Consider the following 57,671-nt stretch of genomic DNA (forward strand, 5'->3'; position numbering starts at 1 on the left):
GTACTGCATGGTCGCCATCCGAATGTCGATCGTATACATGGGGAAAATAAAATCCATCGACTTCTCTATACCCGCTAATTAATTCTTCAACAATACTGTATTTATTATCTGAAAACCCGGTATAGCGTTGCTTTATAACGAGATGGCTGTTTAAATCGATGTATTGGAATAACATATGTCCAGAGGGTAATACAATGCGTAGTTTATAGCAGGTAATGTTTTGCACTTTATCGATGCCTAGGTAAGTGATCCTTTCTTTGTTATGCTTATAGTCGTAATATGGCCAGAAGCAATCCAGTTGTTCTTTAAAATCGAGCAAAGCAGCACCGAATAGTGGACGCCAGCGGTTTGTATTCTCGATGGAATCTACGATCCAACCTTGCCCTGTATTAGCGTTATATATACGGGAAGTTTGTTTGTCTTGCACTTGCATATCTAAGCGGTATAGACCTGTATTTTTATAGAGCAGTTTCACGGATACTTCGCGGTTTGGGGTACTCATGGTACCAATTGCCACGAATGTTTCCACGCGTTCGAACATATCTTCTCCACCCCGTGCTGCCATGTTTAAAGCAATTATGCTATCTACAGATTGTGCTACGGTTATTTGTACGAACAGTAAACAAAAAATGATCATCCAGGTGCGCATATTCCAAGGATTGGTAGCTAGCAATATACGCTTCTAAGCTGTAGTTGTGTAGCAGCCTGGCTATAACGAGTACCTAGGGAACGAAATGATGAAATTTAGCGGTGAATTGAGCGGTTTCGCGCTTTTTGAAAGGAACATTCCATGTGCCGTCGTAGGTAATGAGCGCTGGTACGAGTAAATCGCCGGCATGGGTCATTTGTACGTCCATTTTCACATTAAAGTCAAACAACATAGTGCGATACGATAAAGAATATTCGCGGCCTACTATTTCAAAGGTTTCTTTATTAAAGTAAGTGACGAGCCTGTCGATCACCACCTCTCCTCTATCCATCCTGTTTAAGGTACTTTTGGCAATAGCGGAGAATACGTAACATTCGTTGCCGAGGTACTTTTGTTGCTTGATGCCGAAATCGTAATAATTCCTAACGGAAGGGTCGAAGATCGCTACTTTCTGTCCTACAATAGGCACACCTTGTATGGGCTTACCTGGATTGAAAATAAGTTGTTTCAGCTGCCCTTTGTGCTTTTCCATGCTGGATTTACCTTTTTGGGACAGGTTTTCATCGTCGCACACCGTACCTTTAGTAAAGAAGAGGTTGGCGTACAATTCGGCTGTATAGTAGTTGTAATTGCCTTTTTTCGTGTAGAAGTTGCCCGTAGTTTTCTCATTGATCACCTCCATTCGTCTACAGCCTTTCTCCACGATTTGCTTAGTAGTGCTTTTGAGGCTGGCTTTTTCTTCAACGGTGCTTTTGTTGGTGATCTTAATATCATTCTCGGCGAGGAAACCTACTTGTCGTAGATGTTTGAACGCTTGGTAGAAGGTGGTATCTTCTTCTACTCTTTTAATAAAACCGTTAATATCAAAGCCAAAACGCTTGGCCTTAACGGTAAATTCGTCTAGGTTAACGATCATGCCCTTATAGCGGGCTGTATCTTGTGCAACAGTTTGTAGGCTTAAAATGCTAAAAAAAGCAAGTAAAATTTTTCTCACTAGGTAAAATTAAATACACAATGGAACTTAGCAAACACTAAGCCAAGTATAGTTATAATTTTCGAAAAAATGTAGGATTAGCTCGCTTTTCCGGCGATATAGACTGGCATAGTCGGCTTTTCGCTGCCGCCTTTCTTTTCAAGTGTAACGGCAAATGCAACAACATCGTCGCCAAATGCTTTCATTTTTTGGAGGGATTTGGAGGCGTCGCCCATATCAAAAACACCTGCGTCGACAGGGTCTTTTTGTCCTTTTACGATGGCCCACAATTGGTATTGTTGCCCTGCTGGAGGTTCGGGCATGTTATCTACGGAGAGATAAACAGCTTTCTCTTTTGGATTGAAGAATACGGTAGCGAGGTATTCTGGGTGTTCTTTAATGGCGCTAGGCATTTTAACCTTTTGCATGGCTGGATTGCGCATAATGGCCATTGCTTCGTCCATTTCCGTCAACTTAGTTTGCATCACATCGTTATTCGCTTGGAGAGTGGATCCTTGTGCGAGTAAGGTTTGATACTTTTCGTTGATGTTTTGGTTATCGGTATATAACTTATAAATAGCTGCCGAGCACCCGATGATACCAACGATGGCGGCGGCAGCTATGTATTTCCAAATATTCCGAGGGCGTGGTGCGTCCTCTTCGTATTGATGTTCTTGAATAGAGTAAATGCGTGCTTGTGGTGAATCAGCAACTACCGTAACAGTGTCGGTCGCAACGTTGTTTTCATCTTTATTGATAACGGCGAAGATGCGGTCTTTCACCACGGAAGGTGGTTGAATGGCGTACATATTCACATAACGTTCCATATCCTGTTGACAAGCGTCAACAGCTTGTTTCACTTCAGGAAACTGCAACATATAGGCTTGGACCTCTTTCGATTCTTGCTCGGAAGTTAGGCCAGCTACATAGCTTTCTATGATGCCAGATGATATGTAACGATTGACGTCCACTTTGCTTACGAATTTTTTAAAATATTACGCAATTGAATGATAGCGTTTCTCATTCTAGTTTTAACCGTACCGAGAGGAATATCAAGTATCTTGGCAATTTCTTCTTGTGTACAGCCCTTATAATAGGCTAAATCAATTATGATGCGTTGTTCCTTGTTAAGTTTATCCAACACTTTGGACAAACCGAGATGATCTACGGAAGGCTGAACGGTTAATTGGCTTGTATGATAATATACGTCATTTCCAATCTCTTGGATTTTCTGATCAAGCTTGTGGGCCTTCGATCGCAAGTTATCAATCGCGGTATTACGCGCAATATTCAACATCCAAGTAAAGAGCCGCCCTTTATCTACATCATAACGATCGATACCGCGCCATATTTTGATGAATACTTCTTGCAAAATATCGCTCGCTACATTCTCATCGTTAATTACTTTTAAAATAACACCGTACAAGGCAGGCGAATAGTGGTCATATAAATAGCCAAAGACTTGCTCGTCTTTATTCTTAAGACCCAGCACTAATTCAGCTTCATTATATGTTGGAATTGATCCCAATTTGAGGTGTCGGATGTTTAGGTTGAAACTTTATGATACCCTAAAATAAGGAAATAAATTACAATATAAAATATTTACTTATTTATTTTTTTACTTCTTAAAAAGCATCTTATAATCAACTCTCACTTTTCCTTTAGAAATGTCGTCGAGTTTGCTTTTAATCATTCTTTTCTTCAAAGGTTTCAAGTGATCGATGAAAAGAACACCTTCCAGGTGGTCATATTCATGGAAAATAACACGGGCAGTAACACCGTGGAATGTTTTTTCGTGTTGTACGAAGTTCTCGTCTTGGTAACGGATGGTTACTTTTTCAGGACGGTAAACATCTTCACGGATTTTAGGGATGCTTAAGCAGCCTTCATTGTACGGCCAATCTTCACCTTCAGTATCTACGATGTGCGCGTTGATGAATACTTGTTTGATACCTTCATCGCCTGGGTAATCATTCTTCTCGTCTTCTTCCAAGTTCTCGATGATTTGCTTGGTATCTACTACAAAAACACGGATGCCTTTATTGACTTGCGGCGCTGCAATACCTACACCATTTGAACCGTACATGGTTTCCCACATGTTCGCGATAAAAGTATCCAGGTTCGGGTAATTAGCGTCGATATCTACGGCAACTTCTCTTAAAACTGGGTTGCCATAAGCTACTATTGGTAAAATCATATTCTATTATTTCACAGCCGGGGCTGCATTTTTATGCTTGGTATTAAACTGCAAATTTAGCCAAATTCAATTAAAAGCTGTTTTGCAGGTATTCTTGCAGGAGAATGGTGGCACTAATTTCATCAACCAAACCTTTATCCTGCCTATCTTTCTTTTTCAAACCGCTATCGATCATGCTTTGGAACGCCATTTTACTGGTAAAACGTTCGTCGAGCTTCTTAACAGGGATATTGGGAAAGTTTTTTTGGAGCTGCTTGATGCATTGCTGTACTAAGGGCGTAGCATCGGTGGCTTCGCCTTTTAGGTTCTTCGGTTCCCCTATCAAGATCAATTCTACTTCTTCTGTAGCAAAATAGTTCTTCAAATACTTTATTAATTCATGGCTCGGCACCGTTGTAAGGCCGCTGGCGATGATTTTTAACGGGTCTGTTACGGCTAAACCGGTACGTTTCCGCCCGTAATCTATTGCTATAATTCTTGCCATGAAAGTTTATTGGAATAATGAAGTAAGTGTTTCGGCAATCTCTGTTCTAAATATAAACATATCAGCGATAGCAAAAACAGCAAATACCACGCTGGCGATACCATTCGTGGTCATAAACGCGATATTTACTTTACTAAGGTCGTTGGGTTTTACCAAGCGGTGCTGCGCGATCAACATGGCGATGAATACGGCTGCACCCATCCAGAATAACCACGAGAAATGGCCTAAAAACCCAATGGAAATCACTACAATGCCTGCTACTATGTGCAAACCTTCCGAGAACCTCAAAGCGCCGGCTTTCCCGAGCCAAGTAGGCACAGAATGGAGCTGCTGGGATTTATCGAATTCCTCGTCTTGCAATGCATAAATAATATCAAAACCACTTACCCAGCACAATACCAATACGCTTACTAACACCGGTAACAAGGCAAACTCACCCGTTACTGCCAAATAAGCACCAATAGGGGCTAGTGACAAACCTACGCCCAACACCATGTGGCAAAGCGCGGTAAAGCGTTTTGTATAGCTATATCCCAATACCACGATAAGGGCAATGGGCGATAAGAAGAAACAAATAGGATTAATGAAATACGTTGTAGCCATAAAAAGCACGCAGTTCACAATAATGAAGAAAAGCGCGTTGCGAGGTGTTATAATACCGGCCGGGATTTCGCGTTTCGCCGTACGCGGGTTACGTTTGTCGAATTCCACATCTAACCAACGGTTAAATGCCATGGCTGCACTTCTTGCGAAAACCATACACAGCACTACCAGCACTAAAGTAAGCCAATGGAAACTATGCCCCGTTTTCAATACCGCCATAAAAAAACCAATCATAGCGAAAGGCATGGCAAATATGGTGTGACTAAATTTTACGAGCGACAAATAATTTTGTACCGTGTTCGAACTGGTTGGTGTCGACATAATCATAAGTGTCCTTAATTATATTATAGAATCTTTTTTCCATTTGCTAAACACGTCCCATACAACAATACCTGTTGTTACTGAAATGTTTAGGGAGTGCTTCATCCCAAGTTGCGGTATTTCTATGCAACCATCCACTACTTTCATCACTTCCCCATCTACGCCATCTACTTCATTTCCAAAAACCAAAGCCAAGGGCTTATCTTTTGGCGGTTCGAAGGTATTTAACATTTGGCTATTCACCGCTTGTTCGATGGCTAATACTTGGTAACCTTCTGCCTGTAGCTGTTGAACGGCTTCTACAGTAGTGTTAAAATATTGCCAATCAACGGATTCGGTAGCGCCGAGGGCCGTTTTATTAATATCGCGGTGCGGGGGAACGGGTGTAAAACCGCATAAAATGAGTCCTTGTATTAAAAAGGCATCGGCCGTTCTAAAAACGGATCCAACGTTGTGCATACTCCGAACATTATCGAGTACCAATACGAGCGGTGTTTTATCTGCTGCTTTGAATTCGGCCACCGATTTACGGCCTAATTCGTCCATACTTAATTTGCGCATACGGTGCAAAGATAATATATGAGGGAATATTCGAAGTCATTATCCTGTAAAGCCCATCCCCCGGCCTATTTTATCCACACCCCGCCGCCAAATTCTCTTTCGTATTATATTTGCCGAATGGCAAAAAGTAAATCCGAAGAAACACCGCTCATGAAGCAACACAATGCCATCAAGGCCAAGTACCCTGATGCTGTGTTGTTGTTCAGAGTGGGCGACTTTTACGAAACTTTCAATGAAGACGCCGTTATTGCGGCGCAAGTGCTGGGCATTGTGTTAACTAAAAGAGCCAATGGATCGGCCACCTATGTTGACCTCGCCGGTTTTCCACATCACTCACTCGACACTTACTTACATAAACTGGTAAAAGCGGGTTACCGTGTGGCAATATGCGACCAATTGGAAGACCCCAAAACAGTAAAAGGTATTGTTAAACGCGGTGTAACCGAGATGGTAACGCCCGGTGTAGCTGTAAACGATAAGCTTTTAGACAATGCCAATAACAACTTCCTAGCTGCCGTTCATTTGGATGAAAAGAATAACGGTGTGGCTTTCCTCGATATTTCGACGGGCGAATTTTTTGTAGCACAAGGCAGCGTGGAGTACATCGATAAATTACTACAAAGCTTCAAACCGGCAGAAGTGGTGTATGCTAAGCAGAAGCAGAAGCTATTCCGCGAGTATTTCGGTTCAAAGTTTTACACATATACGCTGGAGGAATGGATTTTCACCAACACCTATGGCAATGAAATCTTGTGCAAACACTTCGAAACACATTCTTTGAAAGGATTCGGGGTGGAAGGCTTAACAGAAGCCATTATTGCCGCAGGTGCCGCTATGCACTACTTGAAAGATACGGAACACCCGCATTTGCAGCATATTGCTACCATGCAACGTATTGATCAAGACGATTTCTTATGGATGGATCGTTTCACGATTCGCAACTTGGAATTATTGAACAGCGCCGTAGAAGGCGGTAATTCGTTGCTAAGCGTGTTAGATAATACCACTACTCCCATGGGTGCCCGCTTATTGAAGCGCTGGATTGTATTCCCCTTGCGCCAATTATCGCAGATTAACGAGCGTTTGGATACAGTGGAATTCTTTATTAAGCAAACCGACTTATCGCATGCCCTTCAAGCACATTTGAAGCAAGTGGGCGATTTAGAGCGCTTGGTATCGAAAATCCCGTTGAAAAAGATCAATCCCCGCGAGGTTATGCAATTGGCCAAAGCTTTACAACAAGTAGAAGCTGTGCAAGGATTGCTGAACGATACCCATAACGATTATTTACAGCGTATTAACGAGCAGCTTAACCCCTGCCCTACTATCCTGCAAAGAATATTAGCTGAAGTATCGGATAATCCGCCGGTATTAGCCAACAAAGGAGGTGTAATGCGTGAAGGGGTGAGCGAGGAACTGGATGCACTTCGTAAAATAGCTCATTCTGGAAAGGAGTATTTATTACAAATTCAGCAAAAAGAATCGGAAGCAACGGGTATTCCATCGTTAAAGATTGCGTTTAACAATGTGTTTGGGTATTACTTAGAAGTTACCAATACACATAAAAACAAAGTGCCCGATACTTGGATTCGTAAACAAACGTTGGCCAACGCCGAACGTTATATTACACCAGAGTTGAAGGAGTATGAAGAGAAAATTGTAGGAGCGGAAGATAAAATCCAAGCCCTCGAAATTCAGCTATTCGATGCTTTGTTGCTTGCCTTGCAAGATTATATTCAGCCGATCCAACAAAACGCACAAATGCTCGGTAGGCTCGATTGCTTATTATGCTTTGCGTATAATGCCGTACAGTTTAAATACCGCAAACCGGAAATAAACGATGGCCAAGTATTAGATATCAAAGAAGGCCGCCACCCAGTGATTGAACGCGGCTTACCAATGGGCGAACAATACGTGGCAAATGATTTGATTTTGAATAAAGATGATCAACAAATCATTATCCTCACCGGTCCGAACATGAGTGGTAAATCGGCCTTATTGCGCCAAACTGCCATTATTACGCTAATGGCGCACATGGGTAGCTTTGTACCGGCAACGAGCGCGGCTATTGGGTTAACGGATAAGATCTTTACCAGGGTGGGTGCATCGGATAACTTAAGCGGGGGTGAATCAACTTTCATGGTGGAGATGAATGAAACAGCGAGTATCATTAACAATTTAACCGAGCGTAGCTTGATTATTTTGGATGAAATTGGTCGTGGTACAAGCACATATGATGGTATTTCGATTGCTTGGAGTATTGTTGAATACTTACACGACATGACTTCCCATCGCCCGAAAACATTATTTGCCACACACTACCACGAGTTGAATGAACTAGAGAACAAGCATCACCGGGTTAAAAATTATCACATCACGAATAAAGAATCTGGCAACAAGATCATTTTCTTGCGCAAATTAGCACAAGGTGGTAGTCGCCATAGTTTTGGTATTCACGTGGCAAAAATTGCCGGTATGCCGCCGCAATTGATCAACCGAGCAAATGAGATCCTAAAACAATTGGAAAGCCAGCATATTGACGCGCCATTACAGGCAGCTGTAGAGCAAATATCTACACCGTTACCTAAAATGCAACTCAGTATTTTCGATACGCATACAGAAACATTCCAAAATATCCGCGAGAAGCTTGAAGCTACGGACATTAACAGGTTAACGCCTGTAGAAGCATTATTGAAGCTAAACGAGATTAAATCGCTTTTACAATAAGAATTCGCTAAACAACTTAAGAAACGGCCTTCTCAATGTATGAGAAGGCCGTTTTATTTGACATATCAATATCGTTTATCCTCACTAGTTACACAATATTTTATTACATCAAATATTGATAATACAACATCGTATATACAACCATGTTATACCGGTAAATCGATTTTTTTAGGGATTAAATCATTGATATAACAAATTCGTTTATACACTAGCGCATTATAATAACACAAGCTATATTTATTGGCATATCAATTTCGTATACACGTTGTAGTTGTTAAATAATTCTCTTCGTGTATGCGGATACGTTATAAGTATGTCATAAATCAAAAACCGCTGGAGCCATTGCTAGCGCCAGCGGTTTTGCTGCTTTTATTACGAAATAAGCCGAATTGGATTATTTAACGTCCCAGAAGATTTTACCGTACATAACATCTTTTGCTGCTACTTTTTCGAAGTTAACTGCATTGTAAAGACGTTCTTTCGGAGGATATAATAAACGAGTACCAGGTGTTGGAGCTGAAGGGCTATTAACACGAGTAAACGTTAATGTTGGGTATTTGGTTCTACGCATTTCAGCCCAACCGTGAACAGATCCCATCCAGTTGAAGTCGATCCATTTTTGGGTAGCGATTTTGCGGAGATTATCTTCTTTATTAGTACCATAAGCAACGTTTGCACTCGCTAAAGTAGCTGTGATTTCGTCGGCAGTAGCTGCTTTCTTGGGATTGCTAGCGTAGCTGCTTTTTTGGTTAATGCTGCTATAGAATTCGATAGATTGTTTCACACCGTTTTCGTAAGCCGTTTTAGCAGTACCACCACCCCAACGTTCGAAGGCTTCTGCTTTAATGAAGCTCACTTCAGCTGCTGTCATTAATACACCAGGGAAGTTATTATTCTGCGTAAAGGTAGTAGAGTCGATGATAGATACACGACCTTTCGCCAAAGAATCTTCTTGTTGAGCAGAGTTCCAATTCGGAGCAGAGCCTTTGAATTCACCTCTAACAGTGCGAGAGAAGAAGAAACGTAAACGAGGATCTGCAGCAGGTTTCATTACTGTGTCGATCATGTAAGAAGGACCAGCAACACCACCCATACCATCTCTCATACCGTCACGAATATCGTTGCCATTGATGTATGTCAACTGCGCGTTATCGGTATTGGCTTCCATCACTGGGTATTTCGTTGGGTTGCCCAAGATTTCCTCGATGGTTTGTTTAGCCAACGTTTCGTTTTGGTAGCTGATACGCATTGCAATACGCATACGAAGTGAGTTCGCATATTTTCTCCATTTAGCAAGATCGCCATTATACATAGGATCGTTTTTGCTGAGGATTTGTTTGTGCAAAACGAAAGAATCCGTTGTGTTAGCAACAGCCAAGAAATCGGCAGCAGCTTTCAAATCTGTTAACATGGTAGTATATACATCCTTTGCATCATCGTAAGCAGGACCGCTAGGGTTGCTTGTTTGTGCAACACGACCGGCTTCTTTGAAAGGAATATCACCCCACAAATCTACCATTTGTTGTGTTTGGTCATACAAAACAACCTTACCTACTTGCATAAAGATATTGTAACCGCGGATATCTGAAGGCGAAGTATACTTAGCGTAGTTCGCTTCCATTGCGCGGTAACGTGCTAAGGTATTGGTATAATAATCAGACCAGCGATCTTGACCGTATGCAGTATTCTGCGTGTAAACATTCAAGCTATTGGTATAACCGATGGTTTGGGTATACACAGCAGATTGTGGACGCAAGAACGTGAAGATATTCCAGTAAGCTGGCTTGATACGATCATTTGCAAACAAACCTTTGAAAAGACCTTCGGTAGACGCTACCTCTGTTTTTTCCGGATCGTTGAAATTACTTGAGAAATCAGATTTAGTACAAGCAGCAAGCGTACTCATGCCGAAAGCTGCTAATGATATGATAAAAAGATTCTTTTTCATCAATAATTGTTTTAAAAGATTAGAAGCTAGCACGTAAGCTCACACCAAAAGTTCTTGTTGATGCAGTAGTACCGGTTTCAACGTTACGTGATTGAATAGTTGTACCAACAGCAGCTTCCGGATCGATGTTCGGAATTGATTTGTAGATGTACAGCGGGTTACGTGCAAATACTGACAAATTCAAATTCTGGAACCTGATTTTTTGTAATGTAGCAGTTCTGAAAGTGTAGCCCAATGTAACTTCACGCAATTTGATATAGTTGTTATCATAGATTGCTTTTTCGTACAAGTTGCTACCAGAACCTGGATAACCACCCCAACCATATGAATTCAAATAGTATTCAGCAGCCTCAACAACTTTATCGTTTGGTGTTTTACCATCTTCTTTCACACCTTTCAACAACACACCATCATTGTAAATTTTAGCACCTGCTGGAGCACCACCATTGCTTACTAAAACTTTGTTACCGGCAGCGTCTTTGTAGTATGCAAGACCACCATGCTCAGCATCACGGAATTCCAACGAATTTGTGAACAAACCAGCACCAGTACCGTAGTAGTTAGTAGTAGAGATCAATTGACCACCATAACGGAAATCAACTAATGCATCTAAATTCCAGTTTTTGTAGTTGAATGAGTTCATCATACCACCTACATATTTAGATTGCGTGTTACCTAACTTTTGCATTTTAGAATAATCGAGAACATAGTAACCATCATTGTTAATGAGGTATTCACCGTTTTCGTTCGTCATGCGTTTGTAACCATAGATATCACCGTAAGAGCTACCAGCTTTCGCAACAACGTTCAAAGAACCGTTATCAACGTTATTAACAATTACTTGGTCGATACCATTCGCTAATTCTTTTACCTTGTTTTTGTTGTATGCAACGTTTACACGAGCATTCCATTGGAATGATTTCGTTTGGATAGGTGTACCATTTACTGATAATTCCACACCGGTATTTTGCATAGAACCAACGTTTCTCAACATTGTTACAGAACCAGCACTCAAAGCGTTATCCAATTTGAGGATTTGGTTATTAGTAACATTTTGATAGAAAGCAACATCGAAGCCAACACGGTTGTTCAAGAATTTAGTTTCCCAACCGATCTCAACCTCACGTTTTTTCTCGTTCTCTAAGTTAAGGTTACCCTGGTTTTGATCTGGGTAGTAGTAAGTGAAGTTACCATTCGTACCAGTAGTTGGGTTTACGATTGTATAACGACCTGCTACGTACATTACGTTTGCAGCATACATTACTGGAGGGTTACCTACGATACCCCAAGACGCACGCAATTTAGAATACGTAACGAATTCTGGTAATTTGAATGCTTTAGACAATTCGAATGCAGCGCTCAAAGATGGGTAGAAGAATGCATTATTATCTGGAGCTAATGTAGATGCACGTTCGTATCTACCAGTAGCTTCTAAGAACAAGTAGTTATTAATATCGAAACCAACAGTGGCGAAGTAAGCATCTTTCACGAAAGATTTACGTGTAGAAGTAGCTTTGCTTGGCTCGATAGCACCATTCGCCAAAGAGAACCAATTTTCTTGTACTAAACCGCCGTTTGTTGCAGCTGTTTCGTAACGGTACTCTTCTTTACGTGCTTGGTAACCAGCATTTACATTCAATCCTAAATTTTTAGTCAACGATTTGTTGTACATCAACATTACATCACCGTATAAAATACTGTGCTGCTCGTTAGCTGTAGTGAAACCACCTGTTGGATCGAAAGCTGTAGGTTGTGTAGAATATTCTTTGAATTCTGAACGATAACCTGTGTAATCGTTACCCATTCTACCTCTTAAACGTAAACCTTTACCAAAGTCGTAGTTTAATGTAGCAGCAGTCATGTAACGGTTTGACGTTTCATCGTAGCTATTTTGCAATTGCTTCCATAAGAAATCCATAAAGTCATAAGCACGGATATGGTATTTCAAACGATCGTTTGGATCGATTGGAGAATTGTACATATAGTATTTGTAACCTGCTTTGTTTTTGTACGTAGCGAAGTAATCGTTGATATCATCAGCAGAGCTGAACATACCACCATAGTTACCAGAGATACGGTTTTGCAACTCAGGACGGTTGTGTACTTTCTCATTAATATAGCTCGCGATCACATCAGCAGTTAAGCGTTTTGTGATTTTGATAGAAGTATTTAAGTTGAAAGTGTTTTTGCCTTGATCGCCACCGATTTGAACACCTCTGTAATCGTTACGAGTGTAAGACAAACGGTAAGTTACATTTTCATTGCTGTTAGAAACTGCGATGTTGTACACACCTTGGTTACCGGTTCTATAGAAGTTTTTCCAGTTGTCGGGGTGAGCATTATACTTACGGATAGAACCATCAGTCCAGTAAGAAATATCGCTACCATCGAATTTAGGACCAAACTGGGCGTAAGAGCGGTAGATAGGACGTTTGTCGGCAATACCATCGCCATTAATGTCGCCTAATTGGATCCAACCATCATCATCAGCACCGAAGCTAGCTTTGTTGGTTTCGCGATCGTAACCAGGACCATACACGTTTTGGATATCAGGCAAAATACCCACTTTCTCGATACCATAAGTAGCTGAGAAATCGATACCTAACCCTTTACCTTTCTTACCTGTTTTAGTAGTGATCACAATAACACCCGCAGCAGCATCAGAACCGTACAACGCAGAAGCAGCAGCGCCTTTGAGGATATTAAGTGATTCAATGTTTTCAGGGTTGATGTCTAACAAACCATTACCACGGATACGAGTATCAGCATAGTAATCGCCGGTATTCGCATCACCGTTACGGATAGGAACACCATCCACAACTACTAATGGTTGCGCATTGTTTGTTAAAGAGTTTACACCACGGATTTGGATAGCAACTGCAGATGTTGCACCACCTGGCGCGCCGCTGATGGTTACACCTGGTGCTTTACCGTAAAGAGCGGCACCAATACTAGTTGGAGCAGATTTTTTAAGATCATCGCCATTGAGTGCTGTAACAGCATAACCCAATTTGCGCGCTTCTTTTTTCACGCCCATCGCGGTAACAACTACCTCGTTGAGGTTCTTGTTGTCTTCTTGTAAAATAATAGAGAGAGTGGAACGATCACCAACTGCCACTTCTTGCTTGGCATACCCTACATATGTAAGGATTAAGGTTGCATTGGGGGCAACGCTCAAGCTAAAATGACCTTTGACATCGGTTACGGCCCCGTTAGTTGTGCCTTTCTCTTGCACACTAACACCGATCAGGACGTCTCCTTTTGCATCCTTCACGGTACCAGTTACCGCTTTTTTACCTTGCGCTAAAACGATTTGGCACATGGCAAAGAAAACCGCAAATACTAAAAGCGATCTTTTCATTTTTCACTGTTTTTTTGTTTGTACGATACTATGCTGTTAATAGTAGAAAAAACGTACTCGTTACCGAAGCCAAATTGGCCACGGTGTTGAAATAAATATTGTTGTTGAAAAAAAGAGAGAATACGAGCAATTGTACATGGTTGAGGATGTACGTAGCTTGCCCCGTTTAACTTGGCATATACTTATGGCTTCCCTAAAGTTAAATTCACTACTCTTATTTACATTGGATAATTAAAATGCGATTGTTCACTCCAGTTTACGTGGTGTATTGCATACTGTTCCTGTCATGAGTCCTTTTGTTTTTCTATAACTGTTCACTATCTAGTCAATACAGCTAAAACGTTTTAGCGATGATTTCTAAAAAAAAGATCTTGTATTTTACCACTCACACTTTTCTACATCTTTTGGTACAAGGTCTTTAAAACAACGTCTACTGTTGACTACAAACCAAACTTAGATAATCTTTTTAAAACCGCAAATAATTATTTCACTTTTTTTTAACACGGCGCGAAGATAAAACCATTTCAAATCAAAAAACTATCAGTCACAACAAAATCGATCCCCTCCATGGCAAAATACCAGTACTTAAACCATTTAGCACCTACTAATATTTTTTATATTAATGTATACTTTGCGTACTTTATACACAATGCTATGGCGGGTTTTAGATAGGATTCCAAACATAAAAAAGCCGGGCTTAAATAAACCCGGCATTAGCTAAGAGAATGTAGTATTAATTCTTATCCCACCACAGTGGAGTCCCCCCATTATCGGGCCCACCGAGTGCTTGAATTGCTTTTTGAACCGCCGAAGCGTTCGTATTGTACTCACTCGAAGGATATACAATCCTGCGGATGAACTTTTCCGTATTAATTGTACCATTGCTGTTGTTTACTACTACCGGGAACAATTTAGGATAGGTAGTTCTCCTAAATTCAGCCCATCCCTCGCAACCTTCTGGGAAGGTGGCCAGCCATTTCTGGGTAATGATACGTTCTAATTTTTCTGCATTTGTTGCTGCCGCATCCCACTTAATCGTTATTGTACTTAGGTGCTTATTGCCCGCCGGTACATTGTTAGCCGCATTATTAGGGTCAACATAAGGTTTGGCTTTACTAGTTCCATCGGCTAAATAAGTCGCTGCTTCCGTACCCAAACCATGCTGATCAAACGAGGCCTTCACCCCAGCTTCATAGTTCGCCTTCGGATCACCGGCATTTGCCCAACCATTTAAACCTGCTTCGGCTTTCAAAAACCAAGCTTCGGCGGCGGTCATTAATTGTACTTTAGAGGGTAACGTAGCTAATTTTGAAAAACCTACATATGTATCCTTCGTATCAATGGCAATACCATTGCGGATACCTTTGTAATCGCCATTACCGGTTTGTTGGAAGTATTTAGGTAAGCGAGGATCATGATAGCCTACTAAAAACGATTCCATAGGTGCACTCATCCTAATATCGCCCCAAGTATCACTATATACATTCAACGGGTGCGCAAGCGGGTCGATGTTTACTAAGAAGTTATCGGTAACCCCACTTGTTAATAACCCAAATGGATGTGCTAATGCCGCCTCTCCTTCTGCTTTTGCCTTATTAGGATCTGCTTTTGCAATACGGATGGCTAAACGCAAACGTAAGGTGTTGGCAAACTGTACCCATTTCTTATAACTACCACCATATACCATGTCGAATGTAGTTAAGGCTTTCACGGCTCCGCGGTTTTCAAAGGCCGTTAATGTATCAATACCTTCTTTTAAATCGGCAAAGAATGCATTGTAAGCTTCTTGCTGAGAATCGTAGGTGATACTACCATCGGAATTGATGGAACCATATTTAGTGTAAATAATAGGACCATAAATGTCTGTAATCCTATGCATGCCTTCTACCCTCAATATTTGCGCCCAAGCATAAAAATCGTAGTAGTTCTTATTCTCCTTCACCTTATCCATCACGTATTTACACGATGGCATGATGTTCGAATACGGCGTACTCCAAATGAATGTATTCCAACCATCAATAAAACTATAGTTCAAGTTATTCACGTTGCCCGCAAACGGGGTCGGGCTCATCATATAACCAGAATACACATCGGCATTCAAGTTCTGCTGAATTTGCGCTACCCACACCGGGTTTACACTATAGATATTATTCTGTACTTGGATTAACGGGTCGCCCAAATACCGGAAGTCAGGCGTTACACCACTATCGTCGTAGTCGTACGGGTTTTTATTCAGGCTTTCAAAGTTCTTGGTACAGGCAGTCAACAGCAAAGCTGCGCCCAATACAGCACCAATTTTTTTGAAAGTGTTTATATGCAATATTTTCATTGTCGTTGAGTTAATGGTCATTATTGTGTGTTAGAATCCTACTTTCAAGTTTACACCGATGCTTCTTGTAGCTGGTAAACCAAATACATCAATACCTTGCAATCCATTGCCAGTACCCATCGATACTTCTGGATCGTACGGCGCATCGCACTTGAAGAAGAACAAGTTTCTACCGATCACTCCTACTTTGATGTCACGCAAGCCTTTGATACGTATAGGCAATTTGTAAGAAACTGCCAATTCACGTAAGCGAATCGTAGTAGCATCGTACATGTACAATTCGCCAATACCGGCGCGACCACCCGTTGTGAAGTAGTAATCTTTTGCTCTTAACACGTTCACTGGGTTGCCAGTAACCACATCTACCGCGTTCACTTTCACACCTCCTGCATCGCGTGCATCGGCAGATACTTGCGATGTACCATAGGCATCCAATACCGCCTGTGTTACACTCATTACTTTACCACCAAATTTGCCGTCTACTAAGAAGCTCACGAAGAAGTCTTTAAACTCGAAGCTGTTATTCCAACCCAACGAGAAATCTGGATTGGGGTTACCCACTTTCTTAGGTTCTTGTGTTAAAGAGTTTGTTTGTGGAATGTAGTTGCCATCCTTGTCTTTTTCTACCAATAGCTGACCCTTATCATTATACTTCAATTCGCGGTTAGAATAAATATCACCCCAAGAACCGCCTTCTTTAATGAAAGAACCGAACATGTTTACATCGAATGCGGTTAACGTAAACCTATTGCTAGGCAATGCACCCGGCACGCTCGGGTCGCTCAATTTCACTACGGTGTTTTTGTTGGAAGCGAAGTTGAACGAGGTATTCCAAGAGAATGATTTTGTTTTCACCGGGGTTACCGTTAACATGGCTTCAAAACCACGGTTACGGATGTTACCCAAGTTCAAGTAATAGATCGTAGAACCAGAACCCACGGGCGCCGGCACCTCCATGTATTGATTGTGGTTGTTATTCACATAATATGTGAAGTCGAACGTTACACGGTCATCAGCCAACCTTGTTTCCAAACCAATTTCGAACGATTGGTTCTTCTCAGGTTTCATGTACGTACCTGGTAATGGGTTACGTGTATTAAGCGTGGCATTACCTTTACCGTTCTGAATTTGTTGAGAGAATGTGCCCGGGCGAGATGCATACGGCGCAATATCGTTACCCACTTGGGCATAAGAGGCGCGTATTTTCGCGAAATTAACAACTTCGGGTAGTTTAACCATATCGCTCACTACAGCCGTTAAACCAAGCGAATAATAGAAATAACCGCTACTCATGGTAGGTGTATAGGCAAAGGTGCTCGACCAGTCATTTCTACCTGTAACATCTACATACAAATACTCGTTCAAGCCCAATTGTACACTACCAAACAATGCCTGCAATTGTTTCTGCTGAATGCCTTGTTGTGCATCTAAGCCTTTTGCTTGGATGTTAGCGATGGAAAATTTGTTCGCATATTCCAAGCCCGGGCTAGCATTTTGGTTCACGCCTACAAATGCGCGGTCGTGCATTTTGAAGTCGGTTACCGAGGTACCTAATGTGGCACCCAATTTCAAATGCTTGTTTAATTGACGGTTCGCTGTTAAAATCAAATCCGCGTATAACTGGGTATTGCCTTCTTTTTCATTGATATAACGACCATTCGGTGGCGCAATTACGATTTGTGTACCTGCATTGGCTTTCAATTCATATAAATCGTACGATTTATCGAAGCTACCTCTTGCTTGTACATTCAACCAATCGGCAATTTGGTATTTCATCGATACCGATGCCATGCCCCTATCGCGGCTCGATTCCATTCTTGTTCTGTACAAGATCCAGTTCGGGTTTTGTTGATCATCTCTACCACCCCAGCCATCGGCTGTTTGGTTGTAGCCAATGTTCCACCATCTTTGCATTACGAGGTTCCTTTTCGGTACAAACTCTTCAAATTTATTAGCATAATCGTCGTAGTTAAGACCGCGTGGGAAGTTATACAAACCTGTTAAAGGGTTGTAGTAAATACCACTCGATAACCTATTAGCGCTTTCTTGGCGAACGAAGGTCATGTTCGCATCGATGGTTAATTTGTCATTGAGTAGTTTTAAACTCTCCCTGAAATTGAACGTATGACGTTTCAATTCACTTGTTGGCAATATGCCTTTATTGTCTAAGTTGGAGTAAGAAAAGTAAGTCTGGGCTTTATCTGTACCGCCACTAATGGATAAGGCGTTATTCCAAGTTACGCCTGTGTTCCAAAAGTCTTTCACATGGTCGGGCGCATTCACCACATCCCCCCAGCTTTCCGGAGAACCGGCTTTACCTGGGCTTGGTTTTTCGGTTTGACCATATTTGAATTGAAGTTTAGGTGTTTTATTCACCGATTCAAAAGTAACATCCGAAGAAAAGTCTACACGTACTCTTCCTGCTTTACCTTTTTTAGTAGTGATGATGATGACACCGTTTGCTGCTTGGCTTCCATATAAAGCTGCCGCAGAAGCACCTTTTAGGAAGTTCATGCTTTCAATATCATCGGGGTTAAGGTTCGAAATACCATCGCCACCGTCGCGGCCGCCTGTACTTTGAATGCCCGATGATTGTCCCCATACGTCGGTTGGTTGCGATGGTGTGAAGTTAGCCATTGGCACCCCATCGATAATATACAACGGTTGGTTCTCGCGGGTAGATTTGTTACCGCGCAATACTACGCGGGCCGAACCACCCACACCAGAAGCACTACGTGTAATGGTAACACCCGCTACCTTACCCGCGATGCTATTAATCACGTTCGCATCTTTTACTTTCGATAGTTCGTCGCCGCTAATCTGTTGCGTGGCATAGGTTAACTCTTTGGATTTCTTTTGAATACCGAGCGCCGTCACTACGAACTCGTTCAAAGATTTCACGTTTTCTTCAAGGGTTACATCGTATGTTTCACCGGAACCGATGATTACTTCTTGGGAAAGGTATCCTACTGATCTAAAAATCAATACGTCACCTACATTAGCATTGAGCACATAATTGCCGTTTCCAATTGTTTGTGTGCCTTTGTTGGTGCCTTTAATCATAACGGTTACACCGGGAATGGGATTGCCTTGTTTATCCTTTACTGTCCCGTGTATATCTTTGTACAATGACGCCCCGTTTACTAGCGTCACGCTTGCGTTTGGGCCGCTTGGGGAAGTTTGTTCGGCGCCTACTATAATCTTATTGTTTTTAATTGTAAATTTAAGCCCTGTCTGCTCTGTTACCTGTGCTAAAACTTCTTCCAAGGGAAGTTTCACACAAGAGAGGGTCACCTTCTTTTTTACGTTCAGATCAGATTTGTCGTAGTGAAAACTCAAACCTGTTTTAGCCGATAGGTCTGCGAAAACATCCTCCATATTTTTGTTCTTAACTTGGATGGTTACGCTGATGGGTTTCGTTTCCTGCGAACTGGCAGTTGCGCTGGCGGTTCCGTTTGCCGCCAGTTGCAGTGCCAACACAAGTCCCGACATGATACATACATACAGAAAGCGTAGGTATTTGTTCATACGTGCTTAGTTTTTGCTTTTAAGAATTATTGTGTCATTTGTGATCGTGTAGTCTATGTTTTTAGTTAAGCAAATGGTTTCAATTACATCTTGTAAATTCTCGTCTTTAAAGTAACCGGTGTAGTTCCAGTCCTTCTTATCACTTTGGTTGATAATTGTTACATCATACCTATTTTCTATTTCCGTTATTACTTCTTGATAGCCCGCATCTTTAAACACCAAGTAGCCTTGTTTCCAACCTACGATGTCATTCGCTTGCTCGAAGCTCGTTTTCACAATACTGAAAGATTTCCTGTCGTAACTCAACAGTTCGCTGGGTAATAGGATGAAGGCCGGCTGGGTAGATTGTGTTTGTTCTGTTACATGGTCGATCTGCACTTTACCTGTTAATAAGGCAACTGTAATCTTATTCTCGTGTGCATATGCACGAATGTTAAACGAAGTGCCTAATGCCGTAGTAGCTAATTCAGCTGTATGCACGGTGAATGGGCGTTTCGCATCGGTGGCGACTTTAAAATAAGCCTCACCTTCATCCAAGTAAATATTCCTAGCATGAGGGCCAAAATCAACCGGGTAGCGCAACTTGCTGGATGCGTTCAATTGCACAGTAGAACCGTCGGCCAATAATAATTTTTCATTAGACCCTTTCGCCGTGGTAATTTCCACGTAACCATTGCGAATGATCTTATTGGTTTTCAGCTTACTGTTAACTGCAATTGTAGACGAACTTGGATGTAAGGTCGGCTTGGGTGTATATAATGCGTAAATGACTACTACAATACATATTAAAATACTGGCAGCGAGGCCCACCCATTTCGGCTGTAATAATCGCCTGTACAATGATTTGGGTGACTCCATCTTTTGGTGTATGCGCAATTGCACTGCGTTCAGTTGTGCTTGTAACAATTCATCGTCGAAGTACGACGTTTGATGTTGATTGATACTGGCAAACCATTTTTCAATCACCTCTTGCTCGGCCGGTGTGCACTTTCCCTGCGTGTAGCGCTCTAATACTTGTTTAATTTGATCAATATCCACGGTAGGTGTTTTTGTTGATTTAGTAGGTAGTCGGTGTAGGAGGAAATAAGTACTATCGATTTTTAACTTTTTTTTATTTTTTATAGAAAGATGAGTTGTATAGGGTTTAAATAGGAAAGATGGGCATAAATAGTACTAATAGCATGATATACATCAATAATTGACACTACAACAAAAACAAAACCCGTTTAACAATTACTTGCTAAACGGGTTCGGGCATACTAGTATGAAAAGCCTACAATCCTTGCCTGTACAGTATTACAAAGAATATAACAGTCAGCATATCCGACTGCGAATAATGTGTACGTAATATCTTCAATGCCTTCGTAATTTGGTTCTTCACTGTTTGAGGCGACAAATCCAACTTCGTAGCAATTTGATCGATAGATAGATTTTCGAAGCGGCTGAGCATGAAAATTTCTTTCATACGGCCGGGTAATTGGTTAATGGCTTCCAACACTTCTTGTGCTTTCGCCTTCATATCGTATTGATCCATAATGATATTGGGATGAGCATCGAAGTGCTCAATCAATTGTTGGAGATACTTTCTATACGTAGCATCTTTGCGGTATTGGTCGATAATTTTATGTCGAACGCTTTGGTACAAATACGCTTTTAGGGCTTCTACATGGCGAACCTTACGTTTTTCCCACACACTTGTAAATACGTCTTGCAATACATCCTGGGCTTGGTCGGTTGTGTCTAACTTACTGAGAATGTACAAGTAAATAGGGCGGCTATAACGTGCGTAGATAGCATTAAAAGCTTCAACATTATCGTCTTTCAACAATAACAACAATTGCTCGTCGGAATAGCTGTTATACATTTAAAATTGGTTGATAAAATGGACAAACTTCTTGTCTGCAACGTATTGTAACAAGCTACAAGGCATAAAGAGCGTTACCTACTTGCGTGATTCTATATTTAAATTTTGATCTTTTGTTCGATTGTAACCTGGCTAACTTGGGTATGAAAATAATAATTTGTTTTACAAAAAACTGCTATTTTTTTTGAAAGGGCGGTGTGTAAGAATTACGCATACACCCTAAAAGTATATATACGAACACCTTGCTAAATCTTGTTGGTATTGGGTTACAGGGAAATCTAATTTTGAGAAAAATATTTTTAAAAAAGAAAGCCTACTTACTGCAAATCACTAAGATACATGCAATAAGTAGGCAATAACGTTAAATAAGTTTTCCAGTACAGTAGGTTAGTCGTTTTTTAAACGCAGCTCGTTTTTGTATTCCTTGGGTGTTTTACCCACAATCTCTTTGAAGAAACGGTTGAAATTGGAAAGGTTTTTAAAGCCGCAGGAATATGCAATTTCAGCGATCGACCAATCTTCTTCAGTCAATCGTTTACATGCATGTCCAATGCGCACCTCGTTCAAAAACTGAACGAAGGATTTTTTTGTCCTGTTCTTGAAAAAGCGGCAGAACGATTGCGGCGACAGGTTGGTAATGTTCGCCACATCCTGTAAAGAAATTTCCTTCGAGAAGTTATTCATTACATACTTGAATACCTCGTCGATTTTGTGGTTATCCTTTACATTGTAAGCATGCGAATACCCAGTGCTAGCTAAATAGTAGCAGTCCTTTGTTTCCGACAATGTTTTCAAGATCTGTAAAAGGGCGATAATTCTCTCTAAGCCTTCTTTCTTAGGCAAAGCTAAAATCTCGTCTTTTAACTGTTCTTGCGTGGCTCCAATGATTTTCATGCCACGTTGTGCACGGTGAAATAACTCCGTAAGTGCTTTGGTTTCGCTTAAACCGTAAAACTTTTCACCGAAAATGTCCTTCGGGAAATAAATTACCACCGAGCGTCCCTTGAGTGATTCATCGCCCTTGTAATAGGCTTCATCATTATACCACACATGCGGTATGTTTGGCCCAAGAAACACCATGTCGCCAACGTCGAAACTCTCGATACTATCCCCTACAATCCGCTTCCCTGTACTTTCGGTAACATATACCAACTCGCACTCGGGATGAAAATGAAAAGGTGTATTGAAGTGCGGATCGCAGCGTTCAACAATGGTAATTTGGTTGTCGGCAAAGGCCCCCACTTTAATTAGAATGGGTTTCATGTTGCTTCCTCGTTGTTTTTTTGTTCCTATGAAAATTGGCAGTTGTAACGACTACAGCATTGCCTGCAAAATATTGACGTTGCCAAATTATTAAATTTAAGTTAAAAAAGTACTAGTCGTGCACAATTAAAGTGCTATTTTCTAAAATCTCCTAAATACTTCAATTACAAGCACTTTGCATATTCTCACTGGAAATCCGGCCGCAGATATTATATGAGTGGTATATTTCTGCCCTTTTTTCGACTGCCACGTGGAATAAAATTCGTGATGCGATTCGTTACAGGTTCATATAACTATAAAAAATTACACACAAGTGTTAAGGTATAGGTTGCTCCCAGGTTAATTTACAACGAAATGGGTCCTATTCTTCGCTGTTCTTTATACTATCAAACAGCAGGCAGCAAGATCAACAAAACTTTTCGATTATGCTGGTACGATTTTACCTTCTTTATACAATTATTTTCAAATATCGCCTCATACAACGTTTCTAAGAAAGAATTTTGTATCTTTCAGAGCGCTAAATCGATTAAGCAGACTATATGAAAGGAATATCAATCAAAGATATCGCTAAACAAGCGGGCGTTTCCCCTACCACGGTTTCTTTTGTCCTCAATGGCAAAGCCAAAGAAAAACGCATCAGCGAACAAGTGAGCAAAAAGATTTTAAAACTCGCCAGTAAACTCAAATACAAGCCGAACCAACTTGCACGCGGCTTACGTACCGGTAAAACGAAAACAATCGGCTTAATTGTAGAAGACATCGCCAACCATTTCTTTGCTAATGTAGCGAAAATTGTAGAAGAAGAAGCCGATAAATACGGCTACAAAGTACTATATGGCAGTACCGAAGATAATATCACGAAAGCACGTGGCTTACTAGATGTACTCGAATACAGGCAAGTAGATGGCTATATTATCACGCCTACCCCCGGTATGGACAAAGAAATAGAAGCCCTCAAGCACGCTCGCAAACCAATGGTACTACTCGATCGTTACTTACCACAAATTCCTACGAATTATGTAATGGTCAATAACTTCCAAGGTGCTTACGATGCTGCCGATTACCTCGTGAAATGCGGGTATAAAAACATTGCCCTCGTTACCATTCCCAGTGAACAAATTCAAATGAAGGAAAGGCTCGACGGCTTTACCGCCGCCATGAAAGCCCACCAAGCTCCATTCCCAAGGAAAATGACAAAGAAGATTCCCTTCGCTGCTACAAAGGATGAAGCACTGAGCGAAATCAAGTCTTTTATTCTTGGCAATCCAGATTTAGAGGCTATTTTCTTTAGTACGAACTATTTGGGTATCTACGGAATGGAAGCCTTTAAAGAACTCGGCTTAACAATCGGGAAGGATATTGCGTTCATCAGTTTCGATGACCACGACTTGTTCCGTTTATACAGCCCCGGCATAACATGCGTTGCGCAACCAATTCATGATATCGCAAGGCATGTTATACAAGTGCTAATGAATGAGCTAGATAACAATCACAACGAAATCAACCAAGTGATATTACCTGCTACACTCGTTAAACGTGAGTCTTGCTCACGGGTGAAAAGTCAAAAAGCTTAATTATTTCTTTGCAACAACAGGTTGATTAAAAAACCTGCTGAAATACAAGAATTGGTAATGCACGGCATTGTCCCAGTATTTCCAATTATGCTCACCTGGGCGCTCGGTATAATCATGTTCAATGTTTAGATCGAGCAGCTTTTGGTGTAATTGCCTATTTACATCGATGAAGAAATCTTTCACACCACAATCGATGATAATCTTCACATCCCCGTTTTTAATCAAAGGCACTTGTGCTGTTGCCGTGTATGCTTCCCATCTACCTGGGTTAGCACTGTACTCGCCCAAACGTTTCGCAATATCCCATTTCGTTGGAAAAGGCCTAAAATCTACGCCACCACTCATGCTGCCAATAGCTCCGAAAGTATCTTTATGACGCATACCTAAGTAAAGACCACCATGACCGCCCATGCTTAAACCCGTAATAGCACGGTGTTCGCGGTCGGCAATTGTACGGTAATTTTTATCAGTATAGGCTACCAATTCCTTGGCAACAAAGGTTTCGTATTTGTATGCACTATCTACCGGCGAATCGAAATACCAACTGCCAATAGCACCATCCGGGCAAACAATAATGCACTGGTAAGTATCGGCTAAACTAGCGGTCGATTTCGCCGCCTTTACCCAAGCGGCATAATTACCACCGTACCCATGCAATAAGTACACAACCGGGTAATGTTGCTTCTTTTTACTGCTATAACTATCTGGCAATATGACCACCGTAGGCGAATTCTTCTTCATGCTTTCGCTGTAAACGGCTATTGTATCCACTTTCGACGCCATGGCTTGCGTACCCAATAAGGCGCAAACCAAGATTAAGAATAAGTTTTTCATACCAGGAAAATAAAAAACAGCCTTGAATTATTACAGCCGCCGATCAATTTTATTGATTTCGAAGAACTTAAAGCTCCCGGAAAAATGATTTTGATTTGTCGTCATTTCAATGTAAGTTTGATATCAATTTGATATTAACATAAAAACCTTGCTATGGAAAAAATTATTAAGCCCGTGTCGGGATACCTCGCGTTTGTTTTGGCCATTGTGCTGTTTTTTGGGTCGATTGCATGTTTTGCTATTCAGCCTTCTTTAGAAGTGCCGAGTGCTGGGTTGATTATTCTCGGTATTGTTGCGTTTATCGCGTTTGTGTTTGTTGCTAAAGGCATTATGATTGTAAACCCCAATCACTCCCGCGTGCTTACTTTCTTCGGTAAATACGTTGGCTCGGTAAAGGAAAACGGTTTGTTATGGGTAAACCCTTTATACAAATCCACGAATATCTCTTTACGTTCGAATAACCTCAACGGTCAAACTTTAAAGGTGAACGATAAAATGGGTAACCCCATCGAAATTGCAGCGGTTATTGTATGGCATGTTAGTGATACCTACCGTGCTGCTTTTGAAGTGGATAACTACGCACAATATGTAACCATTCAAAGTGAAGCAGCGGTTCGTCACCTAGCGGTTTCTTGCCCTTACGATCGTATGGAAGACGAAAGTGCAGAGATTACTTTACGTGACGGTGGCGACAGGGTGAATGAATTATTAGAACAAGAACTCAACGAACGTTTAAAACCAGCCGGTATTGCTGTTCGCGAGGCTAGAATTAGCCACCTTGCTTATGCGCCTGAAATTGCAGGTGCTATGTTGCAACGCCAGCAAGCTACGGCCATTGTTGCTGCACGTAGTAAAATCGTGGAAGGTGCTGTAGGTATGGTGGAAATGGCCTTGGAACAATTATCACGTAAACAGATTGTAACGTTGGATGAAGAGAAGAAAGCGGCTATGGTAAGCAATTTAATGGTTGTGTTATGTGGTGAAAAAGCAGCTACGCCTGTATTGAACACGGGTTCTTTGTACCAATAGTTGTAAAAACTGTTACGTGTAAACGAAAATCATGGCTATGAGTAAAGAAAAGAAATCATTCGTGTTGCGATTGGATGCCGATACTTACAAAGCGTTGGAGAAATGGGCTGCGGATGAATTTAGAAGCGTGAATGGTCAACTTGAATGGATCATTGCCAAAGCGTTAAAAGAATCGGGCCGTGGGGCTAAAACAACGGAAAAAAAGTCGTCCTCTTCACAGTAGTAACGCGGTTGAAGTGAGTGACACAACGATAGTTCAATAGCGATCTCAACGATTGCCACACATAAGCAGAGGAAAGAAGTCTTTCTATTGATGCTTAACTACTCCTTAGAATGAAAACGGTCTCTATTTCGTAGAGACCGTTTCTTTTATATGCTACTTTCGTGGCGATTATTCAAAGTTTAGTGCAATTCTTTTATAGTACGCATTTGTTTTGAAGTTAGATGGCAATGCTTTGAAAATTGCGATGGCATCGTCTTCGGAAACAAGGGGCATAATTTCGTTACGGAGGATGACTAAGTTCGCGAAGGTAGTAGGATATTGCGTCATATACTCTTGTGCATATCTTAATACATCATCTTGTAAACCGGCGATCTTTTCTTTGAAGGCCTTTTGCTCGGCTTCCGTCATTTTATTGGCTTTAAAGCGCTCCAGCTCTACGTATACATGGTTCAATTCCTTTACCAAGGGCAAGAAAGCTTTGTGGTATACTTGGATGCTTTGATTATCGGCATTCAGGGTATTTTTACTGTTGATCACCGGCCAATCGGCGTAGTGGCCTTCTATATTGAACACGCCTCTTTCGTAGGTAAACATCATACCTGCTTTATTCCCGTCAATTAAGAAACTGAATACTTCGCTTTGCAAGGCATCGGCAGGTAATACAATGGAGAACTCGTCGAACTGATCGAGCTTTACGGAGGTATAGGGCTTGTCGGTTCCTTCACGGTATATTTGAATGGTACGGCCGTTGCCGCCATTTATTTTACCGTTGATTTTCATTTGGGCATGCGTGGTGATGCACAAAACGAGGGCCAGTAGGGATAAGAGGTATTTCATGATGCAAGATTACAATTTCGGCTGCGCCTGGACATTACCAACTTGTGGGTATTTTATTGTTCATCCGTTTCCAAAGGTTCGTTGCGTTCTTTAATACGCAAGGCAAATGGATTCTTTTGTAATTCCGGGGCCAAAAGTTTCAATAACTCATCGTAATCGGTATCACCCAGTTCGTATTGAATGGCAATGAGGCTGGCGAAGCTTTTAGGATGGCTTTTCACATATGCCGTTGCGGCGGTTTGCAGTTCTTTTAAGAGGTTATCGGATTTGTTCTGCAAAGCGATGCCTTTAGCAGTATCTTCCCCATCCCATGCATCTACTTCTTGCTGTAAATCCATGGCCCGCTCTAAAAACGGGTAAAAGGCTTCTAAGTAGTTCTGGATGCCCCAGTTAATACCATCTAACTTCGACGATTTATCGGCCAAGGGCCACAATTTATAAGCCGATTGTATGGTAAAAGAGCCATTATCCGGCACTATGAAACAAGCACCGGGTCTTCCTTCCAACTTCACGGCAAAAACTTCATATGGCAGTGTTTCCTTGGGAAATACGAGGGTGAATTGCTCATTCTTCACATAGGTTACCTTTACGGTATCTTCCGAGTTTTCGCGGAATAGGATCACCTTTTTCCCTTCTGCACCGGTTACTTTGCCGTTCAATTTCATTTGTGCGAAGCTGGGCAAAGCAGCCATAAGGCATAATACGAGTAAAACCTGTTTCATGGTATAAATGTACACGATTGGCCATAAAAAAAGCGGTCTTCTCGACGAAGACCGCTTTTTTGAATATACAAGTGCAAAAAGTTTATTTACCCTGTTGTGCTTTCTGCATTGGGTTACCACCGGTAGAAGCACCGCGTGGCGCCATTTGCATTTTGAACAACTCGAATTTAGATGGCGTTGCGCTGCGTGGCCAAACGTTATTCGATTCGTCGATATCTGCTGTTTCGCGGTATGGATCGATTTTAATCGAAGCCACTTGCTTTTCTTTCGCAAATACTTTCGTGATATTGTTTTCGTTTTTACGCCAGATGTAAGCAGAAATTCTATCTACTTCTTTCGTTCCATCTGTGTACGTCCACTCAACAATTACCGGCATTACTAAGCCACCTACGTTTGATAAACTTAATTCGTAGAAGTTCACTTTACCATCGTAGATTTTTCTTTCTTCCGGTGTAAGGCTAGCGAGCATTTTATTATACTCTTCTTTCTCGGCAGGGCTTACTGCATAACGATCCCACTTGTTGTAGAAATCCAATAAGCTAGTATCCTGGTCAACCGCGAATTTGATGCCTTCTTTTTTATTACGCTCACGGGAAATGTGGTTCATCGATTTCTCCGCTTCTGCTTGTGCATACTTATTCTCTACCGCCGGGCTCTTCGTATCTAAACGGAACCATTTCACATCGTTCAATGAAATATCAACCGCGTCTGTGCTAAAGAACCAACCTCTCCAGAACCAGTCTAAATCCACTGCCGATGCATCTTCCATTGTTCTGAATAAATCTGCCGGTGTTGGATGTTTAAATGCCCAACGACGCGCATATTCTCTAAAGGCGAAGTCGAATAATTCTCTACCCATTACTGTTTCACGCAAAACGTTTAAAGCAGTAGCCGGTTTAGAGTAAGCGTTCGGACCGAAGTTGATGATGTTTTCGGAGTTGGTCATAATTGGCTCCAATTGATCTTTCGGCAACTTCATGTAGTCAACAATTTTGTAAGCAGGGCCACGTTGAGAAGGATAGTTGTTATCCCATTCTTGCTCTGCTAAGAATTGACAGAAGGTGTTCAAACCTTCATCCATCCATGTCCATTGACGTTCGTCGGAGTTTACGATCATTGGGAAGAAGTTGTGACCTACTTCGTGAATGATTACACCGATGGCACCGTATTTCGTTGCTTCAGAGTAAGTACCGTCTTTTTCGGCACGACCGTAGTTGAAGCAAATCATTGGGTACTCCATACCGTTCGATGCTTCTACTGAAATAGCTACTGGGTAAGGATATGGAATGGTATGTTTAGAATATACTTTCAACGTGTGTGCAACAGCTTTTGTAGAGTACTTGCGGTACAAAGGATAAGCCTCAGGACCGTAGTAGCTCATAGCCATTACTTTCTTGCCTTCGATAGGGGTTGCCATAGCATCCCATACGATACGGCGGCTAGACACCCAAGCGAAATCGCGTACGTTATCGGCTTGGTATACCCATGTTTTTTTACCGCTAGCTTTAGACTTCATCGCGTTTTTCGCTTCGTCGAGTGTTACCACTTCTACGATATCGTTCGACGATTGTGCTTTCTGCCAACGTTGGAATTGTGCTGGAGATAATACTTCTTTGTAGTTCTGACATTCGCCAGTAGCACCAATTACGTGGTCGGCAGGAACAGTCATTTTTACTTTGAAGTTACCGAAGGTTAAAGCGAACTCGCCACGACCGGTGAACTGTTTGTTTTGCCAGCCTTGGAAATCGCTGTAAACAGCGAGGCGTGGGTACCATTGTGTCATCGTGTACAAGTAGTTACCATCTTCTTTAAAGAATTCGTAACCACCGCGACCGCCAACCGTCATACGATCGGAAATATTGTACCACCATTCAACTTTGAAGCGAAATTTTTCGCCCGGTTGCAACGTTTTAGGAAGGTCGATACGCATCATGGTTTGGTTGATGGTGTACGGGATGGCTTTACCGGTAGCAGCATCAGTAACAGTAACGATTTTCACCCCTAAGTCTAAGTTCTTAGGCATCAAATTAGACAATTGGCGCATGTTGGTGCGTTCGCCTAGTTTACTTTCATCGAAGCTGTTGTTATCGCTTTTGGGGTCGTGCTCGTTTTCATCGAGTTGCAACCACAAGTAAGTAAGAGGATCGGGGGAATTGTTGAAATAGGTAATGATTTCAGACCCTTTGAGGATTTGTTTCTCATCGTTCAGTTCCGCTGTGATGTCGTAGTCTGCACGTTGTTGCCAGTATTTAGGACCTGGTGCACCAGAAGCAGAGCGGTACATGTTTGGATCTTGGATCATTGTTCCCAGTTGTTCGAACTTATTCCCGTGGTTCGAACCGGGATTGTTGTTGTGTTGTGCTTTTGCCAACAGCGCACCGCATAGAATCGCTGTTGTACAAAAAATTTGCTTCATCATAAGCTTCGTCGATTAGAGATTTAGATCTTAGCTAATATATATAAGTGTCAAGTATAACTATTGGAATAACTCCGGCAAGCGTTCCCCTACCATCATAAACGCGATACCAAAAATGGCTGCCGAAACAAAAATCACCCAATCACGCTTTTTCACACGACCGAGTTGGAGTACCAAGGCGGTGATGATGAGGATGGCCAATACGATAATAATTTGACCAAACTCCAAGCCCAAGTTAAAAGCCAGCAAAGGCATCGTAATGTTTTCTTGGCTACCTAAGAGGCTTTTTAAGTAATTGGAGAAGCCCATTCCATGAATCAATCCAAAGAATAAGGCAAAGAAATAATTCAACTGCACACGTTGTACATCTTTCCCTGCACGGAAAACGTTGGTCAAGGCTGTGATAACAATCGTAACTGGAATTAAAAATTCAATCAAACTCATCGGTACTTTCACAATGTTGAGTACGCTTAAAGCGAGTGTAATGGAATGACCAATCGTGAAAGCAGTGACTAGGATTAGTACCTTTTTCCAATCTTTCATGGTGTACAATGCGCAGAGTGCCATCACGAATAAAATATGATCATAACCGTTAATATCAACAATATGCTTCCAACCTAATTGAAAATACAGTCCAAACTCGTCCATGGCATAGAAATTTGTATAATTTTGGTAAGTTTACCAACTTAGATCCAATTATTCAATAACATTTTTTTTGATGGGGTTATTATTATGTAAATGGTTGTTCCCGGTTTGGCTGTTGGGTTACCATCCTTTTTATGTGAGTGTTACGGAAATCAAACACAATGCTGCGGCCAAATCACTGGAAGTAAGCAACCGTATTTTCTATGACGACTTGGAGCGCGGCATTAAGAATCAATACCATGTAAACTTCGATATTATGAAACCGGCTAATCGCCCGCAAGTAGATTCGTTGATTTCGAAATATATTCAATCACACTTTAGTGTGACGGTTGACGGTAGAAATGTGTCGTTGAAATATCTCGGTTATCAAATTGAAGAAGATGCGGCTTGGTGTTTTTTTGAAGGTGCAAATGTACCTGCGGCAAAAAAGGTACAAGTGAAAACGGATATTCTTTATGCCGAACACAAGGAACAAATTAACATGCTACATGTGATCGTAAATGGCAACCGTAAAAGCACGAAACTCGATTATCCTAACACGATCGCCGATATCAATTTCTAACCTCCTTCTCCTCTTCATCCAACCATCCTGCTTACCACTACAAAGCGCCCCCATTTCGCTTTGTATTAGCCTGTATGGCTGTTGTTACTCGAATGTACAACCCCTTATGCAAGAAAAAAAATGCAGTGCCGGATAGTGCCGGAAAAGACCGCTTTTTGCCGGATTATGCCGGATTATGCCGGATTGTGCCGCTTTATGCCGCTTTATGCCGGAATATGCCGGTTTCTCTCAAACACTGCACTCCGAACAACAGTGAAAAAATCGAGTAAAATCAAGGGTTTCAGCCGATGAAAGTCGACAAAAGGCTTACTGCCCCCCTGGAAACACTGGGAAAAGTGCCCAAAATGTCGGTAGAGAGTCGGCAAAAGGCTTACAACATGTCGACTGGCACTGGGTGAAAGTCGGTGAAGAGTCGGTGGAATGTCGGTAACGAGTCGGTAAGCGCTTGGTAAATAGTCGGTGAATGCTTGGCAAAGAAGCACTTGTGTTCGAATGGCAGTTTTGGAACTGGGTTACGCGATGTAAAACTAGCCATCATCCAGTTGGATATGAAGGTACATTCATCTCGAATATAGCCGACATATATCTCCCATATTGGGATAATATTGGAAGAACATTGGAAGATATTATAAAACCCACTGCGAGAAATAGGCGCTTTGCCTTTTCGCACCTCGTAAATTGACAATCTCCCCCTATAAAGGGCAAATCACGAACTAAAAAAGCCTTCTGTACAAACTGTAGAGAAGGCTTTTTTTGTGGCTTATATTTTCGCCCGGTTATCGTGGAACTTTATCGGTTTCCGTGTTGTTTCCGGGAATTGCATTTTAAGTAGTTCTGGTTGTGTAGCATAGCGTACTTGGGGAATTACCCGCAGTTTCGCTTGCAAGTAAGATTTAATCTTACGATCCATTTCTTCCGATATTTCAACTGGGCAGAGATGTAACAAAATTTCATCGGTACCAATCTCGTTGCTATATACTTCCACCACAAACTCTTTGATTTCCTCCATTTCTGTGAGTAAATCGAATAAGGCAGGTGGGTACAAGGTAGTGCCTTTGTATTTGATCATTTGTTTTCTACGACCAATTACAGGAGAAAGACGTACCGTGTTACGGCCACATGTACAAGGCTCTTCGATGTACTGGCAAATGTCGCCCGTTTTGTAACGCAATAGTGGCATGGCTTCTACACCCAGCGTGGTAATGGTTACTTCACCAGCAGCGCCTGGCGGTACGGGATTGTTATCTTCATCCAACAATTCTACAATAAGTAATTCCGGGTGATGATGACCACCTTGGCCAGCTTTACATTCTGTGAAGGCCGTTTGCATTTCAGTAGAGGCATACGTGGAATACAATTTAATATCCCATTGCTCGGTAATCTTCTTCCCTAGCACATTGTACGAGAAATCGGTATTACGAATATTCTCGCCGATGCATACTGCTTTCTTGATGCTCGATTGGTTAATATCGATGTTATGTTCTTTCGCGTACGCGATCAATTTCAGCATGAAGGAAGGTACGGCTACGATAGTGGTAGGTTGAATTCTTTGGATGTTTTCCCATTGCAAAGAAGGTACACCAGGCCCCACGCGTAATACACCTGCACCTAGTTTGCGAATACCGCTGTAATAGGCCATACCGGCCATAAATTGGCGGTCGAGGGTGAGCATTAATTGGTAAATATCATCGTCGGTTCCATCGGCACAACAGAAAGAAATATACTCGTTGTACGATAAACGATCTTGGTCTTTTTCTGTGAGGGGAACGATAACCGGTCGTCCTAAAGTGCCGCTAGTAGTGGTATATTCCGCGATCCTACTTTTATCTACACATAAAAAATCCCAGTTCCGTTGTTGTAACTCTTCTTTCGATACAGGAGGAACGAGGTGTAGATCTTCAATCGTTTTGATATCGTCCACTTTTACGTTGTGGGTATAAAACCACTCTTTGTAAAAGGGTGAGAAATGGCGTAAATATCCCAATAAGCGCTGTAGTTCCAGCTCTTGGAATTGTTTAATCGCTTGTTTCGATTGTAGTTCTATGTCGGGTATATACATCTTCAATACTATTTTCTATAGCAATACAATTATTGACCTATCAATGATTCGATCACAACCATTGCTACAGCGGTTTCTTTTACATGGGATAATGACACGAATATTTTACCAATTCCTCTTTCCTGTATCAATTGTTGGGCGTTGCCTAGCAAGGTGATACTGGGTTTACCGAACGCGTCGTTATTGATTTCTATTTCGTGAAACTGTGCGCCGCTGCCACCATAGCCTGTTCCCAATGCTTTTAGGAAGGCTTCCTTTGCAGCGAAACGCGCGGCATAGCTTTCGAACTTTTTCGTTTGCTTTTCGCAATATTGGATTTCATTGGCAGAGAACACGAGTTCGCGGAAGCCTTTGCCGGCTTCTACTTTGCTCGCTACGCGGGCCACTTCAATAATATCGGTGCCAATGCCTAGAATCATGTTTATTTTTTCAATGCTTTATCACACGCAACAATCTGTTTCAAAATGTGATCCTCTTCTCCTTTCGTAGCAATCACTTTTGATAATGCTTGTTTGTAATAGTTCTTCGCCGCGGCAAAGTTTTTATGTTTGAATTCGTAATCACCGGCAATTACATAGGCATGGTAATATTGCGGATCATACGATACCAAGTTCGCTGTATTAACCGGGCTTCCTGCTGCTACCGCGGCTTTCGCTTCGCGGAAGAGGATGAAGCTTTTGTATTCATTCGACAACATGAAGCTGTCGGCAGCAATCGTATTTGCCGTGTCGCGTACTTCATGATCGTAGGTTAAACCATTCATGGCAAAAATCGTGTTCAGGTCGTAACATACATACTCCCCTTCTTGCCAAGGAGCTGTACTTACCCATACTTTCAATTCTTTCGGTTTAAACACAATACTGTGATGTGCGATGAATTGGTTGATGGCTTTTTCATTCCCAATACCAATGTTTTCATCTTTCAAACCTTTATGATCGCGCAAGATGTTGATGGTGTTTTGTACCGTGTTCGGTCCATTTCTATCCATCAATTCTTTCAATCGTTCAAACCTATATTCACTCGCGCTTTCAGCGATTTGTTTTTGATTCGATTCTGTGCCTTTTAGGTCATCACTTTGGAAGTGGTTGGCACAAGTAATATAGTTTTGATTCGGCTCGTAGATTGCCAATGCACCGGGTGTTTTCTCAATAATAGCTGCGCGGTTATCGGCAGCGGAGCCAATTAAGAACGATTCCGATACGAACATGGTGCGTTTGTGTGCAATAGCATATGCTTCTTTGATGTTGCCAGCGTATTGCAAGATTTCGCGGGCTACTAACGATACAGGGGTAGCTGCGCCAGTTGGGTAATCACTCTTCGCGGCATTAATGGTAACGGTTAATCCTTGGTCGTTCATACCAGATACTACACCGGTAAAGCCGCCCCAAGTAACCATCATAAACTTATGTCCTTGCTTAGGTTTGTAGAAAGCAATGATTTTATCTTCTGCGAACTTATCACCCACATAGAAATCAAAATTACGGCCAATGATAAGGCTGCTATCGGCGCTTTTATCGTTCCAAGTACCAAATGAAGTACATCCTACTAATGCTAAGTTTTGCAAAGCGTGCCCAATATCATGTGCAGCATGGTAGTTCATGATACGCTCGTAGTTAGAGCCGATATACGGGTAATTCGGCGAACCGGCGAATGATACACCGTATATTTCTTTACGGTATTCGTCGATCACATGTTCATCCAAATCGCGGTTGAAGAAGCCGATGAGGTATTTTAAGAATTTGAGATAGTTTTCGTTGGGAATCATTTTGCGGATTTGTTCCACGAAATGATCTTCTTGTCGTTTTACGAGTTCATCCGCGAGGCGACCATAAATCACCCCTCTTTCAAAAGCATCGCCTTCTACATACATTTCGTACAGGCCGGAGTTACTTTTGCGTAACCAGTTATTGCCCATACGGTATGTTTCGGGACCCATTTTCACCCGGTGTTGCTTTAAAATTGACCTATCGGCAATTTCAGGCGGGTCCATTTTCGCCACTTTCACTACGTAGCCAATAAAGCCCGCAATAATAATCAGCAGTACCAACAAGGTATACATGAATACCTTGAATAATCGGCGCCAAATGCTTTTCTTTTTCTTTCTCCCTGTTTGGATTCTTACGCTCGTATACATTTTTATAAAATATCGCTCTCTGTAGGTTAAAATTAGGCATTCCTAATTTCATCTACCAGGTAATCTATTCCCAGTAATTCGGCACAGGTAAGCACGGCTGTCATGCTTACGCCCAAAATACCGTGCAAGTTTAGGTTTTGCCCTGTAAGATACAAATTTGAAATCTTTGTGCGGGCAGGTATAAAGGTACGTAGCGGATCGTTACAATCCTTCACTACACCGTACATGGAACCATCGTAGGTACCGAGGTAATCGCGGTACGACAAGGGGGTGGCTACGTAATACGATTGCACACTGTTGGCAAATCCCGGGAAGCGTTCATTTACCAAGGCAATAAGTTGTTCGGCTTTCTGGGTTTTAAAGGCCTCGTAAGTAGCCCCTCTTTCCGCCGGGTAATCTTCCGTATTAAACGTGTTGGCCCATGGTGCTACGTCTTCCGTACGCATGTAGGTCATAATTGTTACGCTTTCCGCGTGTGGCGCTTGCTTATCTTGATTGATGTACAAGGCATAGGTTTGTGGCCAATTATCGGCCGTATAATAAGCGCCGGCCGAAGCGTTGTCGCCCTGGTGACAATAGTAATTGTGATTGATGTAAGGGAAGGTACCGGGTTTCACTACCGTATTTACAATGAAGCACGATAGCGAGTTTTCCAGTCCTAGTATACGGTTTTTATAAGCTGGGCGCATATGATCGCCTTCCAGCATATTCAAAGTATTGGCGGGGTGAAGGTTAGAGATGTAGTGTTTAGCCGTAAAGGATTCACCATCTTTCGTGGTGATGGCTTTTACTTGCTCCTCCTCTACTTCGATTTTTGCGACTTCTTTGTATTTCAGCACTTCGCCGCCATTAGCTGTAATAGCGCGGGCGAGGTACTTAGCAATTTGGGAACCGCCGTTCGTGCACTTCCATGCACTTTCGATATAGCTGTTTTGCACGAGGGCATGTACATACAGCGGGGTTTTACCGGGCTGCCCTACGTATAGCATATTATTGCCAAGGAGTACTTGCTTTAGTTTCTCGTTGGTGGTAATACTGTCGATGAAGGCGTACAGATCGATCCCAATCACGCTGTCTTTCTCACTTTTATCGCCGTTACGCAGGTTGTAGAGCGGGAACTTGGCGCATACTTCCTTTATTTTATTGATGTATGTACGCAAAGCGGGTTCTTCACCGGGAAAATCTGCTAAGAGTTGCTGCACAAAATTTTCGTGTCCTTGTGCTAAGCGGTATTCCTTTTCATCCCCATCAAAAACAATTTTATCGAAACAGTTTTCATCCAACTTGGTAATGGTAAGTTTATCCATAATGCCGGCGTATTGGAGAATTTGGTAGAGGTTTTGTCCTTTTTCCAAGCCACCGATATAATGTACGCCAGAATCGAATACAACTTTATCCCTTGCAAAGGTTTGCAAGCAGCCACCGATTTGGCGATTTTTTTCTAGCACACACACTTTATAACCATTCTTGCTCAATATAGCACCGCATATCAATCCGCCTAAACCGCTTCCGATAATGAGTACATCGTATTTATGCATAATGTTGGATGGATGAATGTTTTATGACGAATATAATGTTCGAGGTAAATTTACTGTTATCGATTTGCTCGCAGGTACCCCCCAGCTTTGCTACCAAGTTTTTGATATGCGAAGCCGACACGTAATGTAGGCCCGATTGGGTTTTATTAAAGCCAAGCACTTTCGTGGAGAAGAACTCTGTGAGTTTCGTCCCCTTATGTCGTCCTTCTAACTCCGCATCACCATCTCTTAAAATAATTACACCGTTTGGTGATAAATGCTGCAAACATTTGGCCAGTAATGTTTCCTGGTCTTCCGGCGATAAGTAGTGCAACACATCGGCAATCACGAAGCAATCGTATTCTTCAAATGGGTGATCGATGATGTTGGCGTGAATGAAGTTGATTTTATCGTCGCGTAGGTAACAGTTAGCTGCCGTGGCAATCTTCTCTTCGTCGTAGTCTATGCCTGTTACAATGCGGTCGTTACTTAAGAACCGCAACATATAGCTCATAAAACCATAGCCACAACCAATGTCCATAATACGCCCTTTCTTCGGCACGAGATTATTGAACAAGGTGTAATTGTCTTCCAACCTGGTTTTTACCCGCATGTACCACTCTAACACGGGACCTTTGTAGAGATAGTTATAAATGAGCTGTTCGCGGTAATAGGCGGGCACTTCCGTTTCTTCCGCTACTTTTTGGTATTCCGCTTTGAAGTATTTACTGATAGATTTGGTGCGCGCACTATAGGTTTCGCCCCAAGTTGTGTCTGTTGGTGTAATACGTGGCAGATACTTTTCTGTTACGGTTCCATCTTTTAGTAGGAAATCGTTTTTACTCATTGTGTACGCTGTACCGTGGATGATAACAGGTAATATATCGAGTTGTAATTGTTCGGCGAGGTAAAAGGCACCTTTATGGAAACGACCGATAGCTGTAGTTTCGGAGCGTGTTCCTTCCGGATAAATAACAATTGAAAAACCTTGTTCTACCTTCTTACGCAACATATCAACAGCTCCTTCGGCACCATCGGCAACGGGGTAATATTCTGCCATGCGTACCACTTTACCGAAAATAGGTGAGTTCCACACCCAATCGTTCGTTAATAAAATCAATTTCGGGTACATACCCGTCGACACTAATATATCTAAGAAAGATTGGTGGTTACTGATAATGATAGCAGGCTTTTTAAAGTCTTCGCCGGGTTCGTTGATAATGCGTTTTTTCACGTTGGTCATAATATGCAACGTAGACCAAGTGAAGCGCGACAGCCATACGTGGTAATAGTAGCGACCTTTCTCTTTGTTGAATGGGTTCAACTTCAATAGTACCCAACCAATCACCGTCATAATCATACTACCTACTGCGAAATATGTAAGCGAAAAAACTGACTTTGCCCAGCTCCAAAGCTTCCATGGTGCTTTCTTTTTCTTCACCCGGTTAGTAATCAGCCAGCTGAATAAATAAGGTATTAGCACTTGGGAAGTCATTACAACACAACCAATCCCAATCATCGAAATCAACGCTATAGAGCGTAAAGAAGGATGTTGCGCGAATATCAATACCCCTAATCCCAAAATGGTTGTAATAGCCGATAAAATAATCGACGATTTAAACGAGCTAACATGCTTGCCACCGGTTTTATATTCCTGTAGTAAGCCATCCATGGTGAATATGCTGTAATCGTCGCCCAAACCGAAGATGAACGTCGATAAAATGATGTTAACAATGTTGAACTTAATCCCAAATAAGCCCATAATACCTAAGATCCAAATCCAGCTAATTACCATGGGGATAAAGGTGATAAGCGCTAATTCGATTCTACCGTATGATACTAGTAAGGCAATGAAAACAAGTAAAGAGGTCATCCAAGCAATGCTGTTAAACTCTTCTTGGATAACTTCTACAAGGCGGTTGGCCGTGTATTGTTTATCGAACACCACGGTGTTCGGCATTTTTTCAATGGCTGCGTATACCTTTTGCTTCTCCTTTGGATCCACTTTTAGGAGCGTAACGATAGAAGATTTATTCGGCTTTTCATTCACGAAATCATTCAAGAACCCGTTACGGAAAAGGTCGAATGTTTCGGGGTTCATTACTTGGAAATCTTTTTCCAACCATTGATCGAAGTTGTTGAAAGCAGCGGGTTTAAAGCCGTAAGCATTCCCTTCTGCGCGTACTGCTTGCATTAGTTGGGCTTTCTTTTCTGCTGTCCAGTATGCATTCCAACGAGCAATACGTTTTGTTTGTTCTTCCTTCGATAACAATAAAGCGCCTACACCCGATGATGTTTTTACATACCCTTTAGCGGTTAACTCGTTTACAACCGGCGCCATTTGTTCGCGCGCTTGCAAGGCAGCATCGAGCGTGTTACCGTTCGACATCACGTAAATGGAGGTAGCTGTGTAAGCGTTGATTTTATTGAGTAGCGCTTCGGATTGTTGCAACTTTGGCGTCATGAAATTCATGCGCATCATATCGCTTTCGAAGGATACATTTCTTGCTGTGAAGAAGAAGATAATCGTTAGCACAAAAATGCTGCGGATGATCCACTTGTTTTTTTCCGGTCGATAGTTGGAGAGCCTATCGAGCCAATTTTCTTTATGGTTATTCGCTACTACGGGTTGTGGTTGCTTACCCAACACGATAAAATGCGGTAGAATAATCAAGGAGAATAGCGCCGCACCAATTAAACTGAAAGCAGCAAAGAAGCCCACATCTTTCAGCATGGGCGATTTCACGAATTGTAAGCAAAGGAAACCACCTACCGTGGTGAAGCTACCTACCGTCATAGGAGTAGCCAAATCCTTTATTACCAAACGAATATCGGGCAAATGCCTGTAGTGATTGAATACGTGCAAAGAATAATTCACGGCAATACCCAATACTACGCAACCTGCACCCATGGCAATAATAGAAATACTGCCTTTAAGTAAGAACACCACGGCCAAGGCAAATAATCCACCGAATACTACAGGCGTCATAATTAACAACGGCGCGCGTTTCTTACGGAAGAACAAACCAATTAGCACCACTAACAACACCAGCGTAATACCTTGTGTTAGCATGGTATCTTGGCGTAATTGCTTGGCGTTACCAACCGATACGGCTGTTGCACCGAAATACGATGCTTGTACAGCAGGATGTGCTTGTTGTAAAGAGTCGATCACCTGGTCGAGTTCGTTGAGAAACACCCCGTTCTTACCGGTTTCATTCGGTGGGAAGGTGGGTGTAACAAACATCATAAGATGTTGATGATCTTTGGTGATGATATAGTTATCGTAGATTTCAAAGTGATCGTCGTACTGGAGTTGTTGAAGTTTTTTCACACCTATCCAGGACATGCCTACAGGATCGACTTGAATGATCTTTTTCATCACAACACCGGCTGGGGAAATCAGCATATTGTAGTCGTACTCCAACGAAGCTTTTAACCGGTCGGTGGTAATGAGGGAATCGATGGTGGAATAATCTTTCTCTTCCAAGAATACCGGCAGGTGCTGCTGGATGGCTTGCATAATATCGAGTAATGCGCCATCATCGGTTTGGGCTTGGAGTTTGGAGATGTATGGTTTTAAGCTGCCTTCAGCGGCGGCGGCAAAGCTTCCGGCGAAGGAAGTAAGCGAATCGGGTTCGGCGGTTTGCGTGCTATCCTTTAAGGAAAGCGTTACTACGAGCTTGTCTGCGAACTTGGTGTTTTGTAAGAACTGTTGCAGTTGCTCTATCTTTTTATCCTTTGGTAAGATCTGGGTAATATCTTCTTCAAACTGCACCCGCGAAGCGAAGAAAGCAACAAACGCGAATGCCGCTACAGTAAATAGCCACAACAACCACTTGCGGTCGGCAAAAAAGTTATATATCGCAATAAAAAAATTGCCCATAATAATTCTCGATACGATTTATACAAGCAGTTAGGCTACTTGTTTCTTTCTTCTAACTAAAGTCAATAATAAAAACGTTACCATCCAAGCTACGATACCTGCTATAACAGCCAGCAATATAGCCCCGCTAAAATACTGTATACCGCCTTGCTTGATGGATTCTATGCTGATGCTTTTACTGAAAATGGCGGCGGTGGCGTCTTCTTGCACAAACAGCCGGCCCATCAATAAACTACCATAAATTATAAAAGGAATCATCGGCGGAATGCTGATGTTGGCTGCTACTACCACGAGCGCCCTATTCAATTTAAACAAAGATGCTAATGCGAACGCGATTAACATTTGGAAGCCCCACACGGGAAATATGCCCATGAATACCCCGAATCCTATCGCTGCAGCTTTCTTCGGGTTCGACTCATTTACATTCCACAGCGTTTCCCTAAAAAAAGCACGCCGGTTTTCCCCTTTCAACATATAGCGGATAAAATCGCGTGGCTTAATGTATAAGAAAGCGATCGTTACCAACACGGTATTCAGCACGCTAATACGCGAAAAATCGCGGAACGGCCGGAAGTGAGATACGCGTTCGCCCGCAGGTGGATAATACACCTGTATAGGCGCCCAATCGATGGTAATACCTCGCCACGATGCCCGCACCAGTACTTCTATTTCGAATTCGTATTTCGTACAGATGTACCACGTTTTCTTCATCCGGTGCACGGGATACAAGCGGTAACCGCTTTGTGTATCGGGCGCCTTCTTACCGGTTTCGACATAAAACCAGAAATTCGAGAATTTATTGGCAAACGTGTTCTTACCGGGCATGTTCTCCTGCTGGAGGTTTCTTGCCCCGATTACTATCGCATCGCGGTTCTCGCTGATTTTTTGGAGGAAGATCGGCAAGTCGGACGCGAAATGTTGACCATCGGCATCCATGGTAATCACAAAGTCGTACCCTTGAGAGATGGCGTATTTAAAACCTTGTCGTAACGCCCAACCTTTCCCCCGGTTTGGCGCATAGCTTACGATTTGTAAGCCTGGGAAGCCTTGTAGTATTTCGTTGGTAGCATCGGTGGCGCCGTCGCTTACAACAATTACATGCGAGGTATATGCCAACGCCGATTCCACAACAGCCGCCAGTGTACCGGCGTTATTGTACGTAGGAATCAATACGCAGGCTTTGTGCGCTTCAAATTGCGGGTGATATGTTTCGTAGGTCGTTGTCAAAGGGATGGAGAATTATTGCTTATGGAAAGTACCTTGAAACTTCAAGAATACGGTGGCTTCGCTTTTGATCACGGCGTTTACTTTCACGCTGGCTTCAGTTGGGAAGCTGTATTGAAGGTCGACGTTCACATTGGGTTGTTGTGTAGGGTCGATCATGTTCAAGAACTTCATACTGCTAGCTTTGTCGAGCAATAGGTTTGCGTTTACAGCATTACCCAATAATTCGGTAATTGTTTGCATCATACATACGCCGGGCACAACGGGTTGTTCGGGGAAGTGACCGCCGAAGATCGGGTGCGCAGCATTGATGGTGATCGCGTTGCTCACGTGGTTTTCGGCTAATTGGGTGGTATTGTCGACTGTATAAAAATTATTTGCTAACATTTTCTTGTACGCGTTGAGATGAAATATTGAATTTGAATTTTTTATGTTGAATGAAGATCGAATCTGGCACGCCGTTCTTATAATCTTTCATCCAAATATCTACGACCGGCTTGCGTTTTGAACCGTTCTGCACTTTTTCGAGTGATTGGCAAGCGGTATCGGTAATATAATAAATGCGGCCTTTTGTTAAGTTAAAGGCAGTGTATAGTTTGCCGTATCCTTCATATACTGTTGCAAAAGAAGGATTTTGTTGCATGAGAATCATGGAAAAATCTTTCTGCAAGGTTTTGATAACGGCTTTCTTATCCATTTTCGGTATGATGTAGTACTTCGTAAAGCGGCCATCTTTAGAAAATTCGAAGTCGAAAAACTTGAATCCCATTTCGTTGGCAAACACAATGCGCATGCTGGAATCGGGCATTCGTTTATAGAATAGTAAGCCACTGAAGTGATTGTTTAATACATCTACTTGCGTATTATATAATGTTCTTTCGCCGAATTGTGGTTTGAATGCTTGAATACAAGCCGCATCCCTACCGGCAGCGGGTTTTAACGCGCGGTATTCAGAATGGCAACTGGTAAGGCCAAAACACAACAAACTAATTAACAGCAAATACTTCATCTGGAATGTTTACGTTCATTTCACGGTTTACGAAAGTCATGGTAACATCATCACCACTCGTATCGTGCATAACAATCTTCACCACTGCATAATCCTTCTTATCCACCCACAAATCGATGGTTTTAAAATAGGTGCTAATATTCTTATCTGTTGGTGTTAATTCCACGTTGTAGTACTGTGCATTCTCTAACACCTTGCTTTTAAAATCGGCGCTATTCAATACATTTCCTTGCACGCAATCGGCCGTTATTTTACTCACCTTTTGGAAAATTTTGCTTTGGCTCGTGGAGATTTTGTTTTCCTTCTTACTGTCTTTCACCTTGATGTTTTTGCCATTAATAACCATCAAATAGTAAGTAGGCGTTAAATACTCCATTTTCACCTTGTTATCTTTCTTGAACCAAAACTTGCCTTTGCTTACGATTTTATCGGAGAGCATTGTTAAGTTTTTCTCTTGCACGAAATCGCTTTTAATGGATTTAATGTTCTGAGAAGCCTTGCTGAACTGTTCATTAAAAGCAGCTGTATTGGCTACCGGTTTAAAATTTTGCGCGAAGGCATGCATAGTAAATAGCATACAAATCGCTGCAAAAGCAACTATTTTACGCATACGCGGGTATATTTAAAATTTCATCTAATCGTACAATAGTAAACCCTTGATTCCTCAAGCGTTGAATCAAATAGGGCAACAATTGTACCGTTACAGCACAGGTATCGTGGAAGAGGAAAACGTCGCCATTTTTCACATGCTTGGTTACCTTTTCCAGCAGTTTATCGGCATCTTTCGCAACAGTATCGTACGAGCGAACGCTCCAACCAATGGAAGCATAACCGCCGTTTACAATGGCATTGCGCATATTGGGGTTTGTAACACCATATGGTGGACGGAACATACGCGGCTTTTCACCGATTACTTTGTGAATAGCGTTATCGGTGTCTTGCAACTCTTGTAGAATACGTTTGCTGCTGTAAAGGTCGATATACGGGCCGTGATGGAAGCTATGGTTGCCAATAATATGTCCATCGGCATGCATGCTTTTTAGGATATCTTCCCGTCCTTCGATGCGGTTACCGATACAAAAAAAAGCCGCTTGCACATCGTGCTCGCGGAGGATTTTGAGAACTTCCGGTGTAAAATCTTCCAGCGGTCCATCATCGAACGACAAGGCTACTTCCTTTCGATTGGGATGCCCTTTGCAATGGGATTTGATGAAGAAGCCAGCTTTAATAAAATAAGCCCCATATGCTAAAATGGAACAATAGATCCACACCGTTACTACGTACACCCACAAACTGATGGGAACGAACACACGATGTACCGTGATCAAAGCAATGACCAGCAACACAAAAATGATATTAACGTTCCTAAAGTTTAACATACGCTCAATAGAATAAAAGAGTGATGGGTGTTATTGTGATGATTGTATAACAATACTTTCTTTACTTGTTTATGTTTGGCCTCACCGAATAGCATAGCAGGTGGTACTTCACCGGCTTTCAACATTTGTACAGCCGCGTATACGCCAAAGCTGGAGGCTGTAGGGTATTCGCCGCACAAGTGCTTGAAACAAGCAATCGTTGCGCCTGGGAAATACGAACTTTCGATATGATCGTAGCTAAGATCGGAAGAAAAATCGCCGTTCCTACCTGTTAAAATTACATCTACAGCTGTAGGTTCTATGTTATTTTTCGATAAAAAATCGGCACAGAAATTCATGCGTTCGTATACGTCGGTTGGTTTGTAAAGCGTGGCCATAGCATCGATCGTTGCTACTGCGTTATCACCCTTTTCACCACTAAGTACAAAGAACGCGGCACCTTCACCATTGATGGTACCTTTTGTTTCGCTGTGCAGGATGTTGGTGGTATCGATGTTGGATGATTTGTACAAACCAAAGCGTTCTAAGATAGCATGACTTTGATCGGTAATTTCATCTACGCCCCCTGTAAGAATTTGCGCGGTTGGATTTTCTTGCAGGGTAAGCATTGTATCGAGCAAAGCGTTTTCAAAAGAGAACCCGCGGTGCACGAAGGTATTGTTATAACCATGGCAACTAAGCATGAGGGCAATTTGCCCGGCTACCGTGTTGTGCGTTGATTGGATGAAAGCCGTAGGCGTGAGCATTTGCTCTTCTTGGGCAACCATTTTATTCAAGAAAACACCGGTATCGGCAAGGCAGCCGTAGGCGGTACCGGTAATAATAGCGGTAGGACTTTGTATACCTGCTTCTTGTAAACTTAATTGCGAAGCAGCCACCCCCATCTTAATCACGCGGCTCATGCGGCGAATCAATTTAATATCGATCCACTGTTTGTAATCGGGGTCAATAACCGGTAAGCGGCTGGTTTGGTACGTACGTACTTCTTCCAAGAAGCCGCTACCATCGGCCGTTTGTTGTGGCGATACACAACCTGTTCCCCGTATGTACATTTTATTTATCATGCTAACAATTGATATAGCAATAATTTATTATCAACTTTATTTACCTTGAAAATACAAGGCTAGAGCAGTTTCCACCGAAACCAAAAGAGTTACTTACTACGTGTGGTAAATCGTTGCCTTTCGAGAACGTTGTTACCGGCGAGAAGGATAATTCTTTCATTTGATGTTGGAAACGTGCGTTGGGATAAATAATCCCATCTCGAACAGCTAAAGAAGAGAATACCGCTTCGATACCACCGCTGGCGCCTAATGTGTGCCCTGTAAAGGATTTAGTAGAGCTAGCGGGAGGTGTTGCACCTGCGAATAATCTTTCAATTGCAATTCCTTCACTTACATCGTTATTGGCAGTGCCAGTGCCGTGTAAATTGATATAAGCTACATCTTTCGGTTCAATTCCACTTCTTTCCAAAGCCGTTTTCATGGCTAAGTAGTTCCCGGTGCCGTCGGGTGACGAAGCTGTTTGGTGATAGGCATCGTTGGCATTAGCGAAACCACTGAGTTTGCACCATGGCTTGCCGGGCAATTTAGTGGCAAGCTCATCGTTTACTAACACAACGTAGCCAGCACCTTCGCCTAGGTTAAGTCCTGTGCGGGTATCGTCGAACGGCCTGCACAATGCCTGGTCTAAGATCATAAGCGTGTTAAAACCGTTGACGGTGAAGCGTGTGAGCGAATCCGTTCCGCCGGCAATTACAGCGTCGAGCATGCCTGCTTTAATTAACCGGCTACCTAGCATTAATGCATTGGCGCCTGAAGAACAAGCGGTACTAATAGTCGACACATGGTGTTTGATGCCCATAGCATCGGCAACAATTTCCGTAGCGGCGCCACATTCGTGGTTCACTACATGGCGTAGTTGACCGCTTTGTGGGTTGGCTAAGAAATCGATATAGAAATCTTCCGTTTTGTCCATTCCTCCAACGGTGTTAGCGGAAATAAAGCCTACCCGGAATTGCTTGATATCGCCCAAGCCGGTGCTTTGCCAAGCTTCTTGTACTGCCAATAGGCTAAGCATAGCAGTTCTGCTAGTACTAGGCTTTAGGCCCGTAGCAGCCGCCAGTTCCGCGTTACTGGATTTCACTTCAGCAACAGGAAAAACACCTTTATGCGCCGATTGCAGGTAGTGCATATCTTCGATGCCGGGTTGCATGTTCTCGAATGATGTTAAGCATTCTTCCACATTCTTCCCGATACCGCAAATAACGCCACCGCCTGCGATCCAAACTTGTTGACTCATCAACTAGCTTTTTTGATTAGCTGTAATAAATTCCGCCATTGTACGTACTGAAGCAAAGATCTTCGGACCATCTTCAGGGTTCGCGATACGGATGTTATAGTTTTGTTGCAACAACACGATTAATTCCAATGCATCGATTGAATCTAGTCCTAAACCATCTTTAAACAAAGATTGATCGTCGCCGATATCTGCCGGTGTTAATTCTTGAAGATTCAATTGTTTGATGATCTGCTCTTTCAGATCTTGCATCAACTTTTCCATATTCTATATTTGGTACAATTTATTTAATGTGTCGCCATTGAAAGGGGTATGAAGCGTACCGGGTTCTTTTTCAACAAGGAACAACGCCCCGTCGTAATGCGAACCATACTGCTCTACCCAACCGCAAATACATGCTTGCACTGTGTTCGAATCGAACAGTGTTTGCACGTAGGTGGCGATGAACGCGGTGTCGAATTTATCAAAAATAAAGAAGGAATTTTCCCCCTTTAATTTATGGCGGATGCTGATTTCGCCGATAACGATGTTCGGTAGCGTATACACGAACAGCGCAGGGCTGGCAATATCGCTCACGGTATCGAAGTAGCGTTCGTCGGTGTCCTGGCTACTACTACTATTCGCAAGTATAATACCCACATCGCCGGCAGCGTATTTATCTGCCGGTAATGTGTTTTGCAATAATATTTCAGTTCCTAACCAACCTAACTTACTGAGCGCATCCATTTTGTGATACTTCGGGTAATTACCCGCGTATTGATCGTATAAAGCACGCAGGAAATCTGCTTCACCGTTGCTTTTCCAGGTCTCTTCACCATTCTTCCGCACCGCGTGGGGGCGGATGGTAACGCTTGCTGTGATGTAGGTATGTTGATTAGTTAAGTTCATCCAATTTCTGAGTTAGTTCGATCGTACGAGCTAAGCGTTTTAAAGCTGTATCGTGGTTCGCCACGAATGGGTTCGACTGGTCCCAAACATAGCCGGCAAGTACAGAGCAAATTTGCGCTTTGATTTTCGGATCTGGATTTTTTGAGAAGAAGATGGTATCCAAAGTACCTTCATACCAGGCCATTACATAAGAGCGGAATACGTTTACGCCTTGCATAGTGGGTTCCATGTATTCTTTTTCCCAGTCCACCGCTTCTCCTTTTAATTTCTTGATCACCAATTTCGCAGCTGTTTGGCTGGAAACTGTAGCCAAAGTTACGCCAGATGAGAAAATTGGGTCGAGGAATTCGGTCACATTCCCTGTTAATACGAAACCGTCGCCGTAGAACTTATCTGTAGTAGCACTCCAAGCCTCCAAGGTGCGCGGTTCGAATTCGAATTTCACATCGCGGAACCGTTCCGCGGTATGTGGTTCGCTTTCTAACATGGCACGGAATTGCTCTTCCGGGGTGCCTTCAAAACCTGCAAAGAAGGATGGGTCGCCCACGAAACCAACGGATGTTAAGCCGGTGGAGAACGGGATGATCCAAATCCAAATACTGGGTTTATGTACAACGGCCGTAATACGGTTCGGCTCGTCGGCCATAGAACGGCGGATATCGTGGGTATGAGCGAATAAAGCCTTACGCGGTTGTAATACCGATGGTTTATCGAGGTTAAAGAGTTTTGGGATAACCCTTCCATAACCACTACCATCAATAATAAAACGAGCTTCGATTTGACTTTGTACGCCGTTTACGTCTTCAACAGTGGTGATAGAATCGGCACCATTGAAAACAATATTTGTAACGGTTGTTTCGTAGCTTACCTCTACACCCATACGCTGCGCAGTATCGGCGAGGGTTTTATCGAAATCTGCGCGTTGCACTTGCCAAGTCCAATTCCACCCCGGGGTGTATTGTTCTTCGAAAGTGAAATCACAGATAGCACCTTGTTTTACAAACTTGGCACCGAATTTCTTTTGGAAGCTTTTTTCACTGATAGCATCAATGAAACCGGCTTCTGTAAGTGCATCCATACAGCGAGGTAACAAGCTTTCGCCAATGACGAACCGAGGAAACTTCAATTTCTCTACGATCTTCACTTTGTAGCCTTCTTTCCGGAGGATAGCAGCAGCTACGGAGCCCGATGGGCCGGCTCCAATAACTAATACATCCACTTTTTCTGTTTGCATAGCATAGTGTTTTGGACAGTGTTAAGTGTTAAGATGAAAGCGTGTTGTTGTTATGCTTTTTTGCACTTCAACAATGTATAACTCAAGCCAACGGAGTTATCTTCTTCTACTATTTCTAAACCGGCATTTTTAATACAAGCAAAGAAATCGTCGGTATGATACATTTGGCTATTACCATTTGCCATGGCCGTGAAATACAAGGATGTTTGTTGCAAGCAGAATGCGGCTGATTTAAATATTTGACGGTTCCAGAACGGCTCGAGAATATACACGAATCCATCATCGGTTACCGCTTCGCGGCAGCGTTTCAAGATAGAAGTGATTTCCGCTTCGCTGAAACAATCGAGGAATTGGCTCATCCAAATAGCATCGTAGCCTTTCGGGAACGGTAAGGTTTCATCCAAAATATTAGTTGGGAAGAAATCTACACGATCGCTCATGCCTTGTTCTGCAATGTTTTTAGTAGCTAAGCCCACTTGTCCTGGTAAATCCATGATGGTTACTTTCACATCCGGATCGAATTTCGCGCAAGCGAGCGACCATTTACCGGTGTTACCGCCAATGTCGAGCAACTTGCGAGGTTTATTTTTGAACACCAATGGCAATACTGCTGGGAAAGCCAAATCGGAGTAATAGTGATCGAAGTTGAACCAGCTATCGCCTTCTTTTTTAGGAAGTAATGATAAGCCTTCGTAGATGGTGTTCCAAGGACCTAATTCTTTCAAACCGGCAGGTTTGCCTTCGGTAAGGGCCTCTTGTAAGTGGAACATACCTTTGTAACAGATATCGTGTGAGAAATCCATGTTCACACGGGTCAATTGATCGTGTTGGATGAAGTGACCTGTTTTTGTGATTGTGTATTTTTTATCATTCACTAACAGCATTTCCATTCCTAAACCGGCTTCCAACAGAACCCTCACAGCGTAGCGACTCAAGTTTGTTTTCTCGATGATCTCTTCGATGGTGAGGCCGGCATTTGATTCGCCGATCGCTTTTAGAATGCCCATATCGCGCAGGGCCTTAGCTGCCTGAAACACAACGGGTGCGAATGCAATCCATAACGCGGCTTCTTTTGCCTGCAAAGCTGTTTTCGTTTCCTTGTTAAAAAATTCCATGCTGAAGTTTTACTGAGATAAGAGATGATTTTGATGAATAGGATTTTTAGGCACCTGTTTCATACTTTCCAAAAATCATGGCGGCATTGCATCCACCGAAACCGGAAGTTGTTTTCAGGTAATAGTTTGTAGGTTGTTGGAGGATGACGTTTGGCACGTGCAGTGGTTGACTGACGCCAAGCGTTTGGAACCCCAAAGTTGGTAATACTACGTTGTTATCCATGGCATGCATGCCCACAATGGCCTCTAACAAACCTGCTGCACCCAACGTATGGCCGTAATAACCTTTTAAGCTATTGACCGGTGCATCTAATAAGCCCGCTAATGCAAAGGCTTTAGACTCCATTTCGTCGTTATACAAGGTAGCAGTGCCATGTGCTGAAACAAACCCGATATCTCTGCGCTCGATACCGCTTGCTTCAATAGCTTTTTGGATGGCTAACGCCAATTCTTCGCCGGTACGCGAAGGTCCGCTAATATGATTTGCATCGTTACTGGAGGCCCCTTCCAACAAGCGGAACACTTTGCCGGCTTGGGGGGGAATTTCTTTCGAAACAATTACCGTGGCTGCTGCTTCGCCGAGGTTGATGCCTTTTCTTTCAGCATCGAACGGTAAGCAACGTGTATCGCTTACGGCTTGGAACGATTGAAACCCGCTGAGCACAAACTTCGTAAACACATCGGCACCACACACCACTACATGGTCGTATTGTTGTGCGCGCACCAAGCGTTGTGCAATTAACATCGCCAACAAGCCGGAAATACAAGCATTGCTTAATACAATTGGCGTGGTGGTAAACCCTACTTTATCCGCAATTATCTGCGCGGCTTGGGTAAGGTGGAGTTGCGATGGTTGTTGTACTTGTTGTGCTTCCAGTAATTCGATATTTCCTTTTGTAGAAGAAAGTATAAACCCAACACGCGGGCTTTTCACGTCGATGTTTGTTTGTGAAAGCGCGTACTGGATCGAGGCGATCGACAATTGTTCGAACTTTGTGCAGCCTTGCAAGTTGAATGTACTGGCTAAGTTTTGTACTTGTTCGGAGGGTACAATAGCCCCAAAAAAAGGCGCGGCTGCCAAAGAAGGATCGTTGTGCAACTGTACGCCAGAATTGCCTTGCAGCAATTGCTGGAAGTTCTGCGCCGTGGTATTGCCTAGCGGGGAAACGATATTATCTGCTATTACATATACTGCCTCTTTCATATTGTTTATATGATGCCCCATTTTTGTTTCCATTCGGCAAAGAATGGCGGGTTAATGAGTTGTAAAGTAGCTGTTTCTTTATCTAGGAACACTTGTACGCTCGAACCGGTTGCTACTACTTCTTGGGTAGCCGCGTTATAAATAGTGTACTCAAACTTTAGTTTTGCAGCAGGCGTGTCAATGAAACGTGTTTCGACGATAATCGAGTCGCCATATCGTACAGAACGTTTGTAATTGCAGTCGACATGTACGACAGGAGCCGTGAAATCGTGCCCGAAGATATCGAGGTATTTGATACCATATTTTTTACCGAACGCCTCCCTGCCATCTTCGAAATACCGGATATAATTGCCGTGCCACACAATTCCTAATGGGTCGGCTTCATTAAACCGGATCACAATCTCGGTACGCTCACTTAATACTACTGCTTGCATCTACTATGTTGTCTGATAATATTTTTGTTATTCTTCGCTGTATTGGGTTTTCCAATCTTTGTATTTCGCATCGATGTTCTCTAATGCATCTTTTACGGCACCTGCCCAGTTGTTACGGAAGCTGGTGAAAGCGAATTTATTTTGTTTGCCGGTTACTCTTTCTGCTACTAATACTTTCTTTGTTTTCATATCAATCACAGTGAACCAGCAAGAGATTTCTTTCTTGGTTTGAGAGAAGGCTTCCATTACCAATACAACACCTAAGCCTGTACGGTTTTTCAAATCGATACCTTTTACGCTTTTAGCGATATCTTCTGGTGTTAAACGGTTGAAGTCGCTGCTAGCTGTAGATTTGATATCATCTGGATCTGTTTTCTCGTTTGTTTTGTTGATAGGACCCAAATCGGTATCTACTGCATCTTTATGGAAATATTTTTCGAGTTTGTATTTTTTAGGTTCGTTTACTACTACCTCGTTGATACCTACAAATTGGCGATCGCGGATATCGCGAGCATCTGCGTTAGAATCGTTGATTAAACGCATGTTAGTAAAATCGATACCGAGGTAAAGAACTTTTGCGTCGTTTTTAAAGAAATCTTTCGCTGTTGATTGTGCATTCGCTGCAACGCCCATAAAGAGGCTTACTACTGCCGCATAGAGGAATTTCATTGTTCTCATGTTTAATTTTTATTTGTGGGGACAAAGATTTTCATTTCGCACTGCGCCATTAAAATATTGTTTTGGAAGACGCGGCCATGAACGACCGTTGCGTTGAAAACTTCGTGCGTGATGTGGATTTCCGTTTCTATATCTGTACCGGCTTCCGGTAATTGAATGATTTCAAGATCTTTCACAGCGCCAATAAAGCCCAGCGGTACGGGTTCATTTTTTTGTTTAGCGATGAAGCCTACACGTGCAGCTGCTGTTTGGGCAATATTTTCCATTAAGCCCGGTGGCATGAAACGGCCGTTTTCAACGAATACATTGGTCGGTTCGATATGTAAACCGGTTCTCATGATCTTATCTTCAGCTACGATCACCTTATCAATCATCACCATAGGAGGGCGTTGCGGGATGTAATTGATGATATCTTCTTTTTGAACTAACATTTTATATGGCGTGGTTATTTCAGCTTTGTGATGAGTTAAACTATGAAATTACTTTGCGCAATAGGTTTTTACTTACTGTTGTCGGCTGGAGCATTCTCTTCGTTGGCCCAGAAATCGTAGTAATTGAACCATTGCAACGGGTATTTTTTTACTTTTTCTTCCATCGCTACCACGAAATCGTTAACAGCCTTGGGCAAATCGGCTCGCCCTTGGTAGGTAACGGGTGGTGTTGAATAGAGGTGATAATGGGTGGCGCTTTCTTTAAATGCGAATACAAGCGAAATGGGTACTCTAAACGTGGTTGCTAACTGGAACGGTCCTAATGGGAAACTTGCATCTTTCCCCAAGAACGGTACCCGTAACGTTTTGTTGCCCGGTAAAAAGCGATCGGCATGCATACATACCAGCTCGTTCTTACTTAAAGCATCATTAATGGCATAGATATGGGAAAGATCGTCTTTAATAACAATCACATTTACCACGCGTTCGCCTGTTACCGAGGTAACATAATTCTTGATACGTTCATGTTCTCCATCGAACATTACAATGTTAATGGGCGTTTCAAGACGTGTAAATAAATGCCCGGCCACTTCCCAATTTCCCAAGTGGGCACTTAACAAAATGCCGCCTTTATTATTGGCTACGATGTGACGCAAATTCTCTTCTCCATCAAATTCAAAGGTGAACTTATTGGAAAAGCCCGCCATCATCACAATTTTATCTATCAATGTTTGTCCAAAAACATAATAGTTGCGGTATAAGCTAACCATGGTTTTCCATCGCCCATACCCCAACCGCTTATGAAAATAGTTGCCTATTGCAACGGACGAACTATATGAAAACAAAAAATAATAGGTGGCAACAAAGCGTAATAATACATATGCCGGTTGCACACCGCCTACGCGAAGTAGTTCAATAAAGATTCGGTAACCGAGTTTGTTCCCTTTTGACTTTCCTTGCCACGATGGCATTATACCAATTCTTTTTGTTTAACACGCGCAATTACGTAATCGTAGAAATCTTGGAAGTTAACAATACCTTGAAAATCTTCAGGCTTTACTTTGAATCCAAAATTTCCTTCAATAGCAACAACTAGGTCGATGTAATCCAAGCTGTCCAACCCCAAAGTTTCCTTGAGGTCCGCTTGCGGGGTAATGCTTTCCGGGGCTACTTCAAACTCCTCGACTAAGAAAGCATTTGTTTTGTTAATAATGTCAATAATTTCCATAAAAAGTGTGTTCCAGGAATAGGTTGATTAAATAGACGATTAGCAATAATTAAGAATACGGGCAGTTTGTCGTTTAAATTAGTTCCGCATCGCGTTCTTTACCTTATCAATCCTTACAAAAATACAGAATTTGCCTAATGCCACTTCCGTATGATCAAGGAAGAGTTGGTACCGCCAAATCCGAACGAGTTGGACAAAAATAGATCAAAATTTTTATTGAGCGTATTTGTCACCAAGTTCAGCTTGGCCGAATCCTCATCGGGATTTTCGAAATTAATATTGGGCGCCATGAAGCCGTTATGCATCATAAGCGAAGAATACACGATTTCACTGGCACCTGCCATCCAACATTCGTGGCCGGTCATGCCTTTCGTAGAGCTAATCGGCGTTTTATATTCGCCGAACACTTGGTGAAGTGCTTTCGCCTCCGAAGCATCGCCTGCCGGGGTAGAGGTAGCATGCGCATTGATATAGCCAATTTCTTTCGGGTGCACGCCCGCATCCAATAGGGCCATTTGCAAAGACCGTACCGGGCCGTCTACGCTCGGGTTAGAAATATGGCTGCCATTGGAGGAAAACCCGTACCCGAGTACTTCCCCGAGGATGGGCGCTCCCCTTCTTTGTGCCGATTCCAAGCTCTCTAATATCACCGTAGCTGCGCCACCACTAGGTACCAAGCCATCCCTATCACGGTCGAACGGGCGGCTGGCCTTTGAAGGATCGCCTTCACGGGTGGAAAAAGCTGCAATGGCATCAAAATTACCCATCGAGTAAATGTTAATCTCTTGGGCTCCACCGCAAATCACGGTGTCTTGCATGCCGTTTTTTATAAACATGTAACCTAAACCAATGGCGTGCGAACCACTTGCACAAGCGGCACTTACGCTGAAATTCACGCCTTTCAGCTTGAAAATCGTGGCCAAGTTCATGTTCACGGTCGAGTTCATCGTTTGGAAAACGGAACCAGACCCAACGAGCATTGTATCTTTCTTCTCGCGCATGATGTCTGTCGCTTCTACAACAGGCTTAGCAGAGCTATCATTTCCAATTAAAATACCCACTTCCCGGCTATCGATGTAGTCTTGGTCCATTTTTGCATTGCCCAAGGCTTCGCGGGTCGACATAAACGCGAATTCAGCCTGTTCGGGCATCATTAAGCGGGCACGCCTGTCTAGCAATCCTTTTAAATCTGGGCGATCTACATAACCGGTTAAACCCGAACGGTAGCCAAAAGCTTTCCTTTCGGGGTCCAGGATAATACCGGATCGACCTACATATAATGAATCCTTCACCTCCTCCAGGTTCTTCCCGATGCAAGAATAAATACCGAGACCCGTAATCACTACTCTATTCATATGTTACTAATTGCTGTGATTGATTAGGAATATAAACCACCATTGATGTTAATCACCTCGCCGGTGATGTATCCCGCGCCTTTAGAAGCTAAGAAGGCCACTGTAGCAGCTACTTCTTCCGGGGTACCGAAACGGTTCATGGGCACTTGTGCCGCTAGTTCCTTTTCGTTCAATTCGGCTGTCATATCCGTTCTAATAAACCCAGGAGCGATGGCATTTACGGTAATCCCGCGCTTCGCTACTTCCTGCGCCAATGCCTTAGTAGCACCAATAATGCCAGCTTTTGCCGCAGAATAGTTTACCTGGCCCGGTGTACCTTTTAAACCAGAAAGGGATACCATGTTTACGATACGACCGTATCTTTTCAACAACATCCCGTTTAATACTTGTTTTGTAACGTAAAAGAATCCATCCAAGCTAGCACCTAATACATCGCGCCATTGCTCATTTTTCATCCAATACATTAACACATCTTCGCGGATACCGGCATTATTCACCAATACCTCGATATATTTTTCAGTTTGTGCCTCAATCCATCCGCCCAACACCTGTTGTACTTCTTCGGCATTCCCCACGTTAAACTGCATAATTTCGCCATCGCTACCTTTTGCGCGTACGGCGGCTAATGTATCTTCGGCGGCTGCTTGGTTGCCTTTGTAGTTAATGAGCACATAATAGCCCAATTCTGCCATCTGCAAACAAACTGCTCTACCTATTCCTCTCGACCCCCCTGTTACTAATGCACACTTCATCGTTTATTTTTTGGGTTTATATTTTTCTATGAAGAACAAATTTCGCTGCCCTTTTTTACGATAAAAAAGTACAGCGAAATTGCCTGGTATCTTGTTGATATTCTGTTACCTATTTATTAAATACTTAACGGTTCTGCCGTCATCAAGTATTGCTTGATGTTCTGCACGTCTTTGTATTTAGGACTGTCGTCGATAAATTTAGGGAAAATCGCCCGCACATCTTGGTAAATTTTGTGTGAGAACGTACTCAGCCTGTCTTGGCAATTCAAGTAATCTACAGCTTGTAACATGGTCATTACTTGGATCGATAATACCTCGAATGTATTTTCAATTACTTTAGCCGTCATTTCCGCTGCGTTGCAACCCATACTTACGATATCTTGGTTATCGTTGTTGTTCGGGATACTGTGCACATACATCGGGAACGACAAGGTTTGGTTCTCGGCCACTGTTGACGTAGCGGTGAATTGCACCCCTTGCATACCGAAGTTGAAGCCTAATTTCCCGAGGTTAATGAATGGCGGGAATTTATGATTCAAACGGTCGTTCATTAAGTAGTTCAACTGGCGTTCAGAAAGCATAGAAAGCTTGGTAATCGCGATCTTCACTTTGTCCATTTCCAAGGAAATATAATCGCCATGGAAGTTACCGCCGTGGAATACATTACCGGCTCTATGGTCTACAACGGGGTTGTCGTTAGCAGAATTGAGTTCGTTTACCACTGTTTTTTCGGCTGCTACGAGGGTATCGTAAATTGGGCCTAATACTTGGGGAACGCAGCGTAAGCTGTAATATTCTTGTACTTTATCTTTGAAGATTTCGTCTTCTAATTCTTTGTAAAGATGGTCGGGACGGTGACGCACCATTTTGCTGTCTTGCAAAATATAGCGCATTCTTTCCGCGATGTGGTTCTGACCAGGGTGTCTCTTCACAACATTCAACTCTAAAGAAAGGTGATCGTCGAATGCTTCAACAATTTCGTTGATCATAGACGATAAAATCGTGCTCCACGATAAGAGTTTCTTGGCGTAGATCACGTTGGTTAAACCAATTCCCGTCATAGCCGAGGTACCGTTCAATACCGCTAAGCCTTCACGTACACGTACTTGTAATGGTTTCAAACCCACTTTTTCGAATGCTTCAGCCGCGGGCTGTACTTTATCTTGGAATAAAACGTCCCCTTCACCAATTAAGCA

The 57,671-nt window shown here is 42.5% G+C and carries 52 protein-coding genes (2 of these 52 only partly in view); 6 read left to right on the forward strand and 46 right to left on the reverse strand.

The window, feature by feature from the left end:
• The 8 genes from LX64_RS17665 to LX64_RS17700 all read right to left on the reverse strand — a co-directional run.
• A protein-coding gene (locus LX64_RS17665; protein ID WP_111599002.1) for a hypothetical protein crosses the window boundary here: on the reverse strand, positions 1 to 649 show its 5' portion. 71 nt of this gene lie to the left of the window's left edge; the window shows 649 of its 720 coding nt (coding positions 1–649); it begins with the start codon at positions 647 to 649; its stop codon lies beyond the left edge, outside the window.
• 73 nt (positions 650 to 722) lie between these two features.
• A complete protein-coding gene (locus tag LX64_RS17670) occupies positions 723 to 1,643 on the reverse strand; it encodes a hypothetical protein (protein ID WP_111599003.1) in 921 nt (306 codons plus the stop codon).
• A gap of 77 nt (positions 1,644 to 1,720) precedes the next feature.
• A complete protein-coding gene (locus LX64_RS17675) occupies positions 1,721 to 2,593 on the reverse strand; it encodes an anti-sigma factor (protein WP_111599004.1) in 873 nt (290 codons plus the stop codon).
• Positions 2,594 to 2,598: 5 nt separating this feature from the next.
• On the reverse strand, positions 2,599 to 3,150 hold the full coding sequence (locus tag LX64_RS17680; protein ID WP_111599005.1) for an RNA polymerase sigma factor: 552 nt from the start codon (positions 3,148 to 3,150) through the stop codon (positions 2,599 to 2,601).
• A 90-nt stretch (positions 3,151 to 3,240) separates the two neighbouring features.
• Entirely contained in the window at positions 3,241 to 3,819 is a 579-nt protein-coding gene (def, locus tag LX64_RS17685) for a peptide deformylase (protein ID WP_111599006.1), read from the reverse strand.
• A 70-nt stretch (positions 3,820 to 3,889) separates the two neighbouring features.
• Entirely contained in the window at positions 3,890 to 4,303 is a 414-nt protein-coding gene (ruvX, locus tag LX64_RS17690; RefSeq protein WP_111599007.1) for a Holliday junction resolvase RuvX, read from the reverse strand.
• Between the two features lie 6 nt (positions 4,304 to 4,309).
• Complete coding sequence (locus tag LX64_RS17695) at positions 4,310 to 5,227, reverse strand: UbiA-like polyprenyltransferase (protein WP_111599008.1); 918 nt, start codon at positions 5,225 to 5,227, stop codon at positions 4,310 to 4,312.
• Positions 5,228 to 5,245: 18 nt separating this feature from the next.
• Positions 5,246 to 5,788, reverse strand: a complete 543-nt coding sequence (locus LX64_RS17700; protein ID WP_170132823.1) for an RNA methyltransferase — start codon at positions 5,786 to 5,788, stop codon at positions 5,246 to 5,248.
• A 117-nt stretch (positions 5,789 to 5,905) separates the two neighbouring features.
• On the opposite strand from LX64_RS17700, the gene mutS reads away from it, so the two are divergent.
• Positions 5,906 to 8,515, forward strand: coding sequence for a DNA mismatch repair protein MutS (mutS, locus tag LX64_RS17705; protein ID WP_111599009.1), 2,610 nt, complete (start codon positions 5,906 to 5,908; stop codon positions 8,513 to 8,515).
• 394 nt (positions 8,516 to 8,909) lie between these two features.
• On the opposite strand, the gene LX64_RS17710 is transcribed toward mutS, so the two are convergent.
• From LX64_RS17710 to LX64_RS17740, 7 genes are all read right to left on the reverse strand, one after another.
• Complete coding sequence (locus LX64_RS17710; RefSeq protein WP_111599010.1) at positions 8,910 to 10,463, reverse strand: SusD/RagB family nutrient-binding outer membrane lipoprotein; 1,554 nt, start codon at positions 10,461 to 10,463, stop codon at positions 8,910 to 8,912.
• A 19-nt stretch (positions 10,464 to 10,482) separates the two neighbouring features.
• Complete coding sequence (locus LX64_RS17715) at positions 10,483 to 13,824, reverse strand: SusC/RagA family TonB-linked outer membrane protein (protein WP_111599011.1); 3,342 nt, start codon at positions 13,822 to 13,824, stop codon at positions 10,483 to 10,485.
• A 733-nt stretch (positions 13,825 to 14,557) separates the two neighbouring features.
• Positions 14,558 to 16,153 carry a SusD/RagB family nutrient-binding outer membrane lipoprotein gene (locus tag LX64_RS17720; protein WP_111599108.1) on the reverse strand — a complete coding sequence of 532 codons (1,596 nt, stop codon included), beginning with the start codon at positions 16,151 to 16,153 and terminating at the stop codon, positions 14,558 to 14,560.
• 30 nt (positions 16,154 to 16,183) lie between these two features.
• On the reverse strand, positions 16,184 to 19,681 hold the full coding sequence (locus LX64_RS17725; protein WP_111599012.1) for a SusC/RagA family TonB-linked outer membrane protein: 3,498 nt from the start codon (positions 19,679 to 19,681) through the stop codon (positions 16,184 to 16,186).
• Between the two features lie 6 nt (positions 19,682 to 19,687).
• Positions 19,688 to 20,719, reverse strand: coding sequence for a FecR family protein (locus tag LX64_RS17730; protein WP_111599013.1), 1,032 nt, complete (start codon positions 20,717 to 20,719; stop codon positions 19,688 to 19,690).
• Positions 20,720 to 20,954: 235 nt separating this feature from the next.
• Complete coding sequence (locus LX64_RS17735) at positions 20,955 to 21,545, reverse strand: RNA polymerase sigma factor (RefSeq protein ID WP_111599014.1); 591 nt, start codon at positions 21,543 to 21,545, stop codon at positions 20,955 to 20,957.
• 387 nt (positions 21,546 to 21,932) lie between these two features.
• Positions 21,933 to 22,808, reverse strand: a complete 876-nt coding sequence (locus LX64_RS17740; protein WP_111599015.1) for an AraC family transcriptional regulator — start codon at positions 22,806 to 22,808, stop codon at positions 21,933 to 21,935.
• Positions 22,809 to 23,347: 539 nt separating this feature from the next.
• On the opposite strand from LX64_RS17740, the gene LX64_RS17745 reads away from it, so the two are divergent.
• Complete coding sequence (locus tag LX64_RS17745; protein ID WP_111599016.1) at positions 23,348 to 24,382, forward strand: LacI family DNA-binding transcriptional regulator; 1,035 nt, start codon at positions 23,348 to 23,350, stop codon at positions 24,380 to 24,382.
• Here LX64_RS17745 and LX64_RS17750 read toward each other — a convergent pair whose 3' ends face one another.
• A complete protein-coding gene (locus LX64_RS17750) occupies positions 24,383 to 25,216 on the reverse strand; it encodes an alpha/beta hydrolase (RefSeq protein WP_111599017.1) in 834 nt (277 codons plus the stop codon).
• A gap of 153 nt (positions 25,217 to 25,369) precedes the next feature.
• Between LX64_RS17750 and LX64_RS17755 the strand changes: the two genes are divergently transcribed.
• Both LX64_RS17755 and LX64_RS17760 read left to right on the forward strand, forming a co-directional pair.
• Positions 25,370 to 26,245 carry an SPFH domain-containing protein gene (locus LX64_RS17755; RefSeq protein WP_111599018.1) on the forward strand — a complete coding sequence of 292 codons (876 nt, stop codon included), beginning with the start codon at positions 25,370 to 25,372 and terminating at the stop codon, positions 26,243 to 26,245.
• A gap of 31 nt (positions 26,246 to 26,276) precedes the next feature.
• The gene (locus LX64_RS17760; protein ID WP_170132824.1) at positions 26,277 to 26,468 is read left to right on the forward strand and encodes a hypothetical protein; all 192 of its coding nucleotides are present in this window, start codon (positions 26,277 to 26,279) and stop codon (positions 26,466 to 26,468) included.
• Positions 26,469 to 26,636: 168 nt separating this feature from the next.
• Here the strand turns inward: LX64_RS17760 and LX64_RS17765 are convergent, their stop codons facing one another.
• The 4 genes from LX64_RS17765 to LX64_RS17780 all read right to left on the reverse strand — a co-directional run bounded on the left by LX64_RS17765 (position 26,637) and on the right by LX64_RS17780 (position 31,091).
• Positions 26,637 to 27,305 carry a hypothetical protein gene (locus LX64_RS17765; RefSeq protein WP_111599019.1) on the reverse strand — a complete coding sequence of 223 codons (669 nt, stop codon included), beginning with the start codon at positions 27,303 to 27,305 and terminating at the stop codon, positions 26,637 to 26,639.
• 53 nt (positions 27,306 to 27,358) lie between these two features.
• A complete protein-coding gene (locus LX64_RS17770) occupies positions 27,359 to 28,027 on the reverse strand; it encodes a hypothetical protein (protein ID WP_111599020.1) in 669 nt (222 codons plus the stop codon).
• Positions 28,028 to 28,109: 82 nt separating this feature from the next.
• Positions 28,110 to 30,446 carry a M1 family metallopeptidase gene (locus LX64_RS17775; protein WP_158538662.1) on the reverse strand — a complete coding sequence of 779 codons (2,337 nt, stop codon included), beginning with the start codon at positions 30,444 to 30,446 and terminating at the stop codon, positions 28,110 to 28,112.
• 57 nt (positions 30,447 to 30,503) lie between these two features.
• The gene (locus LX64_RS17780) at positions 30,504 to 31,091 is read right to left on the reverse strand and encodes a HupE/UreJ family protein (RefSeq protein WP_111599021.1); all 588 of its coding nucleotides are present in this window, start codon (positions 31,089 to 31,091) and stop codon (positions 30,504 to 30,506) included.
• A 70-nt stretch (positions 31,092 to 31,161) separates the two neighbouring features.
• Here LX64_RS17780 and LX64_RS17785 point away from each other — a divergent pair, with 70 nt between their 5' ends.
• Both LX64_RS17785 and LX64_RS25860 read left to right on the forward strand, forming a co-directional pair.
• Entirely contained in the window at positions 31,162 to 31,650 is a 489-nt protein-coding gene (locus LX64_RS17785; RefSeq protein ID WP_111599022.1) for a DUF6702 family protein, read from the forward strand.
• 74 nt (positions 31,651 to 31,724) lie between these two features.
• The gene (locus LX64_RS25860; protein WP_148707365.1) at positions 31,725 to 31,919 is read left to right on the forward strand and encodes a hypothetical protein; all 195 of its coding nucleotides are present in this window, start codon (positions 31,725 to 31,727) and stop codon (positions 31,917 to 31,919) included.
• Between the two features lie 101 nt (positions 31,920 to 32,020).
• Here LX64_RS25860 and LX64_RS25865 read toward each other — a convergent pair whose 3' ends face one another.
• The 26 genes from LX64_RS25865 to LX64_RS17910 form a co-directional block, all read right to left on the reverse strand.
• Entirely contained in the window at positions 32,021 to 32,320 is a 300-nt protein-coding gene (locus LX64_RS25865) for a hypothetical protein (protein WP_148707366.1), read from the reverse strand.
• 90 nt (positions 32,321 to 32,410) lie between these two features.
• Positions 32,411 to 33,709, reverse strand: a complete 1,299-nt coding sequence (locus LX64_RS17790) for a phenylacetate--CoA ligase family protein (protein WP_111599023.1) — start codon at positions 33,707 to 33,709, stop codon at positions 32,411 to 32,413.
• A 29-nt stretch (positions 33,710 to 33,738) separates the two neighbouring features.
• A complete protein-coding gene (acpS, locus tag LX64_RS17795; protein WP_111599024.1) occupies positions 33,739 to 34,128 on the reverse strand; it encodes a holo-ACP synthase in 390 nt (129 codons plus the stop codon).
• A gap of 2 nt (positions 34,129 to 34,130) precedes the next feature.
• The gene (locus tag LX64_RS17800; protein WP_111599025.1) at positions 34,131 to 35,843 is read right to left on the reverse strand and encodes a C45 family autoproteolytic acyltransferase/hydolase; all 1,713 of its coding nucleotides are present in this window, start codon (positions 35,841 to 35,843) and stop codon (positions 34,131 to 34,133) included.
• A 32-nt stretch (positions 35,844 to 35,875) separates the two neighbouring features.
• Positions 35,876 to 37,381 (reverse strand): phytoene desaturase family protein, encoded by a 1,506-nt coding sequence (locus LX64_RS17805; protein ID WP_111599026.1) that lies wholly within the window; start codon positions 37,379 to 37,381, stop codon positions 35,876 to 35,878.
• The gene (locus LX64_RS17810; protein ID WP_111599027.1) at positions 37,374 to 41,246 is read right to left on the reverse strand and encodes a trifunctional MMPL family transporter/lysophospholipid acyltransferase/class I SAM-dependent methyltransferase; all 3,873 of its coding nucleotides are present in this window, start codon (positions 41,244 to 41,246) and stop codon (positions 37,374 to 37,376) included. The genes LX64_RS17805 and LX64_RS17810 overlap by 8 nt, the downstream gene beginning before the upstream one ends.
• A 30-nt stretch (positions 41,247 to 41,276) precedes the next feature.
• Complete coding sequence (locus LX64_RS17815) at positions 41,277 to 42,473, reverse strand: DUF2062 domain-containing protein (protein WP_111599028.1); 1,197 nt, start codon at positions 42,471 to 42,473, stop codon at positions 41,277 to 41,279.
• A gap of 12 nt (positions 42,474 to 42,485) precedes the next feature.
• Positions 42,486 to 42,857, reverse strand: coding sequence for a hotdog family protein (locus LX64_RS17820; protein WP_111599029.1), 372 nt, complete (start codon positions 42,855 to 42,857; stop codon positions 42,486 to 42,488).
• Complete coding sequence (locus tag LX64_RS17825; RefSeq protein ID WP_111599030.1) at positions 42,844 to 43,479, reverse strand: hypothetical protein; 636 nt, start codon at positions 43,477 to 43,479, stop codon at positions 42,844 to 42,846. Before LX64_RS17825 ends, LX64_RS17820 begins: the two co-directional genes overlap by 14 nt.
• The gene (locus tag LX64_RS17830; protein ID WP_111599031.1) at positions 43,457 to 44,089 is read right to left on the reverse strand and encodes a LolA family protein; all 633 of its coding nucleotides are present in this window, start codon (positions 44,087 to 44,089) and stop codon (positions 43,457 to 43,459) included. The genes LX64_RS17825 and LX64_RS17830 overlap by 23 nt, the downstream gene beginning before the upstream one ends.
• The gene (locus LX64_RS17835) at positions 44,082 to 44,858 is read right to left on the reverse strand and encodes a polysaccharide deacetylase family protein (protein ID WP_111599032.1); all 777 of its coding nucleotides are present in this window, start codon (positions 44,856 to 44,858) and stop codon (positions 44,082 to 44,084) included. Before LX64_RS17835 ends, LX64_RS17830 begins: the two co-directional genes overlap by 8 nt.
• Positions 44,852 to 45,922 (reverse strand): beta-ketoacyl synthase N-terminal-like domain-containing protein, encoded by a 1,071-nt coding sequence (locus LX64_RS17840; protein ID WP_111599033.1) that lies wholly within the window; start codon positions 45,920 to 45,922, stop codon positions 44,852 to 44,854. Before LX64_RS17840 ends, LX64_RS17835 begins: the two co-directional genes overlap by 7 nt.
• Before the next feature lie 40 nt (positions 45,923 to 45,962).
• Positions 45,963 to 47,159: a beta-ketoacyl-[acyl-carrier-protein] synthase family protein gene (locus tag LX64_RS17845; RefSeq protein ID WP_111599034.1), complete on the reverse strand. Its 1,197-nt coding sequence runs from the start codon at positions 47,157 to 47,159 to the stop codon at positions 45,963 to 45,965.
• Positions 47,160 to 47,162: 3 nt separating this feature from the next.
• The gene (locus LX64_RS17850) at positions 47,163 to 47,420 is read right to left on the reverse strand and encodes a phosphopantetheine-binding protein (RefSeq protein WP_111599035.1); all 258 of its coding nucleotides are present in this window, start codon (positions 47,418 to 47,420) and stop codon (positions 47,163 to 47,165) included.
• A gap of 3 nt (positions 47,421 to 47,423) precedes the next feature.
• The gene (locus LX64_RS17855) at positions 47,424 to 48,044 is read right to left on the reverse strand and encodes a beta-ketoacyl-[acyl-carrier-protein] synthase family protein (RefSeq protein WP_111599036.1); all 621 of its coding nucleotides are present in this window, start codon (positions 48,042 to 48,044) and stop codon (positions 47,424 to 47,426) included.
• Positions 48,031 to 49,278, reverse strand: a complete 1,248-nt coding sequence (locus LX64_RS17860) for an NAD(P)/FAD-dependent oxidoreductase (RefSeq protein WP_111599037.1) — start codon at positions 49,276 to 49,278, stop codon at positions 48,031 to 48,033. The genes LX64_RS17855 and LX64_RS17860 overlap by 14 nt, the downstream gene beginning before the upstream one ends.
• A gap of 50 nt (positions 49,279 to 49,328) precedes the next feature.
• On the reverse strand, positions 49,329 to 50,393 hold the full coding sequence (locus LX64_RS17865; protein ID WP_111599038.1) for a methyltransferase: 1,065 nt from the start codon (positions 50,391 to 50,393) through the stop codon (positions 49,329 to 49,331).
• Positions 50,394 to 50,439: 46 nt separating this feature from the next.
• Positions 50,440 to 51,597, reverse strand: coding sequence for a beta-ketoacyl synthase N-terminal-like domain-containing protein (locus LX64_RS17870; RefSeq protein WP_111599111.1), 1,158 nt, complete (start codon positions 51,595 to 51,597; stop codon positions 50,440 to 50,442).
• 5 nt (positions 51,598 to 51,602) lie between these two features.
• Positions 51,603 to 52,031: an acyl-CoA thioesterase gene (locus tag LX64_RS17875; protein ID WP_111599039.1), complete on the reverse strand. Its 429-nt coding sequence runs from the start codon at positions 52,029 to 52,031 to the stop codon at positions 51,603 to 51,605.
• Between the two features lie 27 nt (positions 52,032 to 52,058).
• On the reverse strand, positions 52,059 to 52,709 hold the full coding sequence (locus LX64_RS17880; RefSeq protein WP_111599040.1) for a hypothetical protein: 651 nt from the start codon (positions 52,707 to 52,709) through the stop codon (positions 52,059 to 52,061).
• Positions 52,710 to 52,711: 2 nt separating this feature from the next.
• Positions 52,712 to 53,140 carry a hydroxymyristoyl-ACP dehydratase gene (locus LX64_RS17885; protein WP_111599041.1) on the reverse strand — a complete coding sequence of 143 codons (429 nt, stop codon included), beginning with the start codon at positions 53,138 to 53,140 and terminating at the stop codon, positions 52,712 to 52,714.
• Positions 53,141 to 53,208: 68 nt separating this feature from the next.
• Positions 53,209 to 53,910 carry an LpxL/LpxP family acyltransferase gene (locus LX64_RS17890; RefSeq protein ID WP_245952720.1) on the reverse strand — a complete coding sequence of 234 codons (702 nt, stop codon included), beginning with the start codon at positions 53,908 to 53,910 and terminating at the stop codon, positions 53,209 to 53,211.
• Between the two features lie 200 nt (positions 53,911 to 54,110).
• A complete protein-coding gene (locus LX64_RS17895; RefSeq protein WP_111599043.1) occupies positions 54,111 to 54,368 on the reverse strand; it encodes an acyl carrier protein in 258 nt (85 codons plus the stop codon).
• A gap of 134 nt (positions 54,369 to 54,502) precedes the next feature.
• Entirely contained in the window at positions 54,503 to 55,723 is a 1,221-nt protein-coding gene (locus tag LX64_RS17900) for a beta-ketoacyl-[acyl-carrier-protein] synthase family protein (RefSeq protein WP_111599044.1), read from the reverse strand.
• A gap of 23 nt (positions 55,724 to 55,746) precedes the next feature.
• Positions 55,747 to 56,475 carry a 3-oxoacyl-ACP reductase FabG gene (fabG, locus tag LX64_RS17905; protein WP_111599045.1) on the reverse strand — a complete coding sequence of 243 codons (729 nt, stop codon included), beginning with the start codon at positions 56,473 to 56,475 and terminating at the stop codon, positions 55,747 to 55,749.
• Positions 56,476 to 56,591: 116 nt separating this feature from the next.
• Positions 56,592 to 57,671, reverse strand: partial view of an HAL/PAL/TAL family ammonia-lyase gene (locus LX64_RS17910; RefSeq protein WP_111599046.1) — the 3' portion only. The gene runs 456 nt beyond the window's last position; only the last 1,080 of its 1,536 coding nucleotides appear in the window; its start codon lies beyond the right edge, outside the window; the stop codon is at positions 56,592 to 56,594.

Origin of the sequence: Chitinophaga skermanii, assembly GCF_003259335.1 — a bacterium.
GTDB lineage: Bacteria > Bacteroidota > Bacteroidia > Chitinophagales > Chitinophagaceae > Chitinophaga > Chitinophaga skermanii.

What these genes read in the sequence shown, in the direction of transcription:
- LX64_RS17780 (WP_111599021.1), bottom strand. Translation starts at nt 31,091, where the DNA reads ATGGACGAGTTTGGACTGTATTTTCAATTAGGTTGGAAGCATATTGTT.
- fabG (WP_111599045.1), bottom strand. Translation starts at nt 56,475, where the DNA reads ATGAAGTGTGCATTAGTAACAGGGGGGTCGAGAGGAATAGGTAGAGCA.
- LX64_RS17775 (WP_158538662.1), bottom strand. Translation starts at nt 30,446, where the DNA reads ATGATGAAGCAAATTTTTTGTACAACAGCGATTCTATGCGGTGCGCTG.
- LX64_RS17800 (WP_111599025.1), bottom strand. Translation starts at nt 35,843, where the DNA reads ATGTATACGAGCGTAAGAATCCAAACAGGGAGAAAGAAAAAGAAAAGC.
- LX64_RS17765 (WP_111599019.1), bottom strand. Translation starts at nt 27,305, where the DNA reads ATGAAATACCTCTTATCCCTACTGGCCCTCGTTTTGTGCATCACCACG.
- LX64_RS17880 (WP_111599040.1), bottom strand. Translation starts at nt 52,709, where the DNA reads ATGAGAACAATGAAATTCCTCTATGCGGCAGTAGTAAGCCTCTTTATG.
- LX64_RS17750 (WP_111599017.1), bottom strand. Translation starts at nt 25,216, where the DNA reads ATGAAAAACTTATTCTTAATCTTGGTTTGCGCCTTATTGGGTACGCAA.
- LX64_RS17740 (WP_111599015.1), bottom strand. Translation starts at nt 22,808, where the DNA reads ATGAAACCCATTCTAATTAAAGTGGGGGCCTTTGCCGACAACCAAATT.
- LX64_RS17855 (WP_111599036.1), bottom strand. Translation starts at nt 48,044, where the DNA reads ATGAACTTAACTAATCAACATACCTACATCACAGCAAGCGTTACCATC.
- LX64_RS17825 (WP_111599030.1), bottom strand. Translation starts at nt 43,479, where the DNA reads ATGAAGTATTTGCTGTTAATTAGTTTGTTGTGTTTTGGCCTTACCAGT.
- LX64_RS17755 (WP_111599018.1), top strand. Translation starts at nt 25,370, where the DNA reads ATGGAAAAAATTATTAAGCCCGTGTCGGGATACCTCGCGTTTGTTTTG.
- LX64_RS17790 (WP_111599023.1), bottom strand. Translation starts at nt 33,709, where the DNA reads ATGTATATACCCGACATAGAACTACAATCGAAACAAGCGATTAAACAA.
- LX64_RS17805 (WP_111599026.1), bottom strand. Translation starts at nt 37,381, where the DNA reads ATGCATAAATACGATGTACTCATTATCGGAAGCGGTTTAGGCGGATTG.
- mutS (WP_111599009.1), top strand. Translation starts at nt 5,906, where the DNA reads ATGGCAAAAAGTAAATCCGAAGAAACACCGCTCATGAAGCAACACAAT.
- LX64_RS17820 (WP_111599029.1), bottom strand. Translation starts at nt 42,857, where the DNA reads ATGTTAGCAAATAATTTTTATACAGTCGACAATACCACCCAATTAGCC.
- LX64_RS17715 (WP_111599011.1), bottom strand. Translation starts at nt 13,824, where the DNA reads ATGAAAAGATCGCTTTTAGTATTTGCGGTTTTCTTTGCCATGTGCCAA.
- LX64_RS17735 (WP_111599014.1), bottom strand. Translation starts at nt 21,545, where the DNA reads ATGTATAACAGCTATTCCGACGAGCAATTGTTGTTATTGTTGAAAGAC.
- LX64_RS17865 (WP_111599038.1), bottom strand. Translation starts at nt 50,393, where the DNA reads ATGGAATTTTTTAACAAGGAAACGAAAACAGCTTTGCAGGCAAAAGAA.
- acpS (WP_111599024.1), bottom strand. Translation starts at nt 34,128, where the DNA reads ATGATTCTAGGCATTGGCACCGATATTATTGAAGTGGCCCGCGTAGCG.
- LX64_RS17900 (WP_111599044.1), bottom strand. Translation starts at nt 55,723, where the DNA reads ATGAATAGAGTAGTGATTACGGGTCTCGGTATTTATTCTTGCATCGGG.
- LX64_RS17720 (WP_111599108.1), bottom strand. Translation starts at nt 16,153, where the DNA reads ATGAAAATATTGCATATAAACACTTTCAAAAAAATTGGTGCTGTATTG.
- LX64_RS25860 (WP_148707365.1), top strand. Translation starts at nt 31,725, where the DNA reads ATGGCTGTTGTTACTCGAATGTACAACCCCTTATGCAAGAAAAAAAAT.
- LX64_RS17725 (WP_111599012.1), bottom strand. Translation starts at nt 19,681, where the DNA reads ATGAACAAATACCTACGCTTTCTGTATGTATGTATCATGTCGGGACTT.
- LX64_RS17700 (WP_170132823.1), bottom strand. Translation starts at nt 5,788, where the DNA reads ATGCGCAAATTAAGTATGGACGAATTAGGCCGTAAATCGGTGGCCGAA.
- LX64_RS17845 (WP_111599034.1), bottom strand. Translation starts at nt 47,159, where the DNA reads ATGAGTCAACAAGTTTGGATCGCAGGCGGTGGCGTTATTTGCGGTATC.
- LX64_RS17860 (WP_111599037.1), bottom strand. Translation starts at nt 49,278, where the DNA reads ATGCAAACAGAAAAAGTGGATGTATTAGTTATTGGAGCCGGCCCATCG.
- LX64_RS17810 (WP_111599027.1), bottom strand. Translation starts at nt 41,246, where the DNA reads ATGGGCAATTTTTTTATTGCGATATATAACTTTTTTGCCGACCGCAAG.
- ruvX (WP_111599007.1), bottom strand. Translation starts at nt 4,303, where the DNA reads ATGGCAAGAATTATAGCAATAGATTACGGGCGGAAACGTACCGGTTTA.
- LX64_RS17890 (WP_245952720.1), bottom strand. Translation starts at nt 53,910, where the DNA reads ATGGTTAGCTTATACCGCAACTATTATGTTTTTGGACAAACATTGATA.
- LX64_RS17875 (WP_111599039.1), bottom strand. Translation starts at nt 52,031, where the DNA reads ATGCAAGCAGTAGTATTAAGTGAGCGTACCGAGATTGTGATCCGGTTT.
- LX64_RS17770 (WP_111599020.1), bottom strand. Translation starts at nt 28,027, where the DNA reads ATGAAACAGGTTTTACTCGTATTATGCCTTATGGCTGCTTTGCCCAGC.
- LX64_RS17850 (WP_111599035.1), bottom strand. Translation starts at nt 47,420, where the DNA reads ATGGAAAAGTTGATGCAAGATCTGAAAGAGCAGATCATCAAACAATTG.
- LX64_RS17760 (WP_170132824.1), top strand. Translation starts at nt 26,277, where the DNA reads ATGGCTATGAGTAAAGAAAAGAAATCATTCGTGTTGCGATTGGATGCC.
- LX64_RS17895 (WP_111599043.1), bottom strand. Translation starts at nt 54,368, where the DNA reads ATGGAAATTATTGACATTATTAACAAAACAAATGCTTTCTTAGTCGAG.
- LX64_RS17885 (WP_111599041.1), bottom strand. Translation starts at nt 53,140, where the DNA reads ATGTTAGTTCAAAAAGAAGATATCATCAATTACATCCCGCAACGCCCT.
- LX64_RS17870 (WP_111599111.1), bottom strand. Translation starts at nt 51,597, where the DNA reads ATGAAAGAGGCAGTATATGTAATAGCAGATAATATCGTTTCCCCGCTA.
- LX64_RS17785 (WP_111599022.1), top strand. Translation starts at nt 31,162, where the DNA reads ATGGGGTTATTATTATGTAAATGGTTGTTCCCGGTTTGGCTGTTGGGT.
- def (WP_111599006.1), bottom strand. Translation starts at nt 3,819, where the DNA reads ATGATTTTACCAATAGTAGCTTATGGCAACCCAGTTTTAAGAGAAGTT.
- LX64_RS17840 (WP_111599033.1), bottom strand. Translation starts at nt 45,922, where the DNA reads ATGATAAATAAAATGTACATACGGGGAACAGGTTGTGTATCGCCACAA.
- LX64_RS17695 (WP_111599008.1), bottom strand. Translation starts at nt 5,227, where the DNA reads ATGTCGACACCAACCAGTTCGAACACGGTACAAAATTATTTGTCGCTC.
- LX64_RS17830 (WP_111599031.1), bottom strand. Translation starts at nt 44,089, where the DNA reads ATGCGTAAAATAGTTGCTTTTGCAGCGATTTGTATGCTATTTACTATG.
- LX64_RS17745 (WP_111599016.1), top strand. Translation starts at nt 23,348, where the DNA reads ATGAAAGGAATATCAATCAAAGATATCGCTAAACAAGCGGGCGTTTCC.
- LX64_RS17835 (WP_111599032.1), bottom strand. Translation starts at nt 44,858, where the DNA reads ATGTTAAACTTTAGGAACGTTAATATCATTTTTGTGTTGCTGGTCATT.
- LX64_RS17710 (WP_111599010.1), bottom strand. Translation starts at nt 10,463, where the DNA reads ATGAAAAAGAATCTTTTTATCATATCATTAGCAGCTTTCGGCATGAGT.